This is a genomic window from Microbacterium sp. Yaish 1, from assembly GCF_002245215.1.
In the GTDB taxonomy this organism is placed as follows: domain Bacteria; phylum Actinomycetota; class Actinomycetes; order Actinomycetales; family Microbacteriaceae; genus Microbacterium.
Genome location: NZ_NPMR01000002.1, coordinates 681949 through 738095 on the forward strand (window position 1 = coordinate 681949; position 56147 = coordinate 738095).

At 69.6% G+C, this 56147-nt stretch carries 56 protein-coding genes, 3 tRNA genes and 1 other RNA gene (2 of these 60 only partly in view); 29 read left to right on the forward strand and 31 right to left on the reverse strand.

From position 1 onward, the window contains the following. The 3 genes in view from CI089_RS12345 to CI089_RS12355 are tightly spaced (at most 33 nt apart) and all read right to left on the reverse strand, a layout consistent with a single transcriptional unit that may run on beyond the window. Nucleotides 1-673, reverse strand: partial view of a bifunctional [glutamine synthetase] adenylyltransferase/[glutamine synthetase]-adenylyl-L-tyrosine phosphorylase gene (locus CI089_RS12345; RefSeq protein ID WP_094261819.1) — the 5' portion only. 2318 nt of this gene lie to the left of the window's left edge; 673 of the gene's 2991 nt are visible here — the first part of the coding sequence; the start codon lies at nucleotides 671-673; its stop codon lies off the left edge, out of view. A 4-nt stretch (nucleotides 674-677) separates the two neighbouring features. Next, nucleotides 678-2015: a type I glutamate--ammonia ligase gene (glnA, locus tag CI089_RS12350; protein WP_064956796.1), complete on the reverse strand. Its 1338-nt coding sequence runs from the start codon at nucleotides 2013-2015 to the stop codon at nucleotides 678-680. A 33-nt stretch (nucleotides 2016-2048) separates the two neighbouring features. Then, entirely contained in the window at nucleotides 2049-2270 is a 222-nt protein-coding gene (locus tag CI089_RS12355; RefSeq protein WP_094261820.1) for a hypothetical protein, read from the reverse strand. Between the two features lie 78 nt (nucleotides 2271-2348). Here CI089_RS12355 and ppgK point away from each other — a divergent pair, with 78 nt between their 5' ends. Then, a complete protein-coding gene (gene ppgK, locus CI089_RS12360; protein WP_023951363.1) occupies nucleotides 2349-3173 on the forward strand; it encodes a polyphosphate--glucose phosphotransferase in 825 nt (274 codons plus the stop codon). Between the two features lie 308 nt (nucleotides 3174-3481). Here ppgK and CI089_RS12365 read toward each other — a convergent pair whose 3' ends face one another. The 5 genes from CI089_RS12365 to CI089_RS12385 all read right to left on the reverse strand — a co-directional run bounded on the left by CI089_RS12365 (nucleotide 3482) and on the right by CI089_RS12385 (nucleotide 7618). Beyond that, nucleotides 3482-4486, reverse strand: a complete 1005-nt coding sequence (locus tag CI089_RS12365) for an HNH endonuclease (protein WP_218823040.1) — start codon at nucleotides 4484-4486, stop codon at nucleotides 3482-3484. Between the two features lie 228 nt (nucleotides 4487-4714). Further along, nucleotides 4715-5073, reverse strand: an RNA gene (gene rnpB, locus CI089_RS12370) — RNase P RNA component class A. 42 nt (nucleotides 5074-5115) lie between these two features. Continuing rightward, the gene (locus CI089_RS12375; RefSeq protein WP_094261822.1) at nucleotides 5116-6804 is read right to left on the reverse strand and encodes a bifunctional 3'-5' exonuclease/DNA polymerase; all 1689 of its coding nucleotides are present in this window, start codon (nucleotides 6802-6804) and stop codon (nucleotides 5116-5118) included. A 7-nt stretch (nucleotides 6805-6811) separates the two neighbouring features. Continuing rightward, nucleotides 6812-7543 carry a zinc ribbon domain-containing protein gene (locus tag CI089_RS12380; RefSeq protein ID WP_094261823.1) on the reverse strand — a complete coding sequence of 244 codons (732 nt, stop codon included), beginning with the start codon at nucleotides 7541-7543 and terminating at the stop codon, nucleotides 6812-6814. A gap of 1 nt (nucleotide 7544) precedes the next feature. Beyond that, nucleotides 7545-7618: transfer RNA gene (locus CI089_RS12385), tRNA-Val, on the reverse strand. A 137-nt stretch (nucleotides 7619-7755) separates the two neighbouring features. Here CI089_RS12385 and aceE point away from each other — a divergent pair. From aceE to CI089_RS12415, 6 genes are all read left to right on the forward strand, one after another. Continuing rightward, complete coding sequence (gene aceE, locus CI089_RS12390) at nucleotides 7756-10485, forward strand: pyruvate dehydrogenase (acetyl-transferring), homodimeric type (protein ID WP_094261824.1); 2730 nt, start codon at nucleotides 7756-7758, stop codon at nucleotides 10483-10485. A 7-nt stretch (nucleotides 10486-10492) separates the two neighbouring features. After that, nucleotides 10493-11695: a PucR family transcriptional regulator gene (locus CI089_RS12395; RefSeq protein ID WP_094261825.1), complete on the forward strand. Its 1203-nt coding sequence runs from the start codon at nucleotides 10493-10495 to the stop codon at nucleotides 11693-11695. Nucleotides 11696-11819: 124 nt separating this feature from the next. Next, nucleotides 11820-12737 carry an ACP S-malonyltransferase gene (locus CI089_RS12400; RefSeq protein ID WP_094261826.1) on the forward strand — a complete coding sequence of 306 codons (918 nt, stop codon included), beginning with the start codon at nucleotides 11820-11822 and terminating at the stop codon, nucleotides 12735-12737. Next, nucleotides 12734-13735, forward strand: a complete 1002-nt coding sequence (locus CI089_RS12405; protein WP_094261827.1) for a beta-ketoacyl-ACP synthase III — start codon at nucleotides 12734-12736, stop codon at nucleotides 13733-13735. Before CI089_RS12400 ends, CI089_RS12405 begins: the two co-directional genes overlap by 4 nt. A 75-nt stretch (nucleotides 13736-13810) precedes the next feature. Next, nucleotides 13811-14059, forward strand: coding sequence for an acyl carrier protein (locus CI089_RS12410; RefSeq protein WP_023951379.1), 249 nt, complete (start codon nucleotides 13811-13813; stop codon nucleotides 14057-14059). Nucleotides 14060-14110: 51 nt separating this feature from the next. Next, nucleotides 14111-15349: a beta-ketoacyl-[acyl-carrier-protein] synthase family protein gene (locus tag CI089_RS12415; protein WP_094261828.1), complete on the forward strand. Its 1239-nt coding sequence runs from the start codon at nucleotides 14111-14113 to the stop codon at nucleotides 15347-15349. 158 nt (nucleotides 15350-15507) lie between these two features. Here the strand turns inward: CI089_RS12415 and CI089_RS12420 are convergent, their stop codons facing one another. Continuing rightward, nucleotides 15508-16011 carry a DUF3145 domain-containing protein gene (locus CI089_RS12420; protein WP_023951383.1) on the reverse strand — a complete coding sequence of 168 codons (504 nt, stop codon included), beginning with the start codon at nucleotides 16009-16011 and terminating at the stop codon, nucleotides 15508-15510. Between the two features lie 206 nt (nucleotides 16012-16217). Here CI089_RS12420 and CI089_RS12425 point away from each other — a divergent pair, with 206 nt between their 5' ends. After that, nucleotides 16218-16409 (forward strand): hypothetical protein, encoded by a 192-nt coding sequence (locus CI089_RS12425; RefSeq protein WP_094261829.1) that lies wholly within the window; start codon nucleotides 16218-16220, stop codon nucleotides 16407-16409. 51 nt (nucleotides 16410-16460) lie between these two features. Here the strand turns inward: CI089_RS12425 and CI089_RS12430 are convergent. Together CI089_RS12430 and CI089_RS12435 are read right to left on the reverse strand one after the other, a co-directional pair. Then, nucleotides 16461-16534 (reverse strand) — tRNA-Ile (locus CI089_RS12430). A gap of 50 nt (nucleotides 16535-16584) precedes the next feature. Continuing rightward, nucleotides 16585-17574, reverse strand: a complete 990-nt coding sequence (locus CI089_RS12435; RefSeq protein WP_094261830.1) for a DMT family transporter — start codon at nucleotides 17572-17574, stop codon at nucleotides 16585-16587. A gap of 43 nt (nucleotides 17575-17617) precedes the next feature. Here CI089_RS12435 and def point away from each other — a divergent pair, with 43 nt between their 5' ends. Together def and glsA are read left to right on the forward strand one after the other, a co-directional pair. Then, nucleotides 17618-18184 carry a peptide deformylase gene (def, locus tag CI089_RS12440; protein WP_094261831.1) on the forward strand — a complete coding sequence of 189 codons (567 nt, stop codon included), beginning with the start codon at nucleotides 17618-17620 and terminating at the stop codon, nucleotides 18182-18184. 4 nt (nucleotides 18185-18188) lie between these two features. Beyond that, the gene (gene glsA, locus CI089_RS12445; RefSeq protein ID WP_094261832.1) at nucleotides 18189-19115 is read left to right on the forward strand and encodes a glutaminase A; all 927 of its coding nucleotides are present in this window, start codon (nucleotides 18189-18191) and stop codon (nucleotides 19113-19115) included. 84 nt (nucleotides 19116-19199) lie between these two features. Here glsA and CI089_RS12450 read toward each other — a convergent pair. From CI089_RS12450 to dusB, 5 genes are all read right to left on the reverse strand, one after another. Further along, nucleotides 19200-19272: transfer RNA gene (locus tag CI089_RS12450), tRNA-Asn, on the reverse strand. A gap of 93 nt (nucleotides 19273-19365) precedes the next feature. After that, nucleotides 19366-20133: an ATP-binding cassette domain-containing protein gene (locus tag CI089_RS12455; RefSeq protein ID WP_023951393.1), complete on the reverse strand. Its 768-nt coding sequence runs from the start codon at nucleotides 20131-20133 to the stop codon at nucleotides 19366-19368. A 53-nt stretch (nucleotides 20134-20186) separates the two neighbouring features. Beyond that, nucleotides 20187-22082 carry a DNA primase gene (gene dnaG, locus CI089_RS12460; RefSeq protein WP_094261833.1) on the reverse strand — a complete coding sequence of 632 codons (1896 nt, stop codon included), beginning with the start codon at nucleotides 22080-22082 and terminating at the stop codon, nucleotides 20187-20189. Further along, on the reverse strand, nucleotides 22082-23455 hold the full coding sequence (locus CI089_RS12465) for a deoxyguanosinetriphosphate triphosphohydrolase (RefSeq protein ID WP_094261834.1): 1374 nt from the start codon (nucleotides 23453-23455) through the stop codon (nucleotides 22082-22084). The genes dnaG and CI089_RS12465 overlap by 1 nt, the downstream gene beginning before the upstream one ends. Then, entirely contained in the window at nucleotides 23445-24608 is a 1164-nt protein-coding gene (dusB, locus tag CI089_RS12470; protein WP_094261835.1) for a tRNA dihydrouridine synthase DusB, read from the reverse strand. The genes CI089_RS12465 and dusB overlap by 11 nt, the downstream gene beginning before the upstream one ends. A gap of 57 nt (nucleotides 24609-24665) precedes the next feature. Here dusB and CI089_RS12475 point away from each other — a divergent pair, with 57 nt between their 5' ends. Continuing rightward, on the forward strand, nucleotides 24666-25166 hold the full coding sequence (locus CI089_RS12475) for a glutathione peroxidase (protein ID WP_094261836.1): 501 nt from the start codon (nucleotides 24666-24668) through the stop codon (nucleotides 25164-25166). Nucleotides 25167-25189: 23 nt separating this feature from the next. On the opposite strand, the gene CI089_RS12480 is transcribed toward CI089_RS12475, so the two are convergent. The 3 genes from CI089_RS12480 to recO are packed head-to-tail and all read right to left on the reverse strand — an operon-like array spanning nucleotide 25190 to nucleotide 27488. Continuing rightward, nucleotides 25190-25867, reverse strand: coding sequence for a DsbA family oxidoreductase (locus CI089_RS12480; RefSeq protein WP_094261837.1), 678 nt, complete (start codon nucleotides 25865-25867; stop codon nucleotides 25190-25192). A gap of 46 nt (nucleotides 25868-25913) precedes the next feature. After that, complete coding sequence (locus CI089_RS12485) at nucleotides 25914-26717, reverse strand: isoprenyl transferase (protein ID WP_094261838.1); 804 nt, start codon at nucleotides 26715-26717, stop codon at nucleotides 25914-25916. A gap of 42 nt (nucleotides 26718-26759) precedes the next feature. Next, complete coding sequence (recO, locus tag CI089_RS12490) at nucleotides 26760-27488, reverse strand: DNA repair protein RecO (protein ID WP_023951403.1); 729 nt, start codon at nucleotides 27486-27488, stop codon at nucleotides 26760-26762. Between the two features lie 36 nt (nucleotides 27489-27524). On the opposite strand from recO, the gene CI089_RS12495 reads away from it, so the two are divergent. After that, on the forward strand, nucleotides 27525-28211 hold the full coding sequence (locus CI089_RS12495) for a trimeric intracellular cation channel family protein (protein WP_023951404.1): 687 nt from the start codon (nucleotides 27525-27527) through the stop codon (nucleotides 28209-28211). A gap of 75 nt (nucleotides 28212-28286) precedes the next feature. Here the strand turns inward: CI089_RS12495 and CI089_RS12500 are convergent, their stop codons facing one another. The 3 genes from CI089_RS12500 to glgA form a co-directional block, all read right to left on the reverse strand. Further along, a complete protein-coding gene (locus CI089_RS12500; protein WP_018186539.1) occupies nucleotides 28287-28538 on the reverse strand; it encodes a type B 50S ribosomal protein L31 in 252 nt (83 codons plus the stop codon). Nucleotides 28539-28622: 84 nt separating this feature from the next. Then, entirely contained in the window at nucleotides 28623-29408 is a 786-nt protein-coding gene (locus CI089_RS12505) for an ABC transporter ATP-binding protein (protein ID WP_094261839.1), read from the reverse strand. A gap of 9 nt (nucleotides 29409-29417) precedes the next feature. Continuing rightward, nucleotides 29418-30611 (reverse strand): glycogen synthase, encoded by a 1194-nt coding sequence (glgA, locus tag CI089_RS12510; RefSeq protein ID WP_094261840.1) that lies wholly within the window; start codon nucleotides 30609-30611, stop codon nucleotides 29418-29420. Nucleotides 30612-30658: 47 nt separating this feature from the next. Here glgA and glgC point away from each other — a divergent pair, with 47 nt between their 5' ends. The 3 genes from glgC to CI089_RS12525 are packed head-to-tail and all read left to right on the forward strand — an operon-like array spanning nucleotide 30659 to nucleotide 33298. Next, nucleotides 30659-31903: a glucose-1-phosphate adenylyltransferase gene (gene glgC / locus CI089_RS12515; RefSeq protein WP_088380347.1), complete on the forward strand. Its 1245-nt coding sequence runs from the start codon at nucleotides 30659-30661 to the stop codon at nucleotides 31901-31903. Between the two features lie 26 nt (nucleotides 31904-31929). Further along, nucleotides 31930-32565: a phosphoserine phosphatase SerB gene (gene serB, locus CI089_RS12520; protein WP_094262485.1), complete on the forward strand. Its 636-nt coding sequence runs from the start codon at nucleotides 31930-31932 to the stop codon at nucleotides 32563-32565. A 43-nt stretch (nucleotides 32566-32608) separates the two neighbouring features. Further along, nucleotides 32609-33298: an alpha/beta fold hydrolase gene (locus CI089_RS12525; RefSeq protein ID WP_094261841.1), complete on the forward strand. Its 690-nt coding sequence runs from the start codon at nucleotides 32609-32611 to the stop codon at nucleotides 33296-33298. Between the two features lie 14 nt (nucleotides 33299-33312). Here the strand turns inward: CI089_RS12525 and CI089_RS12530 are convergent, their stop codons facing one another. Then, complete coding sequence (locus CI089_RS12530; protein ID WP_064956815.1) at nucleotides 33313-34023, reverse strand: beta-ketoacyl-ACP reductase; 711 nt, start codon at nucleotides 34021-34023, stop codon at nucleotides 33313-33315. A 103-nt stretch (nucleotides 34024-34126) separates the two neighbouring features. On the opposite strand from CI089_RS12530, the gene CI089_RS12535 reads away from it, so the two are divergent. The 4 genes from CI089_RS12535 to CI089_RS12550 are packed head-to-tail and all read left to right on the forward strand — an operon-like array spanning nucleotide 34127 to nucleotide 36107. Continuing rightward, on the forward strand, nucleotides 34127-34579 hold the full coding sequence (locus tag CI089_RS12535) for a DUF4190 domain-containing protein (RefSeq protein WP_256977955.1): 453 nt from the start codon (nucleotides 34127-34129) through the stop codon (nucleotides 34577-34579). A 42-nt stretch (nucleotides 34580-34621) separates the two neighbouring features. Continuing rightward, nucleotides 34622-34972, forward strand: coding sequence for a DUF3099 domain-containing protein (locus tag CI089_RS12540; protein ID WP_256977956.1), 351 nt, complete (start codon nucleotides 34622-34624; stop codon nucleotides 34970-34972). After that, nucleotides 34969-35184, forward strand: coding sequence for a hypothetical protein (locus tag CI089_RS12545; protein WP_094261843.1), 216 nt, complete (start codon nucleotides 34969-34971; stop codon nucleotides 35182-35184). Before CI089_RS12540 ends, CI089_RS12545 begins: the two co-directional genes overlap by 4 nt. Continuing rightward, nucleotides 35181-36107 carry an SURF1 family cytochrome oxidase biogenesis protein gene (locus CI089_RS12550; protein ID WP_094261844.1) on the forward strand — a complete coding sequence of 309 codons (927 nt, stop codon included), beginning with the start codon at nucleotides 35181-35183 and terminating at the stop codon, nucleotides 36105-36107. Before CI089_RS12545 ends, CI089_RS12550 begins: the two co-directional genes overlap by 4 nt. A gap of 15 nt (nucleotides 36108-36122) precedes the next feature. On the opposite strand, the gene CI089_RS12555 is transcribed toward CI089_RS12550, so the two are convergent. Then, complete coding sequence (locus CI089_RS12555) at nucleotides 36123-37721, reverse strand: ABC-F family ATP-binding cassette domain-containing protein (protein ID WP_094261845.1); 1599 nt, start codon at nucleotides 37719-37721, stop codon at nucleotides 36123-36125. Between the two features lie 195 nt (nucleotides 37722-37916). On the opposite strand from CI089_RS12555, the gene CI089_RS12560 reads away from it, so the two are divergent. From CI089_RS12560 to CI089_RS12580, 5 genes are read left to right on the forward strand one after another with little or no spacing between them, the layout of a single operon-like run. Continuing rightward, nucleotides 37917-38957: an iron-siderophore ABC transporter substrate-binding protein gene (locus CI089_RS12560; protein ID WP_094261846.1), complete on the forward strand. Its 1041-nt coding sequence runs from the start codon at nucleotides 37917-37919 to the stop codon at nucleotides 38955-38957. Nucleotides 38958-38997: 40 nt separating this feature from the next. Then, the gene (locus CI089_RS12565; RefSeq protein WP_094262487.1) at nucleotides 38998-40035 is read left to right on the forward strand and encodes a FecCD family ABC transporter permease; all 1038 of its coding nucleotides are present in this window, start codon (nucleotides 38998-39000) and stop codon (nucleotides 40033-40035) included. Continuing rightward, entirely contained in the window at nucleotides 40032-41081 is a 1050-nt protein-coding gene (locus CI089_RS12570; protein WP_094261847.1) for a FecCD family ABC transporter permease, read from the forward strand. The genes CI089_RS12565 and CI089_RS12570 overlap by 4 nt, the downstream gene beginning before the upstream one ends. Beyond that, on the forward strand, nucleotides 41078-41899 hold the full coding sequence (locus CI089_RS12575; protein ID WP_094261848.1) for an ABC transporter ATP-binding protein: 822 nt from the start codon (nucleotides 41078-41080) through the stop codon (nucleotides 41897-41899). Before CI089_RS12570 ends, CI089_RS12575 begins: the two co-directional genes overlap by 4 nt. Continuing rightward, on the forward strand, nucleotides 41896-42801 hold the full coding sequence (locus tag CI089_RS12580) for a siderophore-interacting protein (protein WP_094261849.1): 906 nt from the start codon (nucleotides 41896-41898) through the stop codon (nucleotides 42799-42801). Before CI089_RS12575 ends, CI089_RS12580 begins: the two co-directional genes overlap by 4 nt. 91 nt (nucleotides 42802-42892) lie before the next feature. On the opposite strand, the gene CI089_RS12585 is transcribed toward CI089_RS12580, so the two are convergent. The 6 genes from CI089_RS12585 to sufB all read right to left on the reverse strand — a co-directional run bounded on the left by CI089_RS12585 (nucleotide 42893) and on the right by sufB (nucleotide 48237). Beyond that, nucleotides 42893-44071: a MalY/PatB family protein gene (locus CI089_RS12585; RefSeq protein WP_094261850.1), complete on the reverse strand. Its 1179-nt coding sequence runs from the start codon at nucleotides 44069-44071 to the stop codon at nucleotides 42893-42895. Nucleotides 44072-44181: 110 nt separating this feature from the next. After that, nucleotides 44182-44511 (reverse strand): metal-sulfur cluster assembly factor, encoded by a 330-nt coding sequence (locus CI089_RS12590; protein ID WP_023951434.1) that lies wholly within the window; start codon nucleotides 44509-44511, stop codon nucleotides 44182-44184. Nucleotides 44512-44520: 9 nt separating this feature from the next. After that, nucleotides 44521-45291, reverse strand: a complete 771-nt coding sequence (sufC, locus tag CI089_RS12595) for a Fe-S cluster assembly ATPase SufC (RefSeq protein WP_023951436.1) — start codon at nucleotides 45289-45291, stop codon at nucleotides 44521-44523. Nucleotides 45292-45306: 15 nt separating this feature from the next. Further along, nucleotides 45307-45636: a non-heme iron oxygenase ferredoxin subunit gene (locus tag CI089_RS12600; protein WP_094261851.1), complete on the reverse strand. Its 330-nt coding sequence runs from the start codon at nucleotides 45634-45636 to the stop codon at nucleotides 45307-45309. Then, nucleotides 45633-46817: a Fe-S cluster assembly protein SufD gene (gene sufD, locus CI089_RS12605; protein ID WP_094261852.1), complete on the reverse strand. Its 1185-nt coding sequence runs from the start codon at nucleotides 46815-46817 to the stop codon at nucleotides 45633-45635. Before sufD ends, CI089_RS12600 begins: the two co-directional genes overlap by 4 nt. Before the next feature lies 1 nt (nucleotide 46818). Further along, a complete protein-coding gene (sufB, locus tag CI089_RS12610; protein WP_023951442.1) occupies nucleotides 46819-48237 on the reverse strand; it encodes a Fe-S cluster assembly protein SufB in 1419 nt (472 codons plus the stop codon). A gap of 245 nt (nucleotides 48238-48482) precedes the next feature. On the opposite strand from sufB, the gene CI089_RS12615 reads away from it, so the two are divergent. After that, nucleotides 48483-49451 (forward strand): COX15/CtaA family protein, encoded by a 969-nt coding sequence (locus CI089_RS12615; protein WP_094261853.1) that lies wholly within the window; start codon nucleotides 48483-48485, stop codon nucleotides 49449-49451. Between the two features lie 79 nt (nucleotides 49452-49530). Continuing rightward, entirely contained in the window at nucleotides 49531-50037 is a 507-nt protein-coding gene (locus tag CI089_RS12620) for a hypothetical protein (protein ID WP_094261854.1), read from the forward strand. 248 nt (nucleotides 50038-50285) lie between these two features. On the opposite strand, the gene CI089_RS12625 is transcribed toward CI089_RS12620, so the two are convergent. Then, entirely contained in the window at nucleotides 50286-51218 is a 933-nt protein-coding gene (locus CI089_RS12625; RefSeq protein WP_094261855.1) for a heme o synthase, read from the reverse strand. 222 nt (nucleotides 51219-51440) lie between these two features. Here CI089_RS12625 and tkt point away from each other — a divergent pair, with 222 nt between their 5' ends. The 3 genes in view from tkt to CI089_RS12640 are tightly spaced (each overlapping or abutting the next) and all read left to right on the forward strand, a layout consistent with a single transcriptional unit that may run on beyond the window. Further along, nucleotides 51441-53519 (forward strand): transketolase, encoded by a 2079-nt coding sequence (gene tkt / locus CI089_RS12630; RefSeq protein WP_094261856.1) that lies wholly within the window; start codon nucleotides 51441-51443, stop codon nucleotides 53517-53519. Then, a complete protein-coding gene (gene tal / locus CI089_RS12635) occupies nucleotides 53516-54622 on the forward strand; it encodes a transaldolase (protein ID WP_094261857.1) in 1107 nt (368 codons plus the stop codon). The genes tkt and tal overlap by 4 nt, the downstream gene beginning before the upstream one ends. After that, nucleotides 54619-56147: the 5' portion of a glucose-6-phosphate isomerase gene (locus CI089_RS12640; RefSeq protein ID WP_094261858.1), read on the forward strand. It continues 94 nt past the right edge of the window; only the first 1529 of its 1623 coding nucleotides appear in the window; it begins with the start codon at nucleotides 54619-54621; the stop codon falls past the right edge of the window. The genes tal and CI089_RS12640 overlap by 4 nt, the downstream gene beginning before the upstream one ends.

The following is a 56147-nucleotide window of genomic DNA, read 5'->3' on the forward strand; positions in this document are numbered from 1 at the left end:
CCCCGGACTTGCCCATCCCGATGATCGCGAGGCGCGTCGCGGCGACCGCGTCGCGCTCGAAACGGCCGGCTCCCGGGACACCGGCGACCAGCCTGCTGCGTGCCACGGCGAGAGACGCTTCGAGGGCGGCGCCGGCCGCGTCGGCGAGGGCCGCGGCGACCGCGTGCAGGATGATCGTCGGGTCGGATGCCGCGAGGTCGAACCGGGCGATGCGTGCCAGCATCCGCCGGTACCGCACCCGCAGCGCAACCCAGGCGTCATCACCCGAGGACGCCGCGAAGCCGTCCTCGGCGCCGACGGCATCCAGCATCTGCGCGCTCAACTCGTCGCGTGTCGGGAGTCCGTCGCCCTCGGAGGCGAGATCGGCGAGCTCCTCGGGATGCCGCAGGTAGAAGTCGGCCAGCCCGAGCGACGCGCCGAGCACCGACCAGACCGCGCCGGGCCGGCGTCGCAACGAGTCGGTCACGATCGACGCGTCGCGCCGCGCGATGCGCAGCAGCGCCGACACCGCGGCATCGGGGTCCGCGGCCGCCTCGGCCGACGCGATCAGCTCGTCCCGGTCGACCCCCGTCAGCTCGGCGAGGTCGGCGAGGTCGGCGTCAGCCCGTCCGAGATCGTCGAAACCCGCGCGGGCCAGCCCCGTCAGTCCGGTCGAACGAGGTGACCGGCTCATGGCCTCAGAGCATCTCCAGGTTGCTCTTGAGCTCGAACGGAGTCACCTGGGCACGGTAGTTCTGCCACTCGCGTCGCTTGTTCAGCAGCACGTAGTTGAACACCTGCTCGCCGAGCGTCTCGGCGACGAGCTCGGACTCCTCCATGTACTCGAGGGCGTGGTCGAGGCTCGCGGGCAGGGGCGCGTAGCCGAGGGCCCGACGCTCGGAGTCGGTGAGCGACCACACGTTGTCCTCGGCCTCGGCCGGCAGCTCGTAGCCCTCTTCGATGCCCTTGAGGCCCGCGGCCAGCAGCAGCGCGTAGGCGAGGTACGGGTTCGCGGCCGAGTCCAGAGCTCGGTACTCGACGCGCGAGGACTGGCTCTTGTTGGGCTTGTACATCGGCACCCGCACAAGAGCCGAGCGGTTGTTGTGGCCCCACGTGATGAAGCTCGGGGCCTCGTCGCCGCCCCACAGACGCTTGTACGAGTTCACGAACTGGTTGGTGACCGCGGAGATCTCGTTCGCGTGACGGAGAAGACCGGCGATGAACTGCCGACCCGTCTGCGAGAGCTGGTACTGCGCGCCCTCTTCGTAGAACGCGTTCACGTCGCCCTCGAAGAGCGACATGTGGGTGTGCATTCCACTGCCCGGGTGGCCGCTGAGGGGCTTCGGCATGAAGGTCGCGTACACGCCCTGCTCGATCGCCACCTCCTTGATGACGGTCCGGAACGTCATGATGTTGTCGGCCGTCGCGAGGGCGTCGGCGTAACGCAGGTCGATCTCGTTCTGGCCGGGGCCACCCTCGTGGTGGCTGTACTCGACGGAGATGCCGAGGTCTTCCAGCATCCGGACCGAGCGCCGGCGGAAGTCGTGGGCCGTGCCGCCCGGGACGTTGTCGAAGTAGCCGGCGGAATCGACCGGCTCGGGACCGTCGGGGCCGTACGACGACGACTTCAGCAGGTAGAACTCGATCTCGGGGTGCGTGTAGAACGTGAACCCGGCGTCGGCGGCCTTCGCGAGGGTCCGCTTGAGAACGTTGCGGGGGTCGGCGACAGCGGGCTGGCCGTCGGGCGTCGTGATGTCGCAGAACATCCGAGCGGTCGGGTCGATCTCACCGCGCCAGGGCAGGAGCTGGAACGTCGTCGGATCCGGGTGGGCGAGCAGGTCCGACTCGTAGCTGCGCGTCAGCCCCTCGATGGCCGAACCGTCGAACCCGAGCCCCTCGGCGAACGCGCCTTCGACCTCGGCCGGCGCGATCGCCACCGACTTCAGGGTGCCGATCACATCGGTGAACCAGAGCCGCACGAACTTGACGCCGCGCTCCTCGATCGTTCGCAGTACGAAGTCCCGCTGCTTGTCCATCGCGTCCTCTCCGAGACAGGGTCGGGTCCCAGACTACTGGCGGCGAGCGCCCTCCGACGGCGGCGTGCCCCAGTCATCCTCCCGAGCCTCGTCCTCTCGCCACGCCTGCGCCCGCTGCGCCATGATCTGCGGCGCCCGGGCTGCTTCCTCGGCCGAGGCGAACGGGCCGGCACGATCGGCGCCCGGCGATTGCTTGCCGCGCTCGACCTCGTGCGTCGTGAGGTTGTACCAGTACTCGCCGTCGCTCTCGGGCATGGTCGCTCCAGACTGCGCCTGCGGTGGCGCTCGGTCCGAGCCTAATCCGCCCGGCTCGCGCTCGATAGGCTGAGCCGTATGAGTGCGAGTGCGACGCGGGCCGTCGGAGTGGACATCGGGGGAACCGGGATCAAGGGAGCCGTCGTCGACCTGTCGACCGGCGAGCTCCTGACCGACCGCATCAAGGTCGCCACCCCGAAGGGCGCCGAGCCCGAGGACGTCCTGGATGCCGTCAAGGTCGTGCTCGACCGACTCGAGGTGACCGACGCGGGCGACGTGCCGCTCGGCGTGGCCTTCCCCGCGATCGTGAAGAACGGCCGCACCCTGTCGGCGGCCAACGTCGCCGACACCTGGATCGATTTCGAGGCCGAGAGCTTCTTCGAGAAGGGGCTCGGCCGCCAGATCCACTTCGCGAACGACGCGGATGTCGCCGGCGTCGCCGAGCTGCGCTACGGCGCCGCACGCGGCCAGGACGGGCTCGTCATCCTGACGACCCTCGGCACCGGCATCGGCTCGGCCATGATCTACAACGGCGTGCTGATCCCCAACTCCGAGCTCGGGCACGTCCACCGGGCGAAGCACGGCAAGGACGCCGAGGCCTGGGCCGCGTACTCGGCGATGGAGCGCGACCAGCTCGACTGGCCCGAGTGGGCCGAGCGGCTGCAGTGGTACTACAGCCACATCGAGTTCCTCTTCTCCCCCGACCTGTTCGTCGTGGGCGGCGGAGTGTCCAAGCACGCCGACAAGTTCCTGCCGCTGCTCGACCTGAAGACGCCGATCGTGCCCGCCGTCCACCGCAACAACGCCGGCATCATCGGCGCAGCGGCCCTCGCGCTCGCGGGCGAGCGCCCGGGCGTCCTCGACGAGACCACGGAAGACCTCGCCGGCACGACCGCCCACTGACCGTCGCGCGGCCAGGTCTCGGCGGCCCTTCGGCTTCGGGCGCACTTCCGCGCATCACGCGCGCTTCGAGTCGCGCACGATACGCGGAAGTGCGCCTGACGCGAGCGCGAGGGGAGACGTTCGGGCGAATGGGCCGGCCTGTACGCCGGCTTCTGTGGTGGGCATATCGGCCATGCGCCCGGGCTCTAGCTGAGCGTGCGTCGCGCCGCGCGCGTTCTGGGGAGCGGAAATCGGACGATGCGACACCCGAGCGACGATTCGCCGAGTGAAAAAGGCGTACGCGCTCAGCCGCGACCTCGGGGGCGAGATCAGGAGGCGATGAGCTTGTTTGACTTAGAACGGTTGCAACGCCAACAGAGCGTCTGCAGGTTCTCCTCAACCGTCATCCCGCCGCGCGACACAGGGATGATGTGGTCGACTTCCAGGAGCAGATTCGGTTCAACCCGGACGGACGCGCCACAGCTCTTGCATGCCCATCCGTCGCGATCCTTGATGTAGGCGCGGAGTCTGGCAGTCATCAGCGCCCGCTGCCCCTGGGCGGACTTCCGGAACTTGATCGACTGAGCGAGGAACTCGACCATCGCGTCGATCGCCGGAGTGTCCAACTTCACCGTGGTGCGCTGGGAGCTGTTACCACCAGCGCTCACGTACTCGAATCGGTACTCCGGGTAGGGAACGGACACAGGCGACAACTTGACGCCGACCTGCGACATGAACTCATCCGCGAAGTACTTCATGATGAACGGAGGCGGGCTAACTACACCCACGATCTGCGACTCGCGGGCCCGAAGGTTTGCTACCGCCGCTTCGAGGCTCGAGATACTCTCCCCCAGCGTCTCCACGTCGGCCAGCGTGCCCTCGTCTGCTCTGATGTCGAAGTACTTGGAGACGTACTTGATCGGGTTGCTCGCGGCGTTTCTGACCAACTGCAGCGAGCAGTTGTGCACGTTACTCGCCGCGTACTCCGCGACATTGCGGTCTCGCCGGTAATTGTGGGCGCTGGTGTTCTCGAACGTGGCGAGGTGCGCGTACCGCCCCGTCCCCGTGGCGCCGACCTCGAAGGAACCGCGATCCCGGATCTCAGCGACGTACTGGGTGACTTCGTTGTGTTCATAAGTGAGCGCAGCTATCTCCGCCTTATGTGCAGCGAACTCGTCACTGGCGAAATACCTCCGCTTACGTATCTCGCGAATGACGCTCGGCGCCTTCCAAGCAATCACCGCGATGATCGCCGCCGGAATCGCGACGTACCAGAAGTTCACCAGCAAAGAGATAATGAGGACGATCGCGAAGAAGATGATGAGGTACTGCACCTTAGGACTCCCCCCGAGCTCAGGTGTTGTGTCCATTTAGCATAGCCGCTTGATCGCTCCGCCTAGCATCGATGATTCCACCCACACTGGCGTTCAGGCGCAAGGTTCGCGTTCCTCGATAGTGAAGATAGGGCGCGCGCCAGGAAGCATGGTGACGCTTCGCGGCATCCGAACCCCGCACGATGCGCGGAAGTGCGCCTAACGCGAGCGCGAGGGGAGACGTTCGGGCGAATGGGCCGGCCTGTACGCCGGGTTCTGTCCGGGGGCGTGAGCCCCGTGGACGGCCATCTCTCTCGGCGACACGTTGCCGTGCCGCTCCAGCGGTCTACCCGGGGACTCGGCGGACCGCGTCAACATCCCCTGTCTGACCTTGCTCCGGACGAGGTTTACCGTGCGAGTCGTGTCACCACGACCCCGGTGGTCTCTTACACCACCCTTTCACCCTTACCGGCGCGGACGCCGGCGGTCTGCTTTCTGTGGCACTGTCTCGCGGATCACTCCGGGTGGGTGTTACCCACCGTCCTGTCCTGTGGAGCCCGGACGTTCCTCGGTGCGGTTGCCCGCCACGCGACCGTCCAGCCGACCCATTCGCCCGTCGAGTCTACCGGCGGGCCCGCCTTCGCCCGTCGTCAGCTCTTGTCGGCGGATGCCGCGATGCGCACGTCCAGCAGGAAGTCGAGGGGGAACGAGCCGAAGAGCAGCCGCCCGGCCGCGTCGGCGGCATCGCGAACAGCTGCCGAGGCGGCCTCGGCGTGCTCGACCGGGGTGTGCACGATGATCTCGTCGTGGAGGAAGAACGCGAGGTGCGCGCGTCCCGTGACGGGGTGATCTCCGACGCTCGGAAACGACGCCAGGCGCTGCCGCAGGTCGGCGAGCCAGGCGAGCGCCCACTCGGCGGCGGTTCCTTGGACGACGAAGTTCCTCGTGAAGCGCCCGCGCTCGCGCGCCCGTGACCGGGCGAGCGTCTTGATGGCGTCGGATGCCTCGGGCTCGGCGGCGTCCGCTTGGAGGTCTCGCCACCCGGCTGACGGGGCCGGGCTGGTGCGCCCGAGGAGCGTACGCACCGAGCCGCCCTCCTCGCCCACGCGCGCCGCGTCGTCGACGAGGGCCATCGCCCGGGGATAGGCGCGGCGAAGCGACGGGACGAGCCGGCCGCTGTCGCCGGTCGTCGCCCCGTACATCGCACCGAGCAGCGCCATCTTCGCCTCCTGGCGCGAGGGGACGGTACCGCGTGCCACGATGCCCTCGTACAGGTCACGGCCCCGTGCAGCGTCGGCGAGAGCGAGGTCACCGGACATCGCCGCGAGGATGCGCGGCTCGAGCTGAGCGACGTCCGCGACCACCAGCTGCCATCCCGGATCGGCGCGCACCGCGGGGCGCAGCATCCGCGGCAGCTGCAGCGCTCCCCCGCCCGACGACGCCCAGCGCCCCGTGACGACTCCGCCCGGAACGTAGACCGGACGGAACCGGTCGGTCGGGATCCACTCGTCCATCCACGCCCAGCCGTTGGCGCTCAGCAGCCGCATCGCACGCTTGTAGGCCAGGAGCGGCTCGATGACCGGGTGCTCGTGACGTCGGAGCTCCCACTTGCTCGTCGACTCCACGAGCACACCCACCCGATGCAGCGAGCGCAGCAGGCGCGGCTGCGAGTCGAGGCTCGCGGCCGGGTCGCCGAGGGCGGCCCGCACCCGGTCGGCCAGGTCGCGGACGAGACTCGGCAGCTCACCCGGTCGCGGGCGCGGACCGAGCGCGTCGGCGAGGATCGCGTCGTGCACCTCGCGGCTCCACGGGACGCCGGCGGTGTTCAGTTCGACGGCGACGAGGGCTCCGGCAGACTCCGCGGCGGTCAGCAGGCGCAGTCGGCCGGGGTCGGTCGCGCACTCGATCGCCCGGGCCTGACGCGCGAACTCCGCCAGCGTCGCGTCGAGGTCGTGCGGGAGGGCGTCGGCAGCCGGCTCGAGCGAGAAGAGGACGTCGCGATCAGACACCGGGTCGTCCGGTGCGGCATCCCAGACGGTCGCGGCCCGCAGCTGTGCGCCGTCCGTGACGAGTGAGCTGTCGCGAAGAATCGCATGGCACAGGCGCACGTCATGGCACCGCGGGACACGCACGCCCGCGGCGAGGATGTCGTGATACCAGGCCGTCGTATCGGACCAGATCCATCGCGCATCGGGATCGGCTGCGATCTCACCTGCCAGCTCGCCGGCGGCGACACGACTGCGCTCGATCACCGCGCCGGCGGCATCCACGACGGCGACGTCGACGTCTCCGTCGGTGCGGCGTCCCACCGCGCGCCAGCGGGCGCGCGGCGCGGTCATCGACGGGTCACAGACCGGATTCGTCGGTGCGGACGAGGATGCAGCCGCACTCGGGGCACGTCACGACCTCGTCGGCAGCAGCCTGCCCGATCGCCTTGAGGTCGGTTCCGGAGAGCTCCATGTGGCACCCGCCGCACGTGCGGCGCTGCAGGAGACCGGCGCCCGGTGTCCGCTCGGCGAGCGACTCGTAGCACGACAGAAGATCTGCGGGCACCTTGGCCGCGACCGCCGCACGGTCACGGGTGGCGGCGTCGAGACGCGCCTGGGCGTCCGCGACGGCGGCCTTGCCTTCGGCGCTCAACCGGCCGCCCTCGTCGTTGACCTCGGCGATCAGGGCCTGCTGCGCCGAGACCGCGGCCTCTGCGGCCTCCAGGCGCTCCATCGCCTCGAGCTGCGCGTCCTCCAGCTCGCTCTTGCGGCGCGCGAGCGAGGCGATCTCGTGCTCGAGGCCCTGGGCGTCCTTCGGGTTCGACGTCGCGGCCAGCCGCTCGGCATCGCGTGCGGCCCGGGCGTCGACGACCGCGACGTCCGAGGCGATGCGCTTGAGCTCGGCCTCGATGTCGTCGCGCTTGCCGAGAAGACCCGTCAATTCGACGGAGAGCTCCTGACGACGCGCGAGCAGCTCGTTGACACGCGCAGCCTGAGCCGGATTGCGCTTCGCGGCCTCCGCTCCGCGTGCCTGCGCGTCGAGGCGAGCGATGTCCAGCAGCAGCAGCTGATCTGCGGGGGTGGCTTTCATGTGGGCCCAGAGAGACTCGAACTCCCGACTCCCTCGGTGTAAACGAGGTGCTCTAACCAACTGAGCTATAGGCCCCTGGTCTCAGTGTACGAGAGCGCCGACCCCTCCGAGCGTGAGTAGGCTGTCGTGCGGTGCTTGTGCGCGCCCGACAACGCCCGCGCCCTGCCCGTGGTGATTACCTGGCACGATCTGCCATACGAGAAAGGTCGCCCGTGACTGTCAACGATCAAGACCCCTACTCCCAGGACGCCCTGGACAGCGACCCGGAAGAGACCGGTGAATGGCAGGAGTCGCTGCGCCAGCTGGTCGATGCGAAGGGCTCGGGTCGCGGTCGCGAGATCATGCTGAGCCTGCTGCAGGCCTCGCACGAGCTGCAGCTGAACGTCCCGCAGGTGCCGGTGACGGACTACATCAACACCATCGCGCCCGAGAACGAGCCGGAATTCCCCGGCGATGAGGAGCTCGAGCGCCGCTACCGCCGCTGGATCCGCTGGAACGCCGCGGTCACCGTGCACCGCGCTCAGCGTCCCGGCATCGGCGTTGGCGGACACATCTCGACCTACGCGTCGTCGGCCTCGCTCTACGAAGTCGGCTTCAACCACTTCTTCCGCGGCCCGGACCACCCGTCCGGCGGCGACCAGATCTTCATCCAGGGCCACGCCTCACCCGGCATCTACGCCCGCTCGTACCTCGAGGGGCGCCTGACCGAGAGCCAGCTCGACGGCTTCCGCCAGGAAGCCTCGAAGGCGCCCGACGGCATCCCGTCGTACCCGCACCCGCGTCTGATGCCGGACTACTGGCAGTTCCCGACGGTGTCGATGGGCCTCGGCCCCATCAACGCCATCTACCAGGCGATGAACAACAAGTACCTCACCAACCGGGGCATCAAGGACCTGTCCGACTCGCACGTCTGGGCCTTCCTCGGCGACGGCGAGATGGACGAGGTCGAGAGCCGCGGTCAGCTGCAGGTCGCGGCCAACGAGGGACTCGACAACCTCACGTTCGTCATCAACTGCAACCTCCAGCGCCTCGACGGCCCGGTCCGCGGAAACGGCAAGATCGTCCAGGAGCTCGAGGCGTACTTCCGCGGTGCCGGCTGGAACGTCATCAAGGTCGTCTGGGGCCGAGGCTGGGACGAGCTGCTGTCGCAGGATGACGAGGGCGCGCTCGTGCGTCTGATGAACACCACGCCCGACGGCGACTTCCAGACCTATCGCGCCGAGGACGGCGCGTTCATCCGTGAGCACTTCTTCGGTCGCGACGAGCGCACCGCGGCTCTCGTGAAGGACTGGTCGGACGACGACATCTGGGGCAAGCTCCGCCGCGGCGGTCTGGACTACCAGAAGGTCTACGCCGCGTACAAGCAGGCGATGGAGCACAAGGGCCAGCCGACCGTCATCCTCGCGAAGACGATCAAGGGCTACGGTCTCGGTCACCACTTCGAGGGCCGCAACGCGACCCACCAGATGAAGAAGATGACGCTCGAGAACCTGAAGCACTTCCGCGACTCGATGCGCATCCCGATCACCGACGCGCAGCTCGAGGAGAACCCGTACCTCCCGCCGTACTACCACCCGGGCCCCGAGGACGAGACGATCCGCTACATGCTCGAGCGTCGCCGCGAGCTCGGCGGGTTCCTGCCGCAGCGCCGCACGAACCACGCACCGCTCACGCTGCCCGGCGACGAGTCGTACGCGCTGCCGAAGAAGGGCTCGGGCACGCAGGAGATCGCCACCACGATGGCGTTCGTGCGCCTGCTCAAGGATCTGCTGCGTGCGAAGGACTTCGGTCACCGCATCGTGCCGATCATCCCCGACGAGGCGCGCACGTTCGGCATGGACGCGTACTTCCCGACGGCGAAGATCTACAACCCGCACGGGCAGAACTACACCTCGGTCGACCGCGAGCTCCTGCTGGCGTACAAGGAGAGCCCGCAGGGTCAGATCCTCCACGTCGGCATCAACGAGGCCGGTGCCGTCGCGGCGTTCACCGCGATCGGAACCTCGTACGCCACCCACGGCGAACCGCTCATCCCGGTCTACGTCTTCTACTCGATGTTCGGATTCCAGCGCACCGGCGACGCGCAGTGGGCGGCGGGCGACCAGATGGCCCGCGGGTTCATCATGGGCGCGACGGCCGGGCGCACGACGCTGACCGGTGAGGGCCTGCAGCACGCCGACGGTCACTCGCACCTGCTCGCGTCGACCAACCCCGCCACCGTGTCGTACGACCCGGCATACGGTTACGAGATCGCGCACATCGTGCGGTCCGGCCTCGAGCGCATGTACGGCGGCAACCACCCCGACCCGAACGTCATGTACTACATCACGCTCTACAACGAGCCGCTGGTGCAGCCGAAGGAGCCCGAGGATGTCGACGTCGACGGCATCATCCGCGGCATCCACCGCGTGAGCGTCGGCGAGGGCGACGGGCCGCGCGCTCAGCTTCTCGCCTCGGGTGTCGGCGTGCCGTGGGCCTACGAGGCGCAGAAGCTCCTCAAGGACGACTGGGGCGTGATCGCCGACGTCTGGTCGGTGACGAGCTGGACCGAGCTGCGCCGCGACGGCCTCGCCGTCGACGAGCACAACTTCCTGCACCCGACGGACGAGCCGCGTACCGCGTTCGTCACGCAGAAGCTCAACGACTCCGAGGGCCCGGTCATTGCGGTCAGCGACTTCATGCACGCCGTGCAGGACCAGATCCGTCCGTGGGTGCCGCGCCGCTTCGCGACGCTGGGCGCGGAGGGCTTCGGCTTCTCCGACACGCGTCCGGCCGCCCGTCGGTTCTTCAAGATCGACGGACCGTCGATCGTGGTGCGCACGCTCCAGGCCCTGGCCGAGGACGGTGTCGTCGACCGCGGTCTGTCGGCACAGGCGATCGAGCGCTACCGCCTGCACGACGTGACGGCCGGCACGAGCGGGAACGCAGGCGGCGAGAGCTGACCCTTCGGTGACCGACGACAGCTCGAAGGCGGAGACACTCGCGTGGCTCCGCCGGATCTCGGGTGATCTGGCCACGGCCACGATCAATCGGCTCGAGGAGACGCTGCCCTGGTACGCCGAGATGCCGCCTGCGCGCCGGTCCTCTGTGGGACTGGTCGCGCAGGCGGGCATCACCTCGTTCATCCAGTGGTACGAGGATCCGACCTCGACCCCGCGCATCGCCGCCGACATCTTCGCCGCAGCTCCGCGCGAGCTGTTGCGCAGCGTCAGCCTGACGCAGACCCTGCAGCTCGTGCGGGTGACCGTCGAAGTCACCGAGGAGCGGGTAGCCCATCGCGGCGACGATGTCCGCGAAGCGATCCTGAAGTACTCGCGCGACGTCGCCTTCGCCGCCGCAGACGTATACGCGCGTGCCGCCGAGGCGCGCGGACTGTGGGATGCCCGCCTCGAGGCGCTCGTGGTCGATTCCATCCTCACGGGTGAGACCGACGAGGAGCTGCCGAGTCGGATCGCCGCGCTCGGCTGGCATGGGCACGGTGCGGTCGCCGTCCTCGTCGGCACCGCTCCCCCGCAGTTCGACGTCGACCAGCTGCGTCGCGCCGCCCGGAAGATGGGCGTCGACGTCCTCGTCGGCGTCCAGGGTCTGCGCCTGGTGCTCGTGATCGGGCGCGCCGACCTGCCGGGCCGGGTCGAGCCGGTGCCCGAGCTGAGCTTCCTCGAGATCGCGGCGCGGCTCGAACCCGGGTTCGGCCCCGGTCACTTGGTGCTCGGCCCCACCGTGCCCGCCCTGGTCGACGCGAGCCAGAGCGCCCGCGCGGCGCTCGCGGGGTTCGCGGTCGCCGGCGCCTGGCGTCACGCACCGCGTCCCGCCGAGGCGGATGATCTGCTGCCCGAGCGGGCGCTCGCCGGCGATCCCGTCGCCAAGGCGACCCTGGTCGAGCGGATCTACCGTCCGCTGCTCGCCCACTCGGCCGACCTCGTCGCCACCCTGTGGAGCTATCTCGACAACGGCCGGTCCCTCGAGGCGACCGCGCGTGAGCTCTTCGTGCACCCCAACACCGTGCGCTACCGCCTCAAGCGCGTCTCCGACGTCATCGGGTGGGACGCGACGGGGCCGCGCGAGGCGCTCATCCTGCAGACCGCGCTCATTCTCGGCTCGATCGGCAACGACCTCACGAGGCGCCGCGCGCCGCAGTCGCGCCGGAGCTGACGACGACGCGCTGCCGCTGACCGCTACTCACGACCCGTCGACTGTACGGTCGACACAAAGGTTCGCCGCATTGTTGTGACATCGTCGCCAGCGGTCGACCGACTGAACTTGGAAGGATGTAACAGTGATCATCGCCGTCTTCCCCGGGCAGGGGTCGCAGTCCCCCGGCTTCCTCGCCCCGTGGCTCGAGCTGGAGGGTGCGCGTGAACGCCTCGAGCGCTTCTCCGAGCTCGCCGAGGTCGACCTCGTCTCCGCCGGTACGGAGTGGGATGCGGATCGCATCCGAGACACTGCCGTGGCTCAGCCGCTCATCGTCGCCGCCAGCCTGCTGTCGTACAGCGCGCTCGTCGCCGACGGCGCTCGCCCGGCAGGCGTCGCCGGCCACTCGGTCGGCGAGATCGCGGCGCTCGCCGCCGGCGGCGTGCTGAGCGACGATGACGCGATGCGTCTGGTCGGACTCCGCGGCCGCGCCATGGCGGATGCCGCGACCCGCGAGCAGACCGGCATGAGCGCCGTGCTCGGCGGTGACCAGGATGCCGTCGTCGCCCGTCTGGAGGAGCTCGATCTCACCCCGGCGAACTACAACGGCGGCGGACAGATCGTCGCGGCCGGCGCACTCGACGCTCTCGCGAGCCTGGCCGCCGAGCCCGTCGCTGCGACCCGGGTCATTCCCCTTCAGGTCGCCGGCGCGTTCCACACGCGGTACATGGCGCCCGCCGTCGACACGCTCGCCGCGGCGGCATCCGCCACCTCGGTGAACGACCCGGACCTCACGCTGTGGTCGAACCGTGACGGCGCCGTCGTGGCCGAAGGCCGCGACGCGCTCGACCGCCTGGTCGCCCAGGTCGCCTCCCCCGTTCGCTGGGATCTGTGCATGGCGTCGTTCGCCGAGCACGGTGTGACGGGCATCATCGAGTTCGCTCCCGCCGGCACCCTCGTGGGTCTGGCGAAGCGCGCTCTTCGCGGTGTGCCCTCGGTCGCCGTGAAGACCCCCGACGACCTCGTCGCCGCATCCGCTCTCATCTCCGGAGGTGCCGCATGACCGCCGCCATTCGCCAGGCCACCGGCCCCGCCCACACGCGCATCTACGCCTACGGGGCGGCTCGCGGCCAGAACGCCGTGCCGAACGACGACCTCGTCGGCCCGATCGACTCGAGCGACGAGTGGATCCGCCAGCGCACCGGCATCGTCACGCGCGTCCGCGCCGACAAGGACACCACCGTGATCGACCTCGCCGCGGATGCCGTCGCCGAGGCGATCCAGCGCAGCGGGGTGCCCGCCGATCAGGTCGACGCCGTCATCGTCTCGACGATCTCGAACCCGAAGCAGACGCCGTCGGTCTCGGCGATCGTCGCCGACCGCGTCGGGGCGAACCCGGCGGCGGCGTACGACGTCAACGCGGCGTGCGCCGGCTTCTCCTACGGGGTGACCCAGGCCGATGCTCTCGTTCGCGCGGGTGCAGCGCGCTACGTCGCCGTCGTCGGCGCAGAGAAGCTCAGCGACATCGTCGACCCGACCGACCGCACGATCTCGTTCCTCCTCGGCGACGGGGCAGGTGCCGCGATCGTCGGTCCGAGCGACACCCCGGGCATCGGCCCGACGGTCTGGGGTTCGGACGGGTCGAAGGCCGACGCCGTGGGGATGAACCACACGCTCGTGGAGTTCCGCGACGGGACCGCGCCGTGGCCGACCCTCCGCCAGGAGGGACCGACCGTGTTCCGCTGGGCGGTCTGGGAGATGGTGAAGGTCGCACGGCGGGCCATCGAGGAAGCCGGCATCCAGGCGGGAGACCTCGCCGCGTTCATCCCGCACCAGGCCAACATGCGCATCATCGACGAGTTCGCCAAGCAGCTCGGTCTGCCCGAGACCGTCGCGATCGGTCGCGACATCGAGACCACCGGCAACACGTCGGCGGCGTCCATCCCGCTCGCCACGCACCGCCTTCTCGAGGAGAACCCCGAGCTGAGCGGCGGTCTGGCCCTCCAGATCGGCTTCGGCGCCGGGCTCGTCTTCGGCGCGCAGGTCGTCGTCCTTCCCTGATCGGGCGGGCCCTCGCACCTAGACTGAACAGCGGCCCGCGTCCGGGTCGGTCCAGAGATAACAAGGAGAAACCCCATGGCATTCAGCAACGACGAGGTCCTCGCAGGACTCGCCGAGCTCATCACCGACGAGACCGGCATCTCGGCCGACGAGGTCGCCCTCGAGAAGTCCTTCACCGACGACCTCGACATCGACTCGATCTCGATGATGACGATCGTCGTCAACGCCGAGGAGAAGTTCGGCGTCACCATCCCCGACGAAGAGGTCAAGAACCTCAAGACCGTCGGCGACGCCGTCACCTACATCACGTCCAACCAGGCGTAACCCCCACCGGCGGGGGCACACGCCCCCGCCGGGGTTCCACCGAGGAGATCCATGAGCACCCCGCGTATCGTCGTCACCGGAATCGGAGCGTCGTCGCCCCTAGGCGGCACCGCACCCGAGAGCTGGGATGGACTGCTGGCCGGCCGTTCCGGCGCGCGCACACTCGAACACGAGTGGGTCGAGAAGTACCAGATCCCGGTCCACTTCGCCGCCGAGGCGATCGTGCGCCCCGACACCGTGCTGGAGCGCCCCGTTTCCAAGCGCCTCGACCCGGCATCGCAGTTCGCGATGGTCGCGGCGATGGAGGCATGGACGGATGCCGGTAGCCCCGATGTCGACCCCGAGCGTCTCGGCGTCGACTTCGCGACCGGCATCGGCGGGGTGTGGACCCTGCTCGACGCGTGGGACACGCTCCGCGAGAAGGGACCGCGGCGCGTTCTGCCGATGACGGTTCCGATGCTGATGCCGAACGCGGCCGCCGGCAACCTGTCGCTGCACTTCCGTGCCCGCGCCTTCGCGCGGACCGTGGCCAGCGCCTGCGCCTCGAGCACCGAGTCGATCGTCAACGCGATCGAGCACCTGCAGGACGGTCTGGCCGACATCGTCATCGCGGGCGGCACCGAGTCGGCGATCCACCCCATCACGATGGCGTCGTTCTCGTCGATGCAGGCCCTGTCGCGTCGAAACGACGACCCGGCGACCGCCTCGCGACCGACGAGCGTCGACCGTGACGGCTTCGTCATGGGTGAGGGCGCCGGTGTGCTGATCCTCGAGACCGAGGAGCACGCCAAGGCCCGCGGCGCGAAGATCTACGCGTATGCCGTGGGCGGCGGCGTCACGGCCGACTCGTACCACATCACGGCCAACGACCCCGAGGGCGCCGGCGCATCGCGCGCGGTGCGCGCCGCTCTCGAGCAGGCCGATGCCTCCCCCGACGACGTCGCGCACATCAATGCGCACGCGACCTCGACCCCCGTCGGCGATCCCAACGAGTACCAGGCGCTGCGCAGCGTGTTCGGCGACCGCATCGACGAGATCCCGGTCTCGGCGACGAAGGCGTCCACCGGCCACCTGCTCGGCGGCACCGGAGCGCTCGAGGCGATCTTCACGATCCTCGCCCTGCGCGACCGCATCGCGCCGCCGACGATCAACATCACCGAGCAGGATCCCGCCGTGCCGTTCCGGGTCTCGGGCGAGACCCAGAGCCTCGGCGACGGCGACCTGCTGGCGATCAGCAACTCGTTCGGCTTCGGCGGTCACAACGCCGTCGTCGCGTTCCGATCGGCCTGATCGCCCCGCGCACACGAAACCGACCCCCGCGGACGCTCTCCGCGGGGGTCGGTCTTCTTTCGGGTCAGCCGTCCCGTACGTGCTCCCGTTCCCCGGGATCGTTCCACCGGGGCTCGGTACGAACGCACGGGCCGGCTGGGTCTGTGTGCGACTCGGGGTCAGCCCACCTTGTGCAGCCACACCACCGCGGCGTCGTCGCCGGCGTGGCGGAAGGGCTCGAGCTCCTCGTCCCAGGCTGCGCCCAGCGCGACGTCGAGCTCCCGCTGCAGCTCACGGACATCGCCCGCTGCGATCTCCATGGCATAGCGGATGCGGTCCTCGCCGATCACGACGTTGCCGGACGCGTCGGTCTGGGCATAGTGGATTCCGAGACTGGGCGTGTGCATCCACCGACCGCCGTCACTGCGCGGGGTCGGATCCTCCGATACCTCGAAACGCAGGTGCTCCCAGCCGCGTATCGCCGTCGCGAGAGCCGCGCCGGTTCCGGCGGGTCCCTCCCAGTAGAACTCCGCGCGGCGGCTGCCGTCGAGCACCGGCTGGTCTTCCCAGTCGAAGCTGACCGCGCGTCCGAGCGCACGCCCTGCCGCCCACTCGAGGTGCGGGCACAACGCGCGTGGCGCGGAGTGGATGAAGATCACTCCACGCGCCTGTGGTGTCGCCATGACTCCTCCGTTTCATCAGGTACGTCTTCCCCTACGACCTGATCCCGGATGCCGGCGATGTGTTCGGTTATGGCGTCGATTATCGCGCACGAACCTGAAGAATCACAACCGTGTCACGATTTCGCCCATCATCCGATGTCAAGCGCCTTTCGCGCGTCGCGTCCGGCGGACAGGGTGGATGTCACACAACGAGGAAAGGATGCCGCATGTCCGACAGCACTCCCCACCACCGCGACGCCGACGACGCTCACGCCGACACCGCCGCACCGACCGACGCGGCCAGCGACGAGGTGAAGGCCGACGCCGCACGCGCGGGCTCCGACCTCGATGACACCGACCTGGAGGCCGGCGACGACAACACGGACTTCCCGCAGGACCCCGCGATCACGCATCCCTGATATCACGCGCGTCTGCATGCGAATGGCCGCCCGCGGGCGGCCATTCGTGCGTAGGGCGGGTGGGACTTGAACCCACGATCGTCGGGTTATGAGCCCGCTGCCTTGACCAGCTTGGCCACCGCCCCCTGTCGTATCGAGCCTAGCGCGCGAGCCGCCACGGGCGCGCTGCGACCGCTCAGTCGTCGAGGTGCTTGCCCTTGCTCCCGCGCGGAATCGGGAGCTGCTGACTGTCGAGCACGACCTGCGGGTGGTTGCGCGCGAGGGAGGTCACGCCGTACACCGCGATCGCGCCCGCGATGACGAAGCCGACGAACGCCGGCAAGGGCGCCGTCGCCGCCTCGCGGAGGATGACGATGCCGATGATGACGGCGACGATCGGGTCGATGACGGTGAGCCCGGCGATCACGAGATCGGGCGGTCCGACGGAGTATGCCGTCTGGACGAAGTAGGCCCCGACCGCCGTGGCCGTGATCAGACCGACGAGGCAGAGGAGCGTCAGCCACTCGAAGTCGCCGTTCTGGATGCGCGAGATCACGACCTTGGCGAGGGTGGCGACGAAACCGTAGATGATGCCCGAAGCCGCGATGTAGAAGAGCGGCTTCGCGCCCTTGCGCACCAGCATCCACACGGCCCCCGAGATCAGCAGCACGCCCGCGAGCAGCGCCAGGATCGTGATGAGCTGCGCCTGATCGATCGGCTCCTCCGTGGCGACGAGAGCCGCGACGGTGACGAAGGCGAGGATGCCGCCGACGCACAGGACGATCGAGCGCACGGATCGCTTCGTCGGCTTGACGCCGGTGATGCGCGCGTTCAGGAGGGTGGTGATCACGAGGGAGATCGCGCCGAGCGGCTGAACGAGGATGAGCGGCGCGAAAGTCAGCGCGGCGAGCTGGCACACGATCGCCAGGCCCAGCATGATCGTGCCGGCGACCCACGACGGACGCTTGAGCAGGCTCAGCAGCTGGGAGCCGTTGAGTCCGGCGCTCCCGGACGAGTTGGTGAGCCGCTCGACCTTCTGCACGCCCCGGTGCTGGTAGAGCGCGCCGAACGACATGAACACGGCGCCGAGCAGCGCGAGCGGGATTCCGATGAGGATTCTGGGTTCGCGGAAGACTCCGATCAGCTGATCGGTGACGTCATCGAGGGACGCGACAAACGGAATCACCTTTCGACCATAACCGCGAAGCGGGCTCGATTAGGCTCGCAACGTGCCCGTTCTTCCGATTCGCATCATGGGCGACCCCGTGCTGCACGCCCCCGCCGAGCCCGTCATCGAGATCACGGACGAGATCCGCCAGCTCGTCGCCGACATGTACGACACCATGGACGCCGCCCCCGGAGTCGGGCTGGCGGCTCCGCAGGTCGGCGTCGGTCTGCGCATCTATGTCTACACCTACCAGGATGACGACGGTCGGCCGTGGCGCGGCGAGATCATCAACCCGGAGCTCTGGATGCGCCCGCTCGAGCCCGGCGCGCCCGACCCCGACGACGAGTCGGAAGGATGTCTCTCCTTCCCCGGCGAACGCTTCCCGCTGCGCCGTTCCGAAGAGGTGCTCGTGACGGGAACGGACCTCACCGGTTCGCCCGTTGAGATCCGGGTGGACGGCTGGCGGGCCCGCATCATGCAGCACGAGTTCGACCATCTCGACGGCATCCTCTACATCGATCGCCTCGACGACTCCGACTGGAAGACGACGCAGAAGATCGCCAAGAAGCGCGGGTGGGGCCGTCCGGGCAACGCCTGGATGCCGGGCGTGGACGACCTGGACGCCTGACCTCGTGAAAGAGGCCGTCGATCCTCGCGGGTACGACATCGACGCGCTGCGCCGGCGGCTCATCCCCGAGCGCGACGGCGAACGCTCGACGAGCATCCCCGAGCTCGCTCAGGCCGACCCCGACCTGTGCGCGATCGCTCTCGCGCTGCCCGACGGCTCTGTGCGGTCGTCACCGGACGGGACGGTGCCGTTCAGCATCCAGTCGGCCGTCAAACCGTTCCTCTTCGCGCTGGCTCTCGCCGACACCGACGGGGCCGCCCTCGACCGGGTGGGCATCGAGCCGACGGGAGAGGCGTTCGACGCGATCAAGCTCGAGAGCGGCACAGGACGCCCGCCGAACCCGATGGTGAACGCCGGCGCCATCCTGACCTGCGCGCTCGTCGACGGAGATGATCCCGACGGGCGCACGGCTCGTATCATCGGCGGGCTTTCGGCGTTCGCCGGTCGCCGGCTCGAGGTGGACGACGGTGTCGCGCACAGCGAACACTTGCTCGGAGACCGCAACCACGCCCTCGCACACCTGATGCGCGATGAGGGCACGCTGGCGATCACGGCGGACGACGCGGTAGCCGTCTACGCTCGCGCCTGCGCTGCCGTCGTCGATGCCGAGACCCTCGCCGTGATGGGCGCGACGCTCGCCCTGGGCGGCGTCAACCCCGTGACCGGCGAACGCGTGGTCTCCTCCCGGATCGCGCGCGACGTCGTCGCCGTGATGGCCACGTGCGGCGTGTACGACGGGTCGGGGCGGTGGATGCGTGCGGTCGGGGTCCCGGCGAAATCAAGCGTCTCGGGCGCGATCGTCCTGGCGGCGCCGGGCACCCTCGGCGCCGCGATCGTGAGCCCGCCTCTCGATGAGCACGGGACGAGCGTGCGCGGACGCATCGGCGCAGAGGCGCTGAGCGCGGACCTCGGGCTGCACGTCTTCGGCTGATCCGTCGGCGGGCCCATGAGTAAAGGCCCGGGGTGGAAGCCCGGGCCTTCGGTGAGAGCCGCGGTAGATAACGCGGGTCTCTCGCTCCCCGGCTTGGACTCGAACCAAGAACCTATCGGTTAACAGCCGATTGCTCTGCCAATTGAGCTACCGAGGATCAGTCACCCGCTCGCGCTGGGCAACCCCTCTATATTAGCAAAGCCCCGGGGGTGCTCACGACATGAACCGTCCCCCGGGCGGGTCGCGCTGCTCAAGAAGCCCGAGACCGGCCGTCCGGCGTCCACACGACGTCCGACGCCGTCGGCCCATAGCCCACCGGGCGTCCCCCGTGGAGAACGAGAGCCGCGGCATCCAGCTCGTCGGCGGTCTCGACGTCGTTCGTCGCGATGACGATCGCCATCCCGGTGTCGTCGCGGCGCGACAGCAGCGCCTCGCGAGCCGCGATCCGCACCTCGATGTCGAGGTTGGCGTACGGGTCGTCGCCGATGAAGACCTTCGGGTCGAGCACGAGGGCGCGCGCGAGTGCGACGCGCTGGCGCATTCCGGCGCTGAGCTCGTAGGGATACTGCGACGCCGCCCCGAGCGGCAGGTGCAGCTCGTCGAGAAGAGAGGCGACCCGCAGCGAGAGCGCGCGCTGGCTCACACGACGGTCGCGCGAGGTGATGGGCTCCGCGATGACCTCGGCGACCGTCAGCCGAGCCGGGAGCGAGGCTCCCGCGGCCTGTGGCATGTGCCCGGCGTAGTAGGTCAGCATGCGCCGGGAGCGGCCGCCCTTGCGCACCGAGAGGCCCGCGACCTCCGCGGCGCCGCCGACGACGCCCACATCCGACGGCGCAGTGCCGGCGAGGATGGACAGCAGCGTCGACTTGCCCGAACCGGTCGCACCCATCACCGCGAGGGCCTCTCCCGCCCGCACCGTGACGCTGACGCCCTCGACGACGCGATCGGAGTCACCCGTCCGCGCGATCGAGAGATCGTCGCAGCGCACCGCGATTTCCGCGTCGGGTCGTCGGGACATGCGCATCATCCTGCCGTTTTCATCGCTCGACCGCTACTCGCCGCCGACGGCGGCTATTCCGATTCCATGAGCTGCCGCAGCCGCAGATCGAGGTCGCGGATGGCGACACCGATCGAACGGAACTCGGGCGAGCCCGGTTCGAGGCGCTGCTGCGCGCTCCTGAGCTCGGCCTTCTCGCGCTCGAGCGCCCGCTGACGCAGCTTGCGCAGCGACTCCATCGCCGTCGTCTGCGCGATGCGCTCCGTGCCCGCGGGGAAGTCCGCCGTGAGCAGCTCGATAGCGAGTGTCCGGTACGGCTCGCGAGTGGCGTCCACCGCCGCCGAGGTCCACCCGGGCCGCGTGAGGTCGGGCTGCATGGACACGGCCTGCCGGACGGCCTCGAGAGCCGGATGCGGCATCGGCAGACCCAGCGCGACGTCGACGGCCTGCTTGTCGAGCAGGTGCCCGTACTGCAGCACCCCCATCAGAGCGCGTTTCTCGAGCTCGAGCGCAGGCGGCAAGGAAGCGAGGGTGACGCGTACCGACACGGGCGGAGCTTCGGCGCCACGGCCGGGCGCTTCCGCCGGGGCCGCGCGGCCGGCCGTCGCCGCCTCGCTGCGGGGTCGCTCCCCCGATCCCGCCGGGGCAGCGGCCCGACGCGCGGCACGCTCGACTTCAGGCTGCACCTCGGAGAGGTCGAGTCCGAGTTTGCCCGCGAGCACGCGGGTGTACCCCGGGCGCAGCGCGGTGTCGCGGATGTCGGCCACGATGGGCGCCGCCGCACGCAGAGCGCCGATGCGTCCCTCGACGGTGGACAGGTCGAACGTCGACAGACGCTGATCCATGACGAATTCGAACATCGGCGCTTTGGCTTCCACGAGAGCGCGAACGGCCGCGTCGCCGCGGTTCAACCGGAGATCGCAGGGGTCCAGCCCCTCGGGGGCGACCGCGACATACGTCTGCGCCGCGAAGCGCTTCTCGTCGCCGAAGGCGCGCAGCGCGGCCTTCTGGCCGGCGGCATCCGGGTCGAACGTGAAGACGACCTCACCCGAGCTGCCCTCGCTGTCGCCCATGACGCGACGCAGCACCGTGATGTGGTCGGTGCCGAATGCCGTGCCGCACGACGCGATGGCTCCGGTGACCCCGGCGAGGTGGCAGGCCATGACGTCGGTGTACCCCTCGACGACGACGACGCGGTGCTCCCGCGAGATCGACTTCTTGGCCAGGTCGAGGCCGTAGAGGACCTGCGCCTTCTTGTAGATGGGCGTCTCCGGGGTGTTGAGGTACTTCGGGCCCTGGTCGTCGTCGTAGAGACGACGAGCGCCGAAACCGATCGTCTGACCGGCGACGTCGCGGATGGGCCAGACGACCCGTCCCCGGAACCGGTCGTAGACGCCGCGCTGCCCCTTCGAGACCAGTCCCCCGGTGAGCAGCTCCTCATCGGTGAACCCCTGCGACCGCAGTGCGTCGCGAAGCGCCGACCAGCCTTGGGGCGCGTATCCGACCCCGAAGTGCGCGGCTGCACCGGCGTCGAAGCCTCGTTCGCCGAGGAACTGACGTGCCGCCTGCGCGTCCGGGGCGGACAGCTGCGACCGGTAGAACTCGGCCGCGGCGGTGTGAGCGGCGTACAGCCGGGAACGACCGCTCGTCTCGGGAGCGGCCGCACCGTCCTCGTAGTGCAGCTGGTACCCGATGCGCGCAGCCAGACGCTCGACGGCCTCGGTGAACGACAAGTGGTCCATTGCCCGGAGGAACGAGTAGACGTCGCCCGACTCGCCGCATCCGAAGCAGTGGTAGTACCCGACCTGAGGCCGCACGTGGAAGCTCGGGCTGCGCTCGTCGTGGAACGGGCAGAGGCCCTTCAGCGAGCCGACGCCGGCGGACTTCAGGGCGACACGCTCGCCGACGATGTCGCCGATGTTCGTGCGCGCCTTGACCTCTTCGATGTCGGTCTGCCGGATCCGTGCCATCAGAGCCCTTCGATGGGCTCGGGCAGCGCGAAGTGGCTCGGCGCCGTCGCGCGCGGATCGGACGACCACAGACCCAGCTCGCGCAGGTCGACCGGGCCCACCAGGCGGCCGTGCCACTCGATCGCGAAGCGGTCGGTGAGCGTCGCCACCTGGTCGACGATGACACGTCGGCGGGCCGCGTCCGTCACCGCGGCGGCGAAGTCCTCGGCGTGCAGTGCGTCGAGGTGCTCGGGACGCTCCCAGAGCGCGTCGGCGAGCCGGCGCAGAACGCGGCGCTGCTCCTTGTAGAGCCCCTTCCGTCCCTCGATCGAGACGACGAACGCCCCGATGACCCCCTTGAGCACCGCCATCTCGACCTCGATGACGCGAGGGACGATGACACGACCACGGAAGCGCGTCAGGACGGGGATGTCGTAGTGCTCGCGCGTCGCGGCGGTGGCCGCCCGCGCGAAGCGGCCGATGAGATCGGAGGTCAGGTTCTTGAGCCGGGCCATCGCCGCCCGCGAACCGTCGTACGATTCGAGCCACTCGGGCAGCAGCGTCAGGCGATAGAGCGCGTCGCCGAGCTCGTCCTTCGTGAAGCCGTAGCCGACCCAGCTCTGGATCGCGGTGAGCAGCGCCTCGCGCTCGCGGGGGTCGCCGAGCCGCGCCGGGTCGAGGTAGCCGTTGAGCACCGCGTCCTCGAAGTCGTGCACCGAGTAGGCGATGTCGTCGGAGAGGTCCATGACCTCGGCCTCGATGCAGCGCAGGCGACCGGGAGCGCCCTCGCGCATCCACTGGAACACCGCCTCGTCTTCGGGGTAGACGCCGAACTTCTGCCGTCCGCCCGGGTCCGGGATGGCGTGTTCGACGGTCCAGGGGTACTTGCACGTCGCGTCGAGGCTCGCCCGCGTGAGGTTGAGGCCCGCGCTCTGACCGAACGCATCGACGACCTTCGGCTCGAGGCGCGAGAGGATGCGCAGGGACTGCGCGTTGCCCTCGAAGCCGCCGATGTCCTCGGCCCAGTCGTTCAGGGCCCGCTCGCCGTTGTGGCCGAACGGCGGGTGTCCGAGATCGTGGCAGAGGCAGGCGGTGTCGACGACGTCGGGCGAGAGCTCCAGCGCGATGGCGAGCTCGCGTCCGACCTGCGCGACCTCGAGCGAGTGCGTCAATCGGTTGCGAGCGAAGTCGGCGGGGCTCGCCGGGCTCAGCACCTGCGTCTTCGCGGCGAGCCGGCGCAGGGCACCCGAGTGCAGCACGCGGGCGCGGTCGCGCGCGAAGCTGTCGCGGCGCGAGCGGTGCTCCTCCCGGTGGAAGCGGGCGGCGTCGTGGTCGTCGTAGCCGGAGGGACGTCCCGCCGAGACGCCGACGCCGCTCGTGACCTCAGCCCCCACTGTTCTCGATCTCCGCTGCGGCGATGGCCGATGACTCCGCCGCGTCGACGTCGCGCGAATCGAGCCAGCGGTCCGGCAGCGCCGGACGCTTGGGTGTTCCCGCTCGCCCGCGCTGGCCCTCCGCCGCCGAGCCGGGATACGGCGCCGACCAGTCGAGCGTCGCCAGGATGTCGTCGATCTCGGCGAGGCTCGACGCGGTCGCCAGACGCGCCCGCGTGTCGCCGCCCACCGGGTAGCCCTTGAAGTACCACGCGACATGCTTGCGGATGTCGCGGCATCCGCGGCCCTCGTCCTCGAAGAACTCGACCAGCAGCTCGGCGTGGCGGCGGAACGCGGTCGCGACGAACCCGAGGGTGGCGTCCACCTCGGGCCCGGCCGAACCGGGGTCGCCCAGCGCACGCGCGAGGTCGCCGAAGAGCCAGGGACGCCCGAGGCACCCGCGTCCGACGACAACGCCGTCGCAGCCGGTCTCCGCCATCATGCGCACGGCGTCGTCGGCCGACCAGATGTCGCCGTTGCCGAGAACCGGAACGCTGGTGACGGCTTCTTTCAGCGCCGCGATGGCGGACCAGTCGGCGTGCCCCGAGTAGAACTCCGCAGCCGTCCGCGCGTGCAGAGCGACGGCGGACACACCGGCGTCCTCGGCGATGCGGCCGGCGTCGAGGTAGGTCAGGTGGTCGGAGTCGATGCCCTTGCGCATCTTCACCGTCAGCGGCACGTCACCGGCCGCGCGCGCGGCGCGCGTGACGATGTCGCGGAAGAGGTCGAGCTTCCAGGGCAGAGCCGCTCCCCCGCCCTTGCGGGTCACCTTGGGGACGGGACACCCGAAGTTCAGGTCGATGTGGTCGGCACGATCCTCTTCGACCAGAAGCCGCACGGCGGCCTCGGTCGTCGCGGGGTCCACACCGTAGAGCTGGATGGAGCGCGGCTTCTCGGACTCGTGATGCGTGATCAGCCGCATCGTCGTGGCGTTGCGCTCGACGAGTGCGCGGGTCGTGATCATCTCGCTGACGTAGAGACCCGCGCCGTATTCGCGGCAGAGCCGGCGGAAGGCGGTGTTCGTGATCCCGGCCATCGGGGCCAGGACGACGGGGGCATCCAGGGCGATCGGGCCGATCCGCAGGCGCGGGGAGGCGGACAGGACGGTACTCACCAGATCATTCTCCCAGAAGGACGGATGCCGGAAGGCGGCCGGGCGTAGCCTGGGGACGTGACCGAAGCGACCACCGACATCCGTTCGATTCCGTTCGCCGCCGCCGACGGCACCGTGACCACGCTCGACGACCTCGGCGACGGTGTCCTCCTCGTCGTCAACGTCGCCTCCAAGTGCGGTCTGACACCCCAGTACGAGCAGCTCGAGCAGCTCCAGCGCACCTACGGCGAGCGCGGGCTCCAGGTGATCGGATTCCCCTGCAACCAGTTCATGGGGCAGGAGCCGGGCTCGATGGAGGAGATCCTCGACTACTGCGCGATGACCTGGGGCGTCAGCTTCCCCATCATGGACAAGATCCGGGTCAACGGCTCGCACGCCGCTCCCCTCTACAAGGCGCTGAAGAAGATCCGCAACGAGGAGGGCGCGCGGGGCCCGGTAATGTGGAACTTCGAGAAGTTCGTGATCACGCCCGGCGGCGAGGTGCACCGCTTCCGCCCTCAGACGAAGCCCGACGCGCCGGAGATCGTCGCGGTGATCGAGGCGAACCTGCCGCGCTGACTCCGCCCGCGCGCGGACCGCGCTCAGCCCGCGGTCTCGACGCCGTTGCGCTCAGCCCACACCTGTCGGGCGATCTGCGCGAACGCCTCGGCCGGCTGCGCTCCGGAGACGCCGTACTTGCCGTCGATGACGAAGAACGGGACCCCGTTGATGCCGTACGCGCGCGCCTGGTCCTGGTCGGCGCGGACGGCCGGCAGGTGCTCGCCAGATTCGAGCGCGGCCCGGATGGCGTCGCGGTCGAGACCGACCTCGGCCGCGAGCTCGACCAGCTCGTCGATGCGGCCCACATGGCGGCCCTCGGTGAAGTACGCCGCCATCAGGCGCTCGGTCATCTCGTGCTGACGGCCCTCCGCCTTGGCAGCGTGCAGCAGCTCGTGCGCCTTGACCGTGTTGGTGTGCTGGAGGATGTCGAAGTGGTAGTCCAGACCCGCATTCTTCGCGACGCCGGTGACGTTGTCGAGCATCTGCTGCACCTGCTCGCGCGGCATCCCCTTGTGGCTCGACAGGAAGTCGAGCTCGTCGCCCTCGAAGTCGACCGGGGTGTCGGGCGAGAGCTCGAACGAGTGGAAGGTCACCTCCACGCGCGGGGCGTCTTCGTCATCCGCCGTGGCCGCGAGGCCCGACTCGAGGTTGCGCTTGCCGATGTAGCACCACGGGCAGGCGATGTCGCTCCACACGTCGATCTTGATTGCGTCCGTCACACCGGGTGCAACGTCCCGGGGCGCGCGAGCTATTCCCGCGACCGCGTCAGGCGGTGGGAGCGTCGACGGCGCCGCCGAAGCGGCGGTCGCGCGAGAGGTAGAGCTGGATCGCGCCCCACAGGTCCGATCGCGAGAAGTCGGGCCACAGGGTGTCGAGGAACACCATCTCGGCGTACGCCGCCTCCCACAGGAGGAAGTTCGAGGTCCGCTGCTCCCCGCTCGAACGGATGAACAGGTCGACGTCGGGCATGTCGGGCACGTAGAGGTGCCGGCGCAGGGCCTTCTCCGTGATCGCGGAGGGCTTCATCCGCCCCGCGGCGATCTGCTCCCCCATCGCGCGCATCGCGTCGATGATCTCGTGACGCCCGCCGTAGTTGACGCACATCGTCAGCGTCAGCACGTCGTTGCCCCGGGTGAGCTGCTCGGCGTACTGGAGCTCGGAGATGACCGATCCCCACAGGCGCGGCTTGCGCCCTGCCCACCGCACGCGCACGCCCCACTCGTTGAGCTGGTCGCGGCGGCGGTGGAGGACGTCGCGGTTGTACCCCATGAGGAAGCGCACCTCGTCGGGCGACCGGGACCAGTTCTCGGTCGAGAACGCGTAGACACTCAGGTGCTTCACGCCCGCCTGGATGGCGCCGGCGACGACGTCGAGCAGCACCTCTTCGCCGGCGCGGTGGCCCTCGATGCGCGTGAGGCCACGGCGGTTGGCCCATCGTCCGTTGCCGTCCATGACGATCGCGACGTGGTTCGGGACGCCGCCCCGTGGGAACGCCGGCGGGTACACCCCGGTCCAGTCGAGGGGGCGATAGGGAACCGCGTCGCGGTGCGTGTACGGCTTGGGACTCATCGGTTCGAGCCTAGGCGGTCGAGCCGTGCGCCCTCACAGGCGTCAGCGCGCCGCGCCGATGTGACCGAGCGATCGGATGCCGCGTTCGAGATGCCACTGGGCATAGGCCGCGATCAGCCCCGATGCGGCGTTGGCGGTGCCGGGGCTGCCCGCATCGACGGTCTCCCACTCGCCGGCGATGAGGGCGCGCAGACGCGCTCCGGTCTCGGGGGCGATGCGGGCAGACCCCGCGGGGGCACACGCGTCGCACACCGATCCCCCCAGCGGCGCGACGAACCCGTCGTGGGGGCCCGGGCGCCCGCAGCGGGCGCAGGCGTCGAGCGACGGCGCCCAGCCCGAGAGCGCCATGGCTCTGAGCAGGTACGAGTCGAGCACGGCGCGGCTGTCGTGGTCGCCGCGGGCGAGGGCGCGGAGCCCGCCGACGAGCAGCAGGTACTGCTGCGGCGTCGTCTCGGCCTCGTTGAGGCGATCGGCGGCCTCGACCATCGCGGACGCCGAGGTGTAGCGGTCGTAGTCCGTCGCGATGTCGGCACCGTAGGAGCCGAGCGACTCGGCCTGCTGCACGATGTCGAGCGAGCGCCCTTTGTACATCTGGACGTCGGCGACCATGAACGGCTCCAGCCGCGCACCGAATCGGGACGATGTGCGCCGCACGCCTTTCGCGACGCCGCGCAGCTTGCCGTGCCGCCGGCTGAGCATCGTGACGATGCGATCCGCCTCGCCCAGCTTGTGGGTGCGCAGGATCACGACCTCGTCGCGGTAGGTGGGCACTCTTCAATTATCGCGCTGACCGACGACAATGGTTCCGTGGCGCAGTCTCAGTTCGTGATCCCGCTCTGGGCGGATCTCACCGCCGTCGGGCTCGGCGGGGTCCAGGGCGCCCTTTTCGCTTCCGGATTCGTCGGCAAGCAGCGGCTCGATCCGCTCGGCGTCGTGATCATCGGCATCCTCATCGGAATGGGCGGCGGCCTCATCCGCGATCTGCTCCTGGGAGTTCAGCCGGTCACGCTGCAGAGCAACTGGTATCTCATCACCGCGACCTCGGCCGCTCTGGTCGGGATGCTGCTGTCGAACCTGTTCCAGCGACTCAACGCCGTCATCATCGGGCTCGACGCCGTCGTCATCGGCATGTTCGGGGCGTTCGGGACGAGCAAGGCCCTCGTGCTCGGGCTGCCGATCGTCCCCGCGATCTTCATCGGCTCGTGCGCCGCCGTCGGCGGCAGCATGCTGCGCGACGTCATCCTCGGGCTGCCGGTCGCCATCATGCACGTCGGCTCGCTCTATGCGATCGCTGCCGCCGCCGGGTGCGCGGTGCTCGCCGGAGCGTCAGCGCTGGGCGCGCCCATCGTGGCCGCCGCCATCGTGGGCATCGCGGTGACCACCGTCATCCGCCTGCTCGCGGTCGTGTTCGACATCTCCCTGCCCGAGCAGCGCGCCCTCCACCGGCGCAAGGTCGCGGCGGAGACAGCGTCGATCCCGATCGTCAAGCCCTGAGACCGCGGGGCAGCGCAACGCATCCCGCGAAACGACGAAGGCCCCGCCGAAGCGGGGCCTTGATCGAAGAACGGCTTACTTGGAGCCGAAGTTCTTGAAGCGCTGGTTGAACTTCTCGACGCGGCCGGCCGAGTCCATGATGCGCTGCTTGCCCGTGTAGAACGGGTGCGAGGCGGACGAGATCTCGACGTCGATGACCGGGTAGGTCTCGCCGTCCAGCTCGATCGTCTTGTCGCTCGAGACCGTCGAACGGGTCAGGAAGGTCTCGCCGGAGCCGAGGTCGCGGAAAACGACGGCGCGGTACTCGGGGTGGATGTCAGTCTTCATGGGATTCCTTACGTGGTGCCCTGGATTTTGCCAGGGCGAGGGAAGTCTGCGATGCGTCTGCACCAAAGAGCGATCCTACCAGGTTCAGGATGCCGCCCGAGCCGCGTAGCGTCCGCGCTCCTCGGTGAGCGCGATGGGCAGCCCGAACGTCTCGGTGAGATTCTCGGCGGTGAGCGTCTCGGCCAGCGGCCCGGCGGCGACGACGCTCCCCTCGCGCAGCAGGAGCACGTGCGTGAACCCGACCGGGATCTCCTCGACGTGGTGCGTCACCATGATCATCGCGGGGGTGGTCGGCGCCTGGGCGTACCCGCCCAGGAGGGCGAGCAGTTCCTCGCGGGCGCCGAGGTCGAGGCTCGCCGTCGGCTCGTCGAGAAGCAGCACCTCGGGGTCAGTCATGACGGCGCGGGCGATCTGGACGCGCTTCTGCTCGCCGTCGGAGAGCGTGCCGAACGTCCGCTCGGCGAGGCCGTCGAGCTTCCACTCCGCCAGCACGCGCATGGCACGCCGCTCGTCGATGTCCTCGTAGTCCTCGCGCCACCGCCCGGTCACGGCGTACGCCGCTGTGAGGACCACGTCGAGCACGGTCTCTTCGGCCGGGATGCGCCGGGCCATCGCCGACGAGGCGAACCCGATGCGCGGGCGCAGCTCGAACACGTCGGTCCGCCCGAGGCGCTCCCCCAGGATCTCCACGGTTCCCGAGGTGGGGTGCAGAAGGCTCGCCGCGAGCTGCAGCACCGTCGTCTTGCCCGCACCGTTGGGCCCGAGCACCACCCAGCGCTGATCATCGGAAACCGACCAGTCGACCCGGTCGATGATGTTCCGGGCGTTTCGGCGGACGACGACGTCGGAGAACTCCAGGACCTGCGGCATGGGTTCAGCCTAGCGGCCGAGCCCCGCCACTCTCGCGTACAACGCGGCGGTCTCGTCGGCGATCGCCGACCAGCTGAACGAGCTGGCGGCACGCTCGCGGCCCGCGGCGCCGTAGCGTCGCGCCCTGTCGGGATCCGAGACGACCTCGGTGAGCGTGGCAGCCAGATCAGCGACGAACTTCTCGGGATCGAGCGGAGTCCCGGTACCGTCGTCGGACTGCTCGATCGGCACGAGGCGCCCGGTCTCGCCGTCGACCACGACTTCCGGGATGCCGCCGGTCGCGGTCCCGACGACGGCTGCGCCGCACGCCATCGCCTCGAGGTTGACGATGCCGAGCGGCTCGTAGACCGACGGGCAGACGAAGGTCGTGGCCGCGGTGAGGATCGCGCAGAGCTCGTCGCGCGGCAGGAACTCCTCGATCCAGACGACCCCCGAGCGCTCGGCTTGCAGCTCGCGCACGAGGCCCTGCACCTCGGCCATGATCTCCGCCGTGTCGGGCGCTCCCGCGCAGAGGACGACCTGCACATCGGCGGGAAGCAGACGCGCGGCCCGCAGGAAGTACGGCAGGCCCTTCTGCCGCGTGATGCGTCCGACGAAGACCACCGAGGGGCGGGCGGGGTCGATGCCGTGGCGCTCGAGGACGGCGGGATCGTCGACCGGCCGCCACGACTCGACGTCGATGCCGTTGTAGATCACCGACACCTTCTCGGGATCGAGATCGGGATAGCTGCGCAGGATGTCGCGGCGCATGCCGTCGCTCACGGCGATGACGGCCGCCGCGTTCTCGTAGGCGGTCTTCTCGATGTAGCTCGACACGGCGTAGCCGCCGCCCAGCTGCTCGGCCTTCCACGGCCGCAGCGGCTCGAGGGAGTGAGCGGTGACGACGTGCGGGATGCCGTGGAGGAGGGAGGCGAGGTGCCCGGCGAAGTTCGCGTACCAGGTGTGACTGTGCACCACGTCGGCGCCGGCGACATCCCCGACGATCTCGAGATCGGTGCCGAGCGTCTGGAGCGCGGCGTTGGCGTCGGTCAGCCCGGCGGGCGTCGCGTAGGAGGTCGTGTCCGGCTCGTCCCGGTCCGCTCCGAAGGCCCGGACCTGCACCTCCATCGTCTCGCGCAGGGCGCGGACGAGCTCGGTGACGTGCACCCCCGCTCCGCCATAGATCGCGGGAGGATACTCCTTCGAGACGATGTCTACACGCATGGGTCGAACGCTAGTACAGGAGCGTTCGGCGGGCCTAGTGTGGTGCCATGCCAGCAGCGCCCAAGGTCTTCGGAATCGTTCTCGCGGGCGGGGAGGGTAAGCGCCTGATGCCGTTGACGGTGGATCGCGCCAAGCCCGCGGTCCCGTTCGGCGGCCAGTACCGCCTGATCGACTTCGCGATCTCGAACCTCATCAACTCGGGCCTGCGCCAGGTCGTCGTCCTGACCCAGTACAAGTCGCACAGCCTCGACCGCCACGTGTCGCAGACCTGGCGGATGTCGGCGCTGCTCGACTCCTACGTCGCCTCGGTTCCCGCCCAGCAGCGCCTGGGCAAGCGGTGGTTCTCGGGCTCGGCCGATGCGATCCTCCAGTCGCTGAACCTCATCAACGACGAGAAGCCCGACATCGTCGTCGTGATCGGCGCCGATCACGTCTACCGCATGGACTTCCGTCAGATGCTCGACGCCCACCTCGCCTCGGGCGCGCGGGCGACGGTGGCCGGCATCCGCCAGCCGATCGGCCTGGCCAACCAGTTCGGCGTCATCGACGTCGACCCCGCCGACGAGACCCGCATCCGCGCCTTCCTCGAGAAGCCCCAGGACCCCACGGGGCTGCCCGACTCGCCGCACGAGGTGCTGGCCTCGATGGGCAACTACATCTTCGACACCGACGCCCTCATCGAGGCGGTCGAGGCCGATGGAGAGCTGCCGACGTCGAACCATGACATGGGCGGCGACATCATCCCCTACTTCGTCGACCGCGGCGAGGCCGCCGTGTACGACTTCAAGCGCAACGACGTGCCCGGGTCGACCCCGCGCGACCGCAACTACTGGCGCGACGTCGGCACGATCGAGTCGTTCTTCGACGCGCACATGGACCTCATCTCGACGCTGCCGATCTTCAACCTGTACAACACCGACTGGCAGATCCACTCGCAGGCCGTGAACTCGCCGCCCGCGAAGTTCGTGCGCGACAGCGTCGGGCGCATGGGCAACGCGATCGACTCGATCGTCTCCCTCGGCTCCGTGCTGTCGGGAACCCACCTCGAGCGCAGCGTCGTCGGCCCGTGGACGCTCTCCGGAGGCGGTGCGACGATCACCGACTCCGTGCTGTTCGACTACGTCAGCGTCGGCGCCGGGGCGCGTGTGCACCGGGCGATCCTCGACAAGAACGTCGTGCTCGAAGACGGCGCCACGGTCGGCGTCGACCGTGAACGCGACCTCGCGCGCGGCTTCACCGTGACCGACACCGGCATCACCGTCGTCGGCAAGAACGCGCGCGTCGAGCGCTGACGCGCGTTCCCGCTAGCGTGGTGGTCATGCCCCACGCGCGTTTCCTCGTCGTCTTCGATGCCGACTCGACCCTCCTGCGCAACGAGGTCATCGAGCTCATCGCCGACGAGGCGGGACGTGGCGCGGAGGTCGCCGCCGCGACGGAAGCGGCGATGCGCGGGGAGGTCGACTTCGCGTCGAGCCTGCGCTCACGCGTCGCACAGCTCGCGGGAGTGCCGCTCACGGCCTTCGACCGGGTGCGGTCGCGCGTCGAGCCGACGCCGGGCGCGCGAGAGCTCATCGCGGCGATCCACGAACGCGGCGGCGTGGCTGCCGTCGTCTCGGGGGGCTTCCACGAGGTGCTCGATCACATCGCTCCCGGGCTGGGGGTCGACCTGTGGCGCGCCAATCGGCTCGGCTCGGACGGCGCGACGCTGGACGGCACGGTCGCGGGTGACATCGTCGACGCAGAGGCCAAAGCGGCGTCCCTGCGCGAATGGGCGGATGATCACGAGGTTCCCCTCGCCCGGACGATCGCCATCGGCGACGGGGCGAACGACCTGCGGATGATGGCGGCCGCCGGCCTCGGCATCGCCTTCAACGCCAAGCCCGCGGTGCGTCGCCAGGCGGATGTCGTGATCGGCCCGGTCGACCTGCGACAGGTCATCGCGCTCCTCCCCTGAGCCGAGGCTGTCGCCTGTCCGGGCCGAGCGCTACGGTCGGGTCATGCACGTGATCCTCATCCCGGGCCTCTGGCTCGACGCCTCGTCCTGGGACGACGTGGTCCCCGCCCTCCGCGATGCGGGACATCACCCGCATGCCCTCACGATGCCCGGTGTCGGTGACACCGCCGGCGCGGCCTCGACGACCCTCCGCGAGTGGGTCGACGCGGTGGTCGCCCGCATCGACGACCTTCCCGGCCAGCTCGCTCTCGTGGGGCACAGCGGCGGCGGGAACGTCGCGTGGGCTGCCGCCGACCGGCGCCCCGATCGCATCGCGCGGGTCGTCCTCGTCGACACCCTCCCACCCGCGCCCGGCGCCGAGATCTCGGCGTTCCCGGTCGTCGACGGCGTCGTTCCGTTCCCCGGTTGGGAGTTCTTCGACGAGCCGGATGTCGCCGATCTCGACGACGGCACGCGCGCCCGGTGGGCGGCCCGCACGCATCCGGTTCCGGCCGCGGTGCCGACCGATGCGGTCGACCTGGATGACGCTCGCCGTCACGGCATCCCGGTGACCATCCTGTCGGGCTCGGCCGACGAACCGGGTATCCGCGAGATGCTGGCGGCCTGGCCGCCCTTCCTCGCCGAGTTCGAGGCACTCGAAGACGTCACGGTCGTCGAGCTCGGCTCAGGTCACTGGCCCCAGTTCTCGCAGCCCGATCGACTCGCGCGCGAGATCGTCGCCGCCCTCGTGTAAGGCTCGGCGCCGCGTCAGTGTCCCATTCCGAGACCGCCGTCGACCGGGATGACGGCACCGGAGATGTATGCCGCGTCATCGGAGGCGAGCCACGCCACGGCTCCGGCGACCTCGGCGGACGAGCCGTAACGACCCGCCGGAATGCTGCGCTTGTACTCGGCCTGCGTCTCTTCGGGAAGGGCCGCGGTCATGTCCGTCTCGATGAAGCCCGGGGCGACGACATTCGCGGTGATACCGCGGGCGCCGAGTTCGCGGGTGAGCGAACGGGCGAACCCGACGAGAGCCGCCTTCGACGAGGAGTAGTTGATCTGTCCCGCCGAGCCGAACAGGCCGACGACGCTCGAGATGAGGATGACGCGACCCCACTTGGCACGCAGCATGCCCTTCGACGCCCGCTTGACGACGCGGAAGGCGCCGCCGAGGTTGGTCGCGACGACCGAGTCGAAGTCGTCCTCGGTCATGCGGAGCAGGAGCGTGTCCTTCGTGATGCCGGCGTTCGCGACGACGACCTCGACCGGACCCAGCTCGCTCTCGACCTGGGTGAACGCGGCGTCGATGGATGCCGCGTCCGTCACATCGGCGCGGACGGTCAGCGCCCCCTCGGGTCCCTCACCCGAACGGGCCGTCACCGCGACGCGGTGGCCGTCGGCGATGAAGCGCTCCGCGATCGCGCGGCCGATGCCGCGATTGCCTCCGGTGACGAGAACGACTCGGGACGTGGACATACGACTCTCCTGTGTCTGCGGCGGGAACCTCGCAAGCCTAGCCGCAGCGCGCACGACGCCCGCGAACGATAAGCTGGCGGCCCGACGTCGACGAGGAGCAGATGTGAGCGACCAGCCCCAGCCGCAGCAGCCGTACCCCGCGCCCGGGCAGCCCGCCTCCGGCGCGCCCGTCCCGCCCCCGGCTCCGCCGTACGCGACCCCGCCGCAGCAGCAGGCGTACCAGCCGGCCGGGTATCCGCTTCCGGCGTACGGCCAGGGCGGCGGCTACCAGCCGCAGAAGACGAACACGCTCGCGGTCGTGTCGATGATCGCCTCGATCGTGGGCTTCATCTGGCTGCTCCCGGTCATCGGGTCGGTCGCCGGCGTGATCATGGGCCACATCTCGCTGTCGCAGATCAAGCGGACGAACGAGAACGGGCGGGGGATGGCGCTGGCCGGCCTGATCGTCGGCTACGCGGGCCTCGCTCTCGCCATCGTCGGCATCATCATCGTCGCTTCGCTCATCGGCTGGGCCATCGAGCAGGACAGCTACAGCACCTACTCGTCGAGCTTCTGAGACCGGCCTCCCCCGGCCGCGCGGGCGTATCCTTGTTGCACCGTGAAGCATCAGCCCGCCACACCGTCGGCGACCTCGCTCCCGCGAGCCCCGCACGACGACTCGAACCGTCGCATGACGAAGTACTTCATCATGATGGCGGTGCGCGTGGTGTGCTTCGTTCTCATGGTCGTCATCGCCCCCTACGGCTGGCATACGGCGGCCTTCGCCGTCGGAGCGGTGTTCCTGCCGTACATCGCCGTCGTGATCGCGAACGTGGGAGACGATGTGCGAGAGCCCGCTGCCGTCTCGCCCCTCGCGGCACTCCCCGAGCGCCCGGAACAGGCGACGAGGGAGCCCCAGGCGCCTGCGAAACCGACCGTCATCGAGATCCGGGAGTCACGGCCGGAGTGAACGACATCGAGTGCTCCCGCGCCGGATGCCGCGCGTCGGCACGGTGGCGGGTCATCTGGCGCAATCCCCGCATCCACGCCGCCGACCGGCGCAAGATCTGGGTGGCGTGCGACGACCACGTCGCGTACCTGCGCGAGTTCGTCGCGGCACGGGACTTCCCCGTGAGCGTGGAGCGTCTCGTCGTGGACACGACCGAGGCGGGCGGGGCATGAGAGGCAAGACCGCCCTGCGCTGGACCGGCTATGTCGCCGTCGCCATCGCCTTCGCGATCGCCTGCGCCTACCTGTCGAACTGGCAGTTCACGCGCAACGAGGAGCGGAGCGCGCAGCTCGAGCTGGTCGAGCGCAACTACGACGCCGATCCTCTGCCGCTGTCGGAGATCCTCCCGTCCGGGACGGAGCTCGATCCGGCCGACGAGTGGCACCCCGTGGAGCTCATCGGCCGATACCGGGCCGACGACCAGGTGCTGGTGCGCAACCGTCCGCACGGAGGCACGTCGGCCTTCGAGGCCCTCGTGCCGTTCGAGACGACGGACGGGCGGATCTTCATCGTCGATCGAGGCTGGGTCCCTCCGGCATCCGACAGCCCCGAACCCGCCGCGATCGCCGCACCGCCCTCGGGCACGGTCACGGTGGTGGCTCGGCTGAAGCCCGCCGAAGCCGCGCCGACATCGGGGCGCTCGGCCCCCGACGGTCAGGTCCCGACGATCAACGTCGACCTGGTCGCCGACGAAGCCGGCCTCACCGGCGATGTCGTGACGTCGGCGTACGGGCTCCTCGTCTCCGAGGATCCCGCCCCGGCCGACGGTCTCGGGGCCATGCCGATCCCGTCCGAGGACCCGGGACCGCACCTTTCGTATGCGATCCAGTGGATCCTGTTCGCGATCATGGGCTTCGTCTTCATCTGGTACATGATCCGCACCGAGCGCCGGCACCGGCGTGAGGACGAAGAGGATGCTGCTGCGGCCGCCGCGCTCGCCACCCCGGAGACAGCCGAATCGCGCGTCCCCGCCGCCGCGGCATCCGGCCCGCGCGAGGCGTCGGTCGTCCCGGCGAGCCTCCGGCGCCGTCGTGACGTCAAGCGCGACCGCGACATGGAGGACGAGGACGCGATCCTCGACTCGACGCGCAGCTGATCGCGCCCCGGGCCGTCAGGCCAGGGTGATGAGCTCGAGGTAGTCGCGTCCCCAGATGTCCTCGACACCGTCGGGCAGGATCAGCACACGCTCGGGATTGAGCGCCTCGACGGCGCCCTCATCGTGCGACACCAGCACCACGGCGCCCTCGTAGTGGGCGAGCGCGCCGAGGATCTCGTCGCGCGACGCGGGGTCGAGGTTGTTGGTCGGCTCGTCGAGCAGCAGCATGTTGGCCGACGAGACGACGAGGGTCGCCAGCGACAGACGGGTCTTCTCACCGCCGGAGAGCACCCCGGCGGGCTTGAGCACGTCGTCTCCGGTGAACAGGAACGATCCGAGCACCTTGCGCGCCTCGGTCTCGGTGATGTCGGGCGCGGCAGACATCATGTTCTGCAGCACCGACCGCGTCACATCGAGGTTCTCGTGCTCCTGCGCGTAGTAGCCGATGCGAAGGCCGTGCCCGGGCTCGAGCACGCCGGTGTCAGGCTGATCCACGCCCGCGAGGATGCGCAGCAGCGTCGTCTTGCCGGCACCGTTCAGGCCGAGGACGACGACCTTCGACCCGCGGTCGATGGCGAGATCGACGTCCGTGAAGATCTCCAGCGAACCGTAGGACTTGGACAGCCCCGACGCCATGAGCGGCGTCTTGCCGCACGGTGCGGGCTTGGGGAAGCGAAGCTTCGCGACCCGGTCCTCCTGGCGCACCTCGTCGAGACCCGAGAGGAGCTTCTCGGCACGCGCCACCATCTGATGCGCTGCTGCGGCCTTGCTCGCCTTCGCTCCGAAGCGCGCAGCCTGCTGCTGCAGGGCGGTCGCCTTCTTCTCGGCGTTCGCGCGCTCCTTCTTGCGGCGCTCCTCGTCCGCGACGCGCTGGCGGAGGTAGTTCTTCCAGTTCATGTTGTAGACGTCGATGACCTGACGCATGGCGTCGAGGTAGAAGACGCGGTTCACGGTCTCGCCGACGAGTTCGACGTCGTGGCTGATGACGATCAGGCCGCCCTTGTATCCCTTGAGGAACTCCCGCAGCCACACGACGCTGTCGGCATCGAGGTGGTTCGTGGGCTCGTCGAGGATCATCGTCTGCGCGTCCGAGAACAGGATGCGGGCCAGCTCGATGCGCCGCCGCTGCCCGCCGGAGAGGGTCTTCAGCGGCTGATCGAGGATGCGGTCGGGCAACGACAGGTTGTGGGCGATGGATGCGGCCTCGGCCTCGGCCGCATAGCCGCCGAGCGCCTCGAACCGCTCCATGAGATTGCCGTAGCGGCGCATGGCCTTGGCCGCCGAGGCTTCGTCATCGGAACCCATCTCGAGCGACGCGCTCTGCATCTCCACCGCGATCGTGCCGAGGCCGCGGGCGTCGAGGATGCGCGTGCGCGCGAGCATCTCCGGATCACCTGAGCGCGGGTCCTGCGGCAGGTAGCCGAGCTCGCCCGAGCGTTCGACCTTGCCGTCACTGGGCAGGAGGTCGCCGGCGAGCACCTTGGTGAGAGTGGTCTTGCCCGCGCCGTTGCGTCCGACGAGTCCGATCTTGTCGCCGTCGGAGACGCGGAAGGACACGTCCGACATCAGCGTGCGCGCACCCACGCGGATTTCGAGGTCGTGCACGGCGAGCACAGCGATCGTCCAATCGTCAGGAACAGGGAGGGGCGGCCGAACGGCCAGCCTCTCATCCTACTCGTTGTCGGCACGGCCGCTCTTCGAGCCGCCGCACACCCGAGCACCTTCAGGGCGACTGCAGTGGATTGGCAGGATCGGCACGGCCGACGTAAAGTAAGCCTGCCCTTACTCACCTCTCCTCTGGAGGATCCTGTGCCCCGCATCCGCACAGCCGCCGCAGCCCTCATCGCAGCCACGCTGCTCCTCGCCGGCTGCGGTTCGACCGCGGCTCCCGACTCGGCGCCCGCCGCCTCGGGGGACGCGTCGTCCGACGCCTTCCCCGTCACCATCGATCACGCGTTCGGCCAGACCACGATCGAGAGCAAGCCCACGCGGGTCGCGACCGTCTCGTGGGGAAACCAGGAGGCCGCACTCGCCCTGGGCGTCGTCCCCGTCGGCATGCCCTCCGTGACCTGGGGAGACGACGACGGCGACGGCATCCTCCCCTGGGTGAAGGACAAGCTCGATGAGCTCGGCGCCGAGACCCCCGTTCTCTTCGACGAGGCCGAGGGCATCGACTTCGAGGCCGTCGCCGATACCCAGCCCGACGTCATCCTCGCCGCCTACTCGGGACTGACGCAGGACGACTACGACACCCTGACCAAGATCGCCCCGGTGGTCGCGTATCCCGACATCGCCTGGGGCACCAGCTGGCAGGAGCTCACGGTCATGAACGGCACGGCCCTCGGGCTCAAGGACGAGGCGGAGACCCTCGTCGACGACCTGACGACCCACCTGAACGATCTGACGGGCGCCTACCCCGACATCGCCGGCAAGACGACGCTGTTCAGCTCCTTCGACGCGACCGACCTGAGCCAGATCGGCTTCTACTCGACGGCCGACCCGCGGCCGCTGTTCCTCGAGGACCTGGGGCTGACCCCGGCGGCGACCGTCGCCGAGCAGTCGAAGGGCACCGACCAGTTCTGGATCACCAACAGCACCGAGGAGATCGAACGGTTCGCCGACCTGCAGGTGCTCGTGACCTATGGCGACGACGCCACGCTCGCGGCGATGCAGGCCGACCCGTTGCTCTCGCGGATCCCCGCCGTCGCGTCGGGAGCCGTCGTGGTACTGCCCGCGGCGAACGACCCGCTCGCCGCAGCGGCCAACCCCAGCCCCCTGTCGATCACCGACCCCCTCACCTCGACGTACGTCGACATGATCGGCGCCGCCGCCGCGAAGGCGTCCTCGTGACCGCAGTCGACCTGCGCCGGATGCCGTGAGCGTTCCGACCATGACGACGGCCCCCGCCGCCGTGAGCGCGCCCCCGCGGCGCGGCTCCCGGCGGCGGCGGGTCGTCTGGCTCGTCACCCTGGCGCTGCTCGTCCTGGTGGCGAGCATCGTCTCGGTGACGTTCGGAACGCGCGCGGTCTCCTTCGACGACATCATCGCGGGCCTCACCGGCAGCATCGAGAGCACCTCGGCGGCCGCCGTCTCCAAGCGCGTTCCGCGAACGGTGCTCGCGTTGGTCGTCGGCGCGGCCCTCGCCGTGTCGGGCGCCGTGATGCAGGGAGTCACGCGCAACCCCCTCGCGGATCCGCAGATCCTCGGCATCAACGGCGGTGCATCGCTCGCGGTCGTCATCGGGCTCGCCTTCTTCGGCGTGTCCAGCGCCTTCGGCTACATCTGGCTCGCCATGCTGGGCGCGGCGATCGCAGCCGTCTTCGTCTACACGATCGGATCCCTGGGCCGCGGCGGCGCGAGCCCCCTCAAACTCGCTCTCGCGGGGGCGGCGACGGCGGTCGCCTTCAGCTCGCTGATCAGCGCCATCCTCCTCCCCCGCATCGACGTCATGAGCGTCTTCCGGTTCTGGCAGATCGGCGGTGTCGGCGGCGCCACCGTCGAGAAGATCCTCCTCGTGCTCCCCTTCCTCGCGGTCGGCATGGTCATCTGCCTCGCGGCGAGCGCCGCACTCAATTCGCTCGCGCTCGGCGACGAGCTCGCCGCGGGGCTCGGCGAGCGCGTCCGCACGGCTCGCCTGGTCGCCGCACTCGGTGCCGTCATCCTCTGCGGCGCCGCGACCGCCGTCGCCGGCCCCATCGGCTTCGTCGGGTTGATCGTGCCGCACATCTGCCGCCTGCTCGTCGGTCCCGACCACCGCTGGCTCCTCCCCGTCTCGGCGCTCGTCGGCGGGGGGCTTCTCATCGTCGCCGACGTCGTCGGCCGTGTCATCGCGCGCCCTCAGGAAGTCGAGGTCGGAATCGTGACCGCGCTCATCGGAGCCCCGTTCTTCATCGCGATCGTCCGCCGACAGAAGATGCGCGCCCTGTGACCTCCACCGCCGCCGCCCGTCCGACCATCGACGTCGTCGTCGCCGGTCGCGCGCGTCGCGCCTGGCGCAGACGGATCGTCCTCGGCTCGCTGCTGGCAGCGGTCATCGTCATGTACGCGGTCTCGCTCATGGTCGGCCAGACCTTCTACACGCCAGCGGAGGTCTGGGGCGTCATCACCGGCCAGACCGTTCCCGGCGCCTCGTTCACCGTCGGCGAGCTACGACTCCCCCGCGCCACCGTCGCACTCCTCACGGGTCTGTGCTTCGGCATGGGCGGCGCCGTGTTCCAGACGATGCTGCGCAATCCGCTCGCCAGCCCCGACATCATCGGCGTCAACGCGGGCGCGAGTGCCGCGGCGGTCGTCGGCATCGTCTTCCTGTCGCTCAGCGAGGCGGGCATCTCGCTGCTGGCCACCGTCGCCGCACTCGCGACCGCGCTGATGATCTACCTGCTCGCGTTCAAGGACGGCGGCGCGGGCGCGCGCTTCATCCTCATCGGCATCGGGGTCGCCGCGATCTTCAACAGCGTCGTCTCCTACGTCCTCTCCCGAGCGGCCGAATGGGACCTGCAGGCCGCGATGCGGTGGATCACGGGCAACCTCAACGGCGCCTCCTGGGATCAGGCGGTCCCGCTGGCGCTCACGATGGTCGTGGTCGTTCCGGTCCTGCTGTGGCTGACTCGCGACCTCGAGCTCATGCGCCTCGGCGACGACACCGCGGCAGCTCTCGGCGTCCCCGTCGAACGCCGCCGCGTCCTGCTCATCATCGCCGCCGTCGCGCTCCTGGCCTTCGCCACCGCAGCCGCCGGCCCGATCTCGTTCGTCGCGTTCCTCTCGGGCCCGATCGCCGCGCGGATGCTGGGACCGGTCGGATCCCCCGTCCTCGCCGCGGGTCTCTTCGGGTCGCTCCTCGTGCTGGTCGCCGATCTCACGGCGCAGTACCTGCTGGGCATCCGCCTGCCCGTGGGAGTCGTCACCGGGGTGCTCGGTGCTCCGTATCTCATCTTCCTGCTCATCCGCAGCAGCCGTTCAGGAGGCTCACTATGACCGCGGACCGCTCTCTCGAAGCGCGCGGCGTCCGTCTCGGCTACGGCGACCGCGTCATCGTCGACGAGCTCGACCTCGTGGTCCCCGGGGGCCGCATCACCGCGATCGTCGGCGCCAACGCGTGCGGCAAGTCGACGCTGCTGAAATCGATGGCGCGGCTCCTGACCCCGCGGGCCGGCAGCGTGCTGCTCGACGGGAAGGACATCCATCGGCTGCCCACGAAGCGGGTGGCGCGTGATCTCGGTCTGCTGCCGCAATCGCCGATCGCCCCCGAGGGCATCACGGTCTCGGATCTCGTGAGCCGCGGACGCACGCCCCATCACGGCCCGCTGGCCCGCTGGACGCGGGCCGACGACGAGGCGGTCGCCCAGGCGCTCGATGCGACGGACACGGCCGTCATCGCCGATCGCGCCGTCGACGAACTGTCGGGCGGACAGCGGCAGCGCGTGTGGATCGCGATGGCGCTGGCACAGCAGACCGATGTGCTCCTGCTCGATGAGCCGACGACGTTCCTCGACGTCAGCCACCAGATCGACGTCCTCGATCTGCTCACCGACCTCAACCGCGATCGCGGCACGACGATCGTGATGGTCCTCCACGACCTGAACCTCGCCGCGCGGTACGCCGACTACCTCGTCGCGATGGCCGGCGGGCACCTCTACGGGGCCGGCGACCCGGGAGAGGTCCTGACCGCCGAGACCGTGCGCGCGGTGTTCGGGCTCGACAGCCGCGTCATCCCCGACCCGCTCACGGGGCGGCCGCTCGTGCTCCCCATCGGGCGTCACCATGTGCCCGCAGAGCTGATTGGAAATCCATGACTCGCCCCGCGCTCGACTTCTTCCGCGTCTCCGTCTCGGCCATCACCGATCTGACCCCGAGCTTCCGGCGCTTCACCTTCCGCGGCGACGACCTGGCGGAGTACGGCGACCCCGGGTTCGACCAGCGCGTGAAGATCCTCTTCCCCACCGACACCGCGTCCATCGACACCATGCCGACGGGCCCCGACTGGTACGAGGGCTGGCGCGCCCTCTCCCCCGACGCGCGCCCCGTGATGCGGACGTACACGACGCGCGCCGTCCGGCCCGCGCTGCGCGAGGTCGACATCGATATGGTCGCGCACGACGTCCTCGGGCCGGCGTCGGCATGGATCGCCGATGCCCGCATCGGCGACGAGGTCCTCATCCTCGCACCGACGACCGCGCACACTGGAGTGAGCTACGGAATCGATTTCGTCCCGCCCGCCGACACCGACGCGATCCTGCTGGCCGGCGACGAGACGGCCGCGCCGGCGATCGCAGTGATCCTCGAGCAGCTCCCGGCCGACGCGCGCGGCACGGTGGTGCTCGAGCTCCCGACGACCGGCGACCTCGACTATCTGCCGCACCACCCGGGGTTCGAGCGCCGGATCGCGGCGCGCGCGCACGAGGACGAGCGCCACAGCCACCTGATCTCGACGGTGGAAGAGACGGCGGCCCGGCTGGCGCCGGCGGGCATCGGCGCCGAGGTCGAGGAGATCGACGTCGATGCCGACATCCTCTGGGAGGTGCCGCGCACCGCCAAGGGCGGCGCCGCCCTCAAGCGAGCCCCCCTCTACGCCTGGCTCGCCGGCGAGGCGTCGGCGATCAAGACGCTGCGACGCCACCTGGTCGGCACCGTCGGCGTGGATCGCCGAGCCGTCGCGTTCATGGGCTACTGGCGGCTCGGGCGCTCCGAGAACTGAGAGCGCCCGAGCGACGAGTCGCCAGGAACTGCGGGTGTGAGGGGCCCGGTATCCGCGTTCTCTGGCGAGTCGACGGGGGTGCGGGCGTGACTCAGCTGCGGGTCAGCACCGTCTGACGTGCGAAAGCGCCGACTCGGCTGACGGCGTCGCGGAGCACGTCGGGCCCGCAGCCGAAATTCAGACGCACGTGCCCGACGCCCTCGGCGCCGAAGAAGGGGCCGTGGTGAAGGGCGACCCGGGCGCCTTCCCGGATCGGGTCGGCCGGGTCGTCGCCCCAGCCGTAGGCCGACACGTCGATCCACGCGAGGAACCCCGCGTCGGGGATGCGATAACGCGCGAGCGGAAGGTGCTCGGCCAACAGCTCCCCCAGCAGCAGCCGGTTGTGATCCAACCGAACGAGCAGACTGTCGAGCCAGGCATCCGATTCGGGTGAGAAGGCGGCGATCGTCGACAGCGCGCCGAACAGACCGGTGCGCCACTCGACCTCCCAGGGCAGGCCGCGAACGACGCCCGCATTCCCCTCGGACGCGGTCACGATCACCGCGCACTTCAGGCCGGCGAGGTTGTACGCCTTTGATGCGCTCGTCACCGCGTAACCGACGGCGGCGGCCTCCGGCGAAGCCGTGAGGAAGGGGACGAAGGCGACCTCGGCGCTCGCGAGAGGTCCGTGGATCTCGTCGCTGATCACGACGGCGCCGTATCGGTGCGCGAGAGTGGCGAGCGCGCGCAGGGACTCGACCGAGTGCACGGTTCCCGTGGGGTTGTGGGGGTTGCAGAGCAGTACAGCCCGCGCACCGCCGATGAGCGCCTGCTCGATGCCGTCGAGATCGAGTTCCCAGCCCGAACCGGTGTCGGTGAGCGGCACCTCTTCGACGATGGCTCCCGCCTCGGCGACCGTATCGAAGAACGGCGGGTACACCGGCGGGTTGACCACGACTCGCTCACCGGGAGCGACCGTGGCGCGCAGGAGCTCGACGATGCCCATCATGACGTCCCCGGTCCAGCGGACCCGGCTCGAGTCGACCGTCCACCCCCATCGCCGCTGGGCGAACCCGACGAAAGCCTCCGCGATACCGGGCTGCGGAGGCGTGTATCCGGTGTCGCCGATCTCCACCGCTTCGCGCAGCGCACTCGTGATCGGCTCCGCGAGCGCGAAATCGGTCTCGGCGACGAACATCGGGATGACGTCGTGCGGGTACGATCGCCATTTCGTGCTCGACCGTCGCCGCAGCGTCTCGAGCGGGAGGGCGTCGAGGGGCTGGATGCTCATCCGGCGAGCCTAGCCGGGGCACCGGGCGGGTCGCCCGCAGGTGTCGCCGCATGACGAAAGCCCCCGTCTCCGCCGTCGGGCGGTGGCGGGGGCTCGTCTGAGGGACGTCGTCAGATCGCGAAGCCGAGGGCACGCATCATGTCGCGGCCATCGTCCGTGATCCGCTCGGGACCCCACGGCGGCATCCACACCCAGTTGATGCGGAAGCGATCCACGACGTTGTCGAGAGCCTGAGCCGTCTGCTCCTCCAGCACGTCGGTCAGCGGGCAGCCCGCCGACGTCAGCGTCATGTGGATGATGAGAGCGTCGTTCTCGTCGTCCCACGCGAGGTCGTAGATGAGACCCAGGTCGACGACGTTGATCCCCAGCTCGGGATCCATGACGTCCTTGAGAGCCTCGGTGACCTCGTCGTACTTCTCGGGCGCGAGTGTTGCGGTCATGTAACGATCTTACGCGTCGACGGGGGTGTCGGCGTCGAGGAAGCGGTCGTAGCCCTCTTCCTCGAGTCGGTCGGCGAGCTCGGGCCCGCCCTCCTCGACGATCCGGCCCTTGACCATGACGTGGACGAACTGGGGCTGGATGTAGCGCAGGATGCGGGTGTAGTGCGTGATCAGGAGCACGCCCAGGTCGGTGTCGGCCTTCGCGCGGTTCACGCCCTCGGAGACGATCTTCAGCGCGTCCACGTCGAGGCCGGAGTCGGTCTCGTCGAGCACCGCGATCTTCGGCTTGAGCAGCTCGAGCTGGAGGATCTCGTGGCGCTTCTTCTCACCGCCCGAGAACCCCTCGTTGACGTTGCGCTGCGCGAACTTCGGGTCCATGCGCAGGTTGGCCATCGCCTGCTTGACGTCCTTGGTCCACGACCGGATCGCCGGAGCCTCACCCGCGACGGCCGTCTTGGCCGTGCGGAGGAAGTTGGTGACGGTGATGCCGGGCACCTCGACCGGGTACTGCATCGCGAGGAAGAGGCCCGCGCGCGCCCGCTCGTCGACGGACATCTCGAGGACGTCCTCACCGTCGAGCGTGATCGAGCCACCGGTCACGGTGTACTTGGGGTGTCCGGCGATCGCGTAGGCGAGCGTCGACTTGCCGGAGCCGTTGGGCCCCATGATCGCGTGGGTCTCGCCGGTGCGCACCGTGAGGGTGACACCGTTGAGGATCGGGGTGGCCCCCGCCTCGGTCTCGACCGTCACGTGCAGGTCGCGGATCTCGAGAACAGACATGTCGGGTTCCTTACTTCACTTCACATCGCGGGTCACGGTGGGATCGATGAGGATGTCGTCCCCCTCGATCGTGACCTCGTAAACGGGGACCGGCTCGTACGCCGGAAGATTCAGGGGCTGACCGGTGCGCAGCGAGAACGCCGAGCCGTGGGCCCAGCACTCCAGGGTGTCGCCCTCCACGAAGCCCTCGGCGAGCGAGATGTCGCCGTGCGTGCAGGTGTCGCCGATCGCGTGCACCTCGCCGTTGGCGTCCAGGACGACCGCCATCGGCACCTTGTCGACGACGACGCGAACCGCGGTGTCCTGCTCCAGCTCGCTGAGCTTGAGCACTTTCTGAGCGGTCACGCGTCGGCTCCCGCCGCCAGCTCGGCCTCGATGGCCTCCAGCAGCTCGTCCGCGAGCTCGTCGACACCCATCTTCTGGACGATCTCGGCGAGGAACCCGAGCACGACCAGGCGGCGTGCCTCGGCCTCGGGGATGCCGCGCGCCTGCAGGTAGAACAGCTGCTGGTCGTCGAACCGGCCGGTCGCGCTGGCGTGGCCCGCGCCCTGGATGTCGCCGGTCTCGATCTCGAGGTTCGGGATCGAGTCGGCGCGCGCACCGTCGGTGAGGACCAGGTTGCGGTTCGCCTCGTAGGAGTCGGTGCCGACGGCGTCGGGGCCGATGAGCACGTCGCCGATCCAGACGCTGTGCGCGCTCTCGCCCTGCAGCGCGCCCTTGTAGAGCACGTCGCCGACGGTCTGCGGGCCCTTGTGATGCAGGTACACCTGGCTCTCGAGGTGCTGGCCGGAATCGGCGAACGACAGGCCGTACATCCGCCCCTCGGCGCCGGCGCCGGCGAGCTCGAGCGACGGGTTGACGCGGACCACCGCGCCGCCGAGGCTCACCACGACGTGCGTGAGCGAGGCGTCGCGGTCGACGCGGGCCTGGTGCGCCGCGGCATGGACCGCGTCGTCGTCCCAGCGCTGCAGCGAGACGACGGTGAGGGCTGAGCCGTCGCGAGCGATGATCTCGACGTTCTGCGCGTGGGCGGCGGTTCCCTCGTGGCGGAGGATGACGGTGCCGCGCGCGTTCGGCATGGCCTCGATCACGACGTGCGCGTGGGCGAGGCCGCCGTTGCCGCGGAGACTGACCACGACCGGCTCGGCGAGCTCGACGCCAGCCGGGATCCGCAGCAGCGGTGCCTCGGCCTCCTGCGACCACGCGATGGCGCTCGGCAGGTCCTCGGGACGGAAGACCTCGCCGCGGGGCGCGTCGCCGACGCGGAGCCGGGCCTGCTCGACCTCGGCCGGCGCGGTGACTTCGACCGAGACGACGCCGGTCGGGCCGGCCTCGTCGACCAGCAGCGGAGCCAACCGGTCGATGGGGGTGTGCTTCCAGTTGACCTCGCGGCCGGTCGGGGCGCCGAAATCGGCCGGATCGTACGACGACGGCCGCTCGGACCGCGTCTGAACCGGAACGAATGCCGCTGCAGGGTCGATGTGGCCCTTCTCGCCGGTGGCGGGGGCCTGGGTGACGCTCGTCATATCAGCCGACGCTGCCTTCCATGCCCATCTCGATGAGCTTGTTGAGTTCGAGGGCGTATTCCATCGGGAGCTCGCGCGCGATCGGCTCGATGAAGCCGCGCACGATCATGGCCATCGCCTCGTCCTCGGGCATGCCGCGGCTCATGAGGTAGAACAGCTGCTCCTCGGACACCTTCGAGACGGTGGCCTCATGCCCGAGCTGGACGTCGTCGACGCGGATGTCGATGGCGGGGTACGTGTCGGACCGCGAGATGGTGTCGACGAGCAGGGCGTCGCAACGCACGGTGTTGGCCGAGTGATGCGCGTTCGCGTCGACCCGCACCTCTCCGCGGTAGCCGGCTCGGCCGCCCCCGCGCGCGATCGACTTCGAGACGATCGACGACTGCGTGTAGGGCGCCATGTGGATCATCTTCGCGCCGGCGTCCTGATGCTGACCGGGTCCGGCGAAGGCCACCGACAGGGTCTCGCCCTTCGCGTGCTCGCCCATCAGGTAGATCGACGGGTACTTCATCGTCACCTTCGAGCCGATGTTGCCGTCGACCCACTCCATCGTCGCGCCCTCGTGGGCGACGGCCCGCTTGGTGACGAGGTTGTACACGTTGTTCGACCAGTTCTGGATCGTCGTGTAGCGAACGCGGGCGTTCTTCTTGACGATGATCTCCACGACCGCCGAGTGGAGCGAGTCGCTCTTGTAGATCGGCGCGGTGCACCCCTCGATGTAGTGGACGTAGCTGTCCTCATCGGCGATGATCAGCGTCCGCTCGAACTGCCCCATGTTCTCGGTGTTGATGCGGAAGTAGGCCTGCAGCGGGATCTCGACGTGGACGCCCTTGGGGACGTAGACGAACGAGCCGCCCGACCACACCGCCGTGTTCAGCGCCGCGAACTTGTTGTCGCCCGCCGGGATGACGGTGCCGAAGTACTCCTCGAAGAACTCGGGGTGCTCACGGAGAGCCGTGTCGGTGTCCATGAAGATGACGCCCTGCGCCTCGAGGTCCTCGCGGATCTGGTGGTACACGACCTCGGACTCGTACTGGGCCGCGACACCGGCGACGAGACGCTGCCGCTCGGCCTCGGGGATGCCGAGCTTCTCGTAGGTCTCGCGGATCTCCTCGGGGAGGTCCTCCCACGACTGCGCCTGCTTCTCGGTCGAGCGCACGAAGTACTTGATGTTGTCGAAGTCGATGTCGCTGAGGTCGGCGCCCCACGTGGGCATCGGCTTGCGGCCGAACAGCTGATAGCCCTTCAGACGGGTCTTCAGCATCCACTCCGGCTCGTTCTTGAGGGCCGAGATCCCGCGGACGACGTCCTCGTTGATGCCGCGTTGCGCGACAGCGCCCGCGGCATCCGTGTCGTGCCAGCCGAACTCGTACACCCCCAGGCCTTCGAGTTCCGGTCGGTCGATCAGCACATCCGACATGACTTTCCTCCTCTTCGCACCGCAACGGTGTCATCCGTCCCGGCATTCCCGACTCCGACGGGAGTCACGTGGACGGGGATGCCGATTCGCGGGCCTGATGGACGCGGATGCCGCGCCTAGACTATGAGGGACGACGTGCACACGCGCCGCCATCCCGAACACACCCGATTCTACAGGCAACGCCCCCATCCGCGGGCCTGCCCGGAACGTACGAGGCGCGAATCGAGCGCCCCCGGAGGAGTCCGATGTCACTGGTCCGAACCCGCCCCGGACTCGTCGCGACGATCATGCCTGCCGCCATCACGCGATGGACGCGCGTCATGGGATGGCTTCTCGTCATCACGAACATCGGCATCGTCGGCACCGGCGGCCTCGTCCGGCTGACCGGATCGGGCATGGGGTGCGAGACGTGGCCGTACTGCACGGAGGGCTCGCTCACGCCGACGCCCGAGATGGGCATCCACGGTCTCATCGAGTTCGGCAACCGCACCCTGACCGGCGTGCTCGTCATCGTCGCGCTCCTGGCCTTCCTCTCCGTCATCCGCCTTCGCGCGACGCGACGCGAGCTGCCGGTGCTGAGCTTCCTCGTCGGCCTCGGGATCATCGTGCAGGCCGTCGTCGGAGGCATCACGGTGTGGCTGCACCTGCACCCGAGCATCGTGGGGCTCCACTACCTCATCTCCGCGGCGCTCGTCGCCCTCGCCACCGCCTTCCTCGTACGCGTCTATGCAACTCCCGGCCCGCGCGTGCGCATCGTGCCTCGTGCGTACGCCATCACGACGCATGTGACGACTCTCGCCGTGACCGTGACGGTCGTCGTCGGCATCCTCCTCACCGGGGCCGGACCGCATGCCGGTGACGACGCGGCCGCCCGCAACGGACTCGACCCGATCTTCTGGCAGCACGTGCACAGCTGGCCCGCCTACATCACGCTCGTGCTGACGCTCGTCCTGGTCGCCGGCGCCGTGCGCCTGCCCCGCACGACCGGACTGCAGCGGTGGACGGGCCTTCTGCTCGGCATCGAGCTGCTGCAGATCGCGGTCGGCCTCTGGCAGGCGCGCACGGGCCTGCCGATCGCGCTGGTGAACATCCACATGGTGCTGGCAGTGGCCCTCGTGGCGGCGATGGTCGCCGTCGTGATGTCTCTGAAGGCTCCGCTGGCGAACGCGGCGCCCGCGGCCGAGCGAGAGGTCGCACACACAGAAGCCTCATAGGCTTCGGAAGGGGCACGCAGAGGTCGATCCCTCAGAGTGTTCGAGGCCGCCGACAGCGGTCGCGACACGAAGGAGCACCATGATCGTTCACCCCCGCATTGTCCGCAGCATCCCGTTCTGGATTCTCGTTGCCGGATCGGTTGCCGCGATCGGCGGTGGCACCTACGTCCTGGTCGAGAAGCTCAGCAACATGGAAGCGACCATTCTCGACAACACCGCCACCGGAGTCGACGTCTACGTCGGTCAGATCTGGGGCGTGTTCGGCGGCATCCTCCTCGGTGCCGGCGTCGTCGGTCTGGCTCTCGCCCTCGCCACCGCGGCGCTGAGCTCGGTCCTCTCCGCTGCTCTTCGCGGCGGTGCCGCGCAGCAGGAGCACCACACCGCGGTGCCCGCCGCAGCGGAGCCCGTCGTCGCGGCGCCCGTCGCCGCGGAGACCGGCGTCTCGGCGACCGCCTCGGAGCGCGCCGCCGCAGAGCCCGCCGTCTCGACCGAGACGACCGCGGTTCCCGCCGCCGACACCTCGGCGCCCGACCCGGCGACGACCTCGACGCTGGAGTCGCCGAACGGCGACGCGCAGCAGCGCTGACCACCGCCCACTCGTTCAGGACGGCCGTCCTCCTACCTCCCGGGCTCACCGGGTCGGAGGGCGGCCGTTCTGCGGCTCCGCTCTGATCTCAGCGCGCCCCCGCTGACCCCCGAAGTCGCTGGCCGGTGCCCCCGGTCCTGGCAACTTCACCCAGCCCCCGCGAGCTCACCTGGCAGTACCCGCCGTACACACGCCCCGTGAGGGCACCAACTGCCGAGCGAGCCCACCAGACCGGGCGGGCACCCGCGTCAGAAGGGCAGCAGCGGGTCGACCGCGATGGCGACGAAGACGAGCGTCAGGTAGGTGATCGACGCGTGGAAGACGCGCATCGGGCGAGCCTGCTCGCCACGGACGGCGCGGTTGTACAGGCGGTGCGACTCGTAGAGGAACCATCCGCCGAAGACGATCGCCGACACGCTGTAGACGAGCCCCATGGGCGCGACCGGGATGAGCAGCAGCGAGCACGCCACGGTCGCCCACGCGTAGAGGATGACCTGCAGACCGACCTGAGAGCCGTTGCGGGTGGCCCCGAGCATGGGGACGTCGACCTCGTCGTAGTCGTTCTTGTACTTCATCGACAGCGGCCAGTAGTGCGGCGGCGTCCAGAGGAAGACGAGGACGAACAGGATGAGCGCGGCCCACGAGAGCGAGCCGGTCACGGCGGACCAGCCGATCACGACCGGGAAGCACCCGGCGATGCCGCCCCAGACGATGTTCTGCTCGGTGCGGCGCTTGAGGATCATCGTGTAGATCACGACGTAGAAGAAGATCGCGAAGACGCTGAGGGATGCCGCGACCCAGTTCGTCGTCACGGCGAGCCAGATGGTCGATACCACGGCGAGGGTCCACGCGAAGATGAGCGCACCCCGAGCCGAGACCTCGCCCGTCACGATGGGGCGGTTCTCCGTGCGCTTCATGTGCGCATCGATGTCGCGATCGAGGTACATGTTGAACGCGGCAGCGGATCCTGCGCTCATCGCTCCCCCGACCACGGTCGCCAGGACGAGCCACAGGTTCGGCAGGCCGCCGGCGGCGAGGATCATGACGGGGACGGTCGTCACGAGCAGCAGCTCGAGCACGCGAGGCTTCGTCAGCGCGACATACGCGCGCACCGTGGCGCCGAAGGACGTGCCGCGAGAAGTGTCGACGGAGGCCGAACCCGCAGTCGTCGTGATGTCCATCGCTCCCCGCATCTCACCCGCTGTGAACCTGTCCAGTCTAGGGCATCCGCCGGGCGGGGCCTCCGGGGCCCGGCCGCTGCACGCCGTCATAAGACGACGTGCGCGCCCCGGCCGCCTGACGTCATCGCTATGCTGAAGACATACGCGCGCCGGCGCCGAAACCCTCCCTTCCTGACTGCGGAGCGGCATGCGCAGGCGCTGCCTCTCGAGAAAGGCGACCGAGTGTCGGAACTTCGTTGGGATGAGATCGATCGGCGCGCGGTGGACACCGCCCGCGTCCTGGCCGCGGATGCGGTGGAGAAGGTGGGCAACGGCCACCCGGGGACGGCCATGAGCCTGGCCCCCGCCGCCTATCTCCTCTATCAGCGGGTGCTGCGGCACGACCCGACCGACACCGACTGGCTCGGACGCGACCGCTTCATCCTGTCGGCGGGCCACTCCTCCCTCACGCAGTACGTCCAGCTGTACCTGGGCGGTTTCGGGCTCGAGCTCGACGACCTCAAGGCGCTGCGCACGTGGGGCTCGCTGACTCCGGGACACCCCGAGTACGGCCACACCAAGGGCGTCGAGATCACGACCGGCCCCCTCGGCCAGGGCCTGGCGACGTCCGTCGGGTTCGCCTACGCGGCTCGCTACGAGCGCGGCCTCTTCGACCCGGAGGCGCCGGCCGGCACCTCGCCCTTCGATCACTTCATCTACGTCATCGCGAGCGACGGCGACATCCAGGAGGGCATCACGGCCGAGGCCGGCTCGCTCGCCGGACACCAGCAGCTCGGCAACCTGATCGCGATCTACGACGCGAACCAGATCTCGATCGAGGACGACACGAACGTCGCCTTCACCGAGGACGTGGCCGCACGCTACGAGGCCTACGGCTGGCACGTCCAGACGGTCGACTGGAAGAGCACGGGCGAGTACGTCGAGGACGTCGCCGCCCTCTACGACGCGATCGAGGCCGCGAAGGGCGAGACGGACAAGCCTTCCCTCATCGTCCTCAAGACGATCATCGGCTGGCCGGCTCCCGGCAAGCAGAACACCGGCAAGATCCACGGCTCGGCGCTCGGCGCCGACGAGCTCGCCGCGACGAAGAAGGTCCTCGGGTTCGATCCCGAGAAGAGCTTCGAGGTCGCCGACGACGTGATCGCCCACACCCGCGCCCTCGCCGAGCGCGCCGCCGCGGAGCGCGCCGAATGGCAGAAGTCGTTCGACGCCTGGGCCGAGGCCAACCCCGAGCGCAAGGCCCTGCTCGATCGCCTCGAGTCGGGCGAGCTCCCCGCCGACGTCAGCGTCCCCGCATTCGAAGCGGGCAAGGCCGTCTCGACCCGCGCCGCGAGCGGACAGGTCATCAACGCCCTCGCCGACCAGCTCCCCGAGCTCTGGGGCGGCTCCGCCGACCTCGCCGAGTCGAACCTGACCACGATCAAGTCGGGCAAGAGCTTCATCCCCACCGAGTGGTCCACGCACGAATGGTCGGGCGACCCCTACGGTCGTGTCCTGCACTTCGGCATCCGCGAGCACGCGATGGGCGCCATCGTCAACGGCATCGTCCTGCACGGCAAGACGCGCGCCTTCGGCGGCACCTTCCTCATCTTCAGCGACTACATGCGCCCCGCGGTGCGCCTGGCCGCCCTGATGAACATCCCCTCGATCTACGTGTGGACGCATGACTCGATCGCCCTCGGCGAGGACGGCCCCACGCACCAGCCGATCGAGCAGATCTCGTCGCTGCGCCTGATCCCGAACTTCACGGTGGTCCGTCCGGCCGACGCGAACGAGACCGCCGCGGCGTGGCACGAGCTGCTCCGTCGTCAGGCCGGCCCCGCCGGAATCGCCCTGACGCGTCAGAACATCCCGGTCTTCCCCCGCGGCGAAGACGGCTTCGCGACCACCGACGGCGTGGCGAAGGGCGCTTACGTCCTCGTCGACGCCGAGGGCGGTCAGCCGGACGTCATCATCATCGCGACCGGTTCCGAGGTGCAGCTGGCCGTCGAAGCCCGCGAGGCTCTCGCCGCGGACGGCATCCAGGCGCGCGTCGTCTCGGCCCCGTCGCTGGAGTGGTTCGCCGAGCAGGACGAGGCCTACCGCGAATCGGTGCTGCCTTCCGCCGTTCGTGCGCGCGTGTCGGTCGAGGCCGGCGCCACCCCGCTGTGGCGCTCGATCGTCGGCGATACGGGGCGCTCGGTCGGTATCGACCACTTCGGTGCGTCGGCCGACTACCAGACCCTGTTCGAGAAGTTCGGAATCACCACCGAGGCCGTCGTCGCGGCCGCCCGCGCAACCGTTGAGGAGAACAACGCATGAGCACGCCCACCCAGGACCTCTCCGACGCCGGCGTCAGCATCTGGCTCGACGACCTGTCGCGTCAGCGCATCACGACCGGCAACCTGCAGGAACTCATCGACACGCGCAACGTCGTCGGCGTGACCACGAACCCCTCGATCTTCCAGGCCGCCATCAGCGCCGGCGTCGGATACGAGGAGGCCATCGATGCTCAGGCCAAGGCCGGAGCATCGACCGACGACACGATCTTCGAGCTGACGACGACGGACGTTCGCAACGCGTCCGACATCTTCCGCCCGATCTTCGACAGGACCGGTGGCGTCGACGGCCGCGTGTCGATCGAGGTCTCCCCCGACCTCGCGCACGACACCGACGCGACGATCGCCGAGGCTAAGAAGCTCGCCGCCGCGGTCGACCGGCCGAACGTCCTCATCAAGATCCCCGCGACCAAGGCCGGTCTGCCCGCGATCACGGAGGTGATCGCGGCAGGCATCAGCGTCAACGTCACGCTGATCTTCTCGCTCGAGCGCTACAGCGAGGTCATCGACGCCTACCTCGCGGGTCTCGAGCGAGCCCGCGAGGCGGGCATCGACCTCGGCGGGATCCACTCCGTCGCGTCGTTCTTCGTCTCCCGCGTGGACACCGAGGTCGACAAGCGCCTCTCCGCGATCGGATCGGATGCCGCCAACGAGCTGAAGTCGCTCGCCGGTGTCGCCAACGCGCGTCTGGCCTACGAGCTGTTCGAGAAGAAGTTCGCCGAGCAGCGCGCCCAGGACCTCGTCGCCGCCGGCGCGAACCTGCAGCGTCCGCTGTGGGCCTCCACCGGCGTGAAGGATCCCGCGCTGCCGGACACCCTCTACGTCACCGAGCTCGTCGCTCCCGGCACCGTCAACACGATGCCCGAGAAGACCCTCGAGGCGACCTTCGACCACGGCGTCATCTCCGGCGACACCGTCACCGGTGCCTACGAGGCGGCCCACAAGGTGTTCGCCGACCTCGCCGCCGTGGGCATCGACCTCGACGACGTCACCCAGCTGCTGGAGGACGAGGGCGTCGACAAGTTCATCGCGTCCTGGCACGACCTGCAGGGCACGGTGACGGCGGCTCTGGAGAGCGCCCGTTGAGCTTCGAGATCCACGTCTCGGGGCACGTCTCCGATGTCGTCGAGCAGACGCTGCCCCGACTCGTGACCGACCTGGTCGCGAGCGGCATCACCGCGGGTGACGCCGACCTGTGGGGTCCGGATGCCGCTGAGGAGGCGTCACGCCGGCTCGGTTGGGTTCAGGCGGTCACCGTGTCGCGACCGCTCGTCGCCGAGATCGAGGCGCTGCGCACCGAGCTGCACTCCCGCGGCATCACGCGCGTCGTGCTGGCGGGGATGGGCGGTTCGTCGCTCGCGCCCGAGGTGATCGCGCGTACCCATGGGGTCCCGCTCACGATCCTCGACTCCACCGCGCCCGGGCAGGTCCTCGCGGCCATCGACGGCGACGCCGAGACGGGCGGTCTCGCCGAGACCGTCCTCGTCGTCTCGTCCAAGTCGGGGTCGACCGTCGAGACCGACTCGGCCCGGCGGGCCTTCGCCGCCGCATGGAGCGACCTCGGCATCGACCCCGCCGACCGGATCGTCGTCGTCACCGACCCGGGCTCACCGCTCGAGGCCGAGGCGCGGGCGGCCGGACACCGGGTGTTCACCGCCGACCCGACGGTGGGAGGGCGGTACTCCGCACTCACCGCGTTCGGGCTCGTGCCGGCCGGCCTGGCCGGAGCCGACATCCGTCAGCTCCTCGACGAGGCGGATGCGACGCTGCTCGAAGTAGCGGTCGACGACCGGCGCAACCCCGCTCTCGTGCTCGCCGCGGCGATCGCAGGCGGAGAGCCGCGGCGCGACAAGCTGGCACTCATCAGCGACGGAACCCACATCGTGGGGCTCCCCGACTGGATCGAGCAGCTGGTCGCCGAGTCGACCGGGAAGGCCGGCACCGGCATCCTGCCCGTCGTCGCCACCCCGCTCTCCCCCGAGCTCGACCTGCTGCCCGACGACCTGCAGGTCGTGCGGCTCGTCGGCGACGCCGTCCATTTCCAGATCCTCGAGCAGCACCCGGGCGAGGTGCTCGTCAGCGGTTCCCTCGGCGCGCAGTTCCTGGTCTGGGAGTACGCCACGGCGATCGCCGGTCGCCTGCTCGGTATCAACCCGTTCGACCAGCCCGACGTCGAGGCGGCGAAGTCCGCCGCGCGCGCTCTGCTCGACGACGCCCGGACCACCGCCTCCGCGCCGCTGTTCGTCGAGAACGGTGTCGAGGTGCGGGTGTCCGATCCGTCGCTCGCTGCGGATCACACGCTCGCCGGCGTTCTCGCGAACCTGTGGCAGAGCGTTCCGGCCGACGGGTACGTCGCCGTTCAGGCCTACGTCGACCGCACGGCGGTGCAGCAGCTGGCCGGCGTGCGCGAACTGATCGCGGCGGACTCCGGCCGCCCGACCACGTTCGGATGGGGGCCGCGGTTCCTGCACTCCACCGGTCAGTATCACAAGGGAGGCCCCGCGAACGGCGTCTTCCTTCAGATCACGGAGCGCACCGACGTCGACCTCGAGATCCCGGGGCGTCCGTTCACGTTCGGCCGTCTCATCGAGGCGCAGGCCTCCGGCGACGC

Bases quoted from the DNA above. Each gene is read 5' to 3' on its own strand.
- CI089_RS12505 (WP_094261839.1), bottom strand. From the start codon at position 29,408: ATGCCGCAGGTCCTGGAGTTCTCCGACGTCGTCGTCCGCCGAAACGCC.
- sufB (WP_023951442.1), bottom strand. From the start codon at position 48,237: ATGTCGGATGTGCTGATCGACCGACCGGAACTCGAAGGCCTGGGGGTG.
- CI089_RS12500 (WP_018186539.1), bottom strand. From the start codon at position 28,538: ATGAAGACTGACATCCACCCCGAGTACCGCGCCGTCGTTTTCCGCGAC.
- CI089_RS12530 (WP_064956815.1), bottom strand. From the start codon at position 34,023: ATGTCCACGTCCCGAGTCGTTCTCGTCACCGGAGGCAATCGCGGCATC.
- CI089_RS12425 (WP_094261829.1), top strand. From the start codon at position 16,218: ATGTCCGACAGCACTCCCCACCACCGCGACGCCGACGACGCTCACGCC.
- CI089_RS12580 (WP_094261849.1), top strand. From the start codon at position 41,896: ATGACTCGCCCCGCGCTCGACTTCTTCCGCGTCTCCGTCTCGGCCATC.
- CI089_RS12485 (WP_094261838.1), bottom strand. From the start codon at position 26,717: ATGAGTCCCAAGCCGTACACGCACCGCGACGCGGTTCCCTATCGCCCC.
- CI089_RS12380 (WP_094261823.1), bottom strand. From the start codon at position 7,543: ATGAAAGCCACCCCCGCAGATCAGCTGCTGCTGCTGGACATCGCTCGC.
- CI089_RS12375 (WP_094261822.1), bottom strand. From the start codon at position 6,804: ATGACCGCGCCGCGCGCCCGCTGGCGCGCGGTGGGACGCCGCACCGAC.
- CI089_RS12585 (WP_094261850.1), bottom strand. From the start codon at position 44,071: ATGAGCATCCAGCCCCTCGACGCCCTCCCGCTCGAGACGCTGCGGCGA.
- CI089_RS12620 (WP_094261854.1), top strand. From the start codon at position 49,531: ATGATCGTTCACCCCCGCATTGTCCGCAGCATCCCGTTCTGGATTCTC.
- CI089_RS12565 (WP_094262487.1), top strand. From the start codon at position 38,998: ATGACGACGGCCCCCGCCGCCGTGAGCGCGCCCCCGCGGCGCGGCTCC.
- glgC (WP_088380347.1), top strand. From the start codon at position 30,659: ATGCCAGCAGCGCCCAAGGTCTTCGGAATCGTTCTCGCGGGCGGGGAG.
- sufC (WP_023951436.1), bottom strand. From the start codon at position 45,291: ATGTCTGTTCTCGAGATCCGCGACCTGCACGTGACGGTCGAGACCGAG.
- glnA (WP_064956796.1), bottom strand. From the start codon at position 2,015: ATGGACAAGCAGCGGGACTTCGTACTGCGAACGATCGAGGAGCGCGGC.
- CI089_RS12575 (WP_094261848.1), top strand. From the start codon at position 41,078: ATGACCGCGGACCGCTCTCTCGAAGCGCGCGGCGTCCGTCTCGGCTAC.
- CI089_RS12415 (WP_094261828.1), top strand. From the start codon at position 14,111: ATGAGCACCCCGCGTATCGTCGTCACCGGAATCGGAGCGTCGTCGCCC.
- dnaG (WP_094261833.1), bottom strand. From the start codon at position 22,082: ATGGCACGGATCCGGCAGACCGACATCGAAGAGGTCAAGGCGCGCACG.
- tal (WP_094261857.1), top strand. From the start codon at position 53,516: ATGAGCACGCCCACCCAGGACCTCTCCGACGCCGGCGTCAGCATCTGG.
- CI089_RS12410 (WP_023951379.1), top strand. From the start codon at position 13,811: ATGGCATTCAGCAACGACGAGGTCCTCGCAGGACTCGCCGAGCTCATC.
- ppgK (WP_023951363.1), top strand. From the start codon at position 2,349: ATGAGTGCGAGTGCGACGCGGGCCGTCGGAGTGGACATCGGGGGAACC.
- CI089_RS12420 (WP_023951383.1), bottom strand. From the start codon at position 16,011: ATGGCGACACCACAGGCGCGTGGAGTGATCTTCATCCACTCCGCGCCA.
- CI089_RS12525 (WP_094261841.1), top strand. From the start codon at position 32,609: ATGCACGTGATCCTCATCCCGGGCCTCTGGCTCGACGCCTCGTCCTGG.
- CI089_RS12355 (WP_094261820.1), bottom strand. From the start codon at position 2,270: ATGCCCGAGAGCGACGGCGAGTACTGGTACAACCTCACGACGCACGAG.
- CI089_RS12615 (WP_094261853.1), top strand. From the start codon at position 48,483: ATGTCACTGGTCCGAACCCGCCCCGGACTCGTCGCGACGATCATGCCT.
- CI089_RS12455 (WP_023951393.1), bottom strand. From the start codon at position 20,133: ATGTCCCGACGACCCGACGCGGAAATCGCGGTGCGCTGCGACGATCTC.
- CI089_RS12550 (WP_094261844.1), top strand. From the start codon at position 35,181: ATGAGAGGCAAGACCGCCCTGCGCTGGACCGGCTATGTCGCCGTCGCC.
- sufD (WP_094261852.1), bottom strand. From the start codon at position 46,817: ATGACGAGCGTCACCCAGGCCCCCGCCACCGGCGAGAAGGGCCACATC.
- serB (WP_094262485.1), top strand. From the start codon at position 31,930: ATGCCCCACGCGCGTTTCCTCGTCGTCTTCGATGCCGACTCGACCCTC.
- glgA (WP_094261840.1), bottom strand. From the start codon at position 30,611: ATGCGTGTAGACATCGTCTCGAAGGAGTATCCTCCCGCGATCTATGGC.
- CI089_RS12625 (WP_094261855.1), bottom strand. From the start codon at position 51,218: ATGGACATCACGACGACTGCGGGTTCGGCCTCCGTCGACACTTCTCGC.
- CI089_RS12405 (WP_094261827.1), top strand. From the start codon at position 12,734: ATGACCGCCGCCATTCGCCAGGCCACCGGCCCCGCCCACACGCGCATC.
- CI089_RS12590 (WP_023951434.1), bottom strand. From the start codon at position 44,511: ATGACCGCAACACTCGCGCCCGAGAAGTACGACGAGGTCACCGAGGCT.